At 71.1% G+C, this 57,671-nt stretch carries 50 protein-coding genes and 1 pseudogene (2 of these 51 only partly in view); 24 read left to right on the plus strand and 27 right to left on the minus strand.

Annotation, left to right across the window (positions count from 1 at the left end; all coding sequences use genetic code 11):
• Positions 1-735, minus strand: partial view of a cytochrome c oxidase assembly protein gene (locus AB0L95_RS15965; protein ID WP_365162176.1) — the 5' portion only. 297 nt of this gene lie to the left of the window's left edge; 735 of the gene's 1,032 nt are visible here — the first part of the coding sequence; its start codon is at positions 733-735; its stop codon lies off the left edge, out of view.
• Positions 736-1,419: 684 nt separating this feature from the next.
• On the opposite strand from AB0L95_RS15965, the gene AB0L95_RS15970 reads away from it, so the two are divergent.
• Positions 1,420-1,956, plus strand: a complete 537-nt coding sequence (locus tag AB0L95_RS15970) for a hypothetical protein (RefSeq protein ID WP_365162177.1) — start codon at positions 1,420-1,422, stop codon at positions 1,954-1,956.
• 135 nt (positions 1,957-2,091) lie between these two features.
• Here AB0L95_RS15970 and AB0L95_RS15975 read toward each other — a convergent pair whose 3' ends face one another.
• Complete coding sequence (locus AB0L95_RS15975; RefSeq protein ID WP_365162179.1) at positions 2,092-2,496, minus strand: hypothetical protein; 405 nt, start codon at positions 2,494-2,496, stop codon at positions 2,092-2,094.
• A 495-nt stretch (positions 2,497-2,991) separates the two neighbouring features.
• On the opposite strand from AB0L95_RS15975, the gene AB0L95_RS15980 reads away from it, so the two are divergent.
• A complete protein-coding gene (locus AB0L95_RS15980) occupies positions 2,992-4,944 on the plus strand; it encodes an amino acid transporter (protein WP_365162180.1) in 1,953 nt (650 codons plus the stop codon).
• Positions 4,945-5,020: 76 nt separating this feature from the next.
• Here AB0L95_RS15980 and AB0L95_RS15985 read toward each other — a convergent pair whose 3' ends face one another.
• From AB0L95_RS15985 to AB0L95_RS16005, 5 genes are all read right to left on the minus strand, one after another.
• Positions 5,021-6,469: a HAMP domain-containing sensor histidine kinase gene (locus tag AB0L95_RS15985; RefSeq protein ID WP_365162266.1), complete on the minus strand. Its 1,449-nt coding sequence runs from the start codon at positions 6,467-6,469 to the stop codon at positions 5,021-5,023.
• Positions 6,470-6,585: 116 nt separating this feature from the next.
• Complete coding sequence (locus AB0L95_RS15990) at positions 6,586-7,284, minus strand: response regulator transcription factor (protein ID WP_365162267.1); 699 nt, start codon at positions 7,282-7,284, stop codon at positions 6,586-6,588.
• Positions 7,285-7,787: 503 nt separating this feature from the next.
• Positions 7,788-8,540: an FMN reductase gene (locus AB0L95_RS15995; protein WP_365162182.1), complete on the minus strand. Its 753-nt coding sequence runs from the start codon at positions 8,538-8,540 to the stop codon at positions 7,788-7,790.
• Complete coding sequence (locus tag AB0L95_RS16000) at positions 8,537-9,652, minus strand: LLM class flavin-dependent oxidoreductase (RefSeq protein WP_365162183.1); 1,116 nt, start codon at positions 9,650-9,652, stop codon at positions 8,537-8,539. Before AB0L95_RS16000 ends, AB0L95_RS15995 begins: the two co-directional genes overlap by 4 nt.
• A gap of 498 nt (positions 9,653-10,150) precedes the next feature.
• Positions 10,151-10,606: a hypothetical protein gene (locus tag AB0L95_RS16005; protein WP_365162185.1), complete on the minus strand. Its 456-nt coding sequence runs from the start codon at positions 10,604-10,606 to the stop codon at positions 10,151-10,153.
• A gap of 127 nt (positions 10,607-10,733) precedes the next feature.
• Here AB0L95_RS16005 and AB0L95_RS16010 point away from each other — a divergent pair, with 127 nt between their 5' ends.
• The 3 genes from AB0L95_RS16010 to AB0L95_RS16020 all read left to right on the plus strand — a co-directional run bounded on the left by AB0L95_RS16010 (position 10,734) and on the right by AB0L95_RS16020 (position 12,155).
• Positions 10,734-11,069, plus strand: a complete 336-nt coding sequence (locus AB0L95_RS16010) for a YnfA family protein (protein WP_365162187.1) — start codon at positions 10,734-10,736, stop codon at positions 11,067-11,069.
• Positions 11,070-11,211: 142 nt separating this feature from the next.
• Positions 11,212-11,991 carry an SDR family NAD(P)-dependent oxidoreductase gene (locus tag AB0L95_RS16015; protein WP_365162188.1) on the plus strand — a complete coding sequence of 260 codons (780 nt, stop codon included), beginning with the start codon at positions 11,212-11,214 and terminating at the stop codon, positions 11,989-11,991.
• Complete coding sequence (locus tag AB0L95_RS16020; protein ID WP_365162190.1) at positions 11,988-12,155, plus strand: hypothetical protein; 168 nt, start codon at positions 11,988-11,990, stop codon at positions 12,153-12,155. Before AB0L95_RS16015 ends, AB0L95_RS16020 begins: the two co-directional genes overlap by 4 nt.
• A gap of 27 nt (positions 12,156-12,182) precedes the next feature.
• Here the strand turns inward: AB0L95_RS16020 and AB0L95_RS16025 are convergent, their stop codons facing one another.
• Complete coding sequence (locus AB0L95_RS16025; RefSeq protein ID WP_365162192.1) at positions 12,183-13,376, minus strand: RtcB family protein; 1,194 nt, start codon at positions 13,374-13,376, stop codon at positions 12,183-12,185.
• Between the two features lie 193 nt (positions 13,377-13,569).
• Here AB0L95_RS16025 and AB0L95_RS16030 point away from each other — a divergent pair, with 193 nt between their 5' ends.
• From AB0L95_RS16030 to AB0L95_RS16040, 3 genes are all read left to right on the plus strand, one after another.
• Entirely contained in the window at positions 13,570-14,448 is an 879-nt protein-coding gene (locus tag AB0L95_RS16030; RefSeq protein WP_365162194.1) for a DUF3558 domain-containing protein, read from the plus strand.
• Between the two features lie 125 nt (positions 14,449-14,573).
• Positions 14,574-15,518 (plus strand): DUF3558 domain-containing protein, encoded by a 945-nt coding sequence (locus tag AB0L95_RS16035; RefSeq protein ID WP_365162196.1) that lies wholly within the window; start codon positions 14,574-14,576, stop codon positions 15,516-15,518.
• Between the two features lie 177 nt (positions 15,519-15,695).
• Complete coding sequence (locus AB0L95_RS16040; protein WP_365162269.1) at positions 15,696-17,015, plus strand: DUF2637 domain-containing protein; 1,320 nt, start codon at positions 15,696-15,698, stop codon at positions 17,013-17,015.
• A 72-nt stretch (positions 17,016-17,087) separates the two neighbouring features.
• Here AB0L95_RS16040 and lysS read toward each other — a convergent pair whose 3' ends face one another.
• Positions 17,088-18,833, minus strand: coding sequence for a lysine--tRNA ligase (gene lysS / locus AB0L95_RS16045; RefSeq protein ID WP_365162198.1), 1,746 nt, complete (start codon positions 18,831-18,833; stop codon positions 17,088-17,090).
• Between the two features lie 228 nt (positions 18,834-19,061).
• On the opposite strand from lysS, the gene argS reads away from it, so the two are divergent.
• The 4 genes from argS (at position 19,062) to AB0L95_RS16065 (ending at position 28,779) form a co-directional block, all read left to right on the plus strand.
• The gene (argS, locus tag AB0L95_RS16050) at positions 19,062-20,825 is read left to right on the plus strand and encodes an arginine--tRNA ligase (RefSeq protein WP_365162200.1); all 1,764 of its coding nucleotides are present in this window, start codon (positions 19,062-19,064) and stop codon (positions 20,823-20,825) included.
• A gap of 147 nt (positions 20,826-20,972) precedes the next feature.
• Positions 20,973-26,444, plus strand: a complete 5,472-nt coding sequence (fxsT, locus tag AB0L95_RS16055; RefSeq protein ID WP_365162202.1) for an FxSxx-COOH system tetratricopeptide repeat protein — start codon at positions 20,973-20,975, stop codon at positions 26,442-26,444.
• Between the two features lie 5 nt (positions 26,445-26,449).
• Positions 26,450-27,736, plus strand: a complete 1,287-nt coding sequence (locus tag AB0L95_RS16060) for a CHAT domain-containing protein (RefSeq protein ID WP_365162204.1) — start codon at positions 26,450-26,452, stop codon at positions 27,734-27,736.
• Positions 27,733-28,779: a hypothetical protein gene (locus AB0L95_RS16065; RefSeq protein WP_365162206.1), complete on the plus strand. Its 1,047-nt coding sequence runs from the start codon at positions 27,733-27,735 to the stop codon at positions 28,777-28,779. The genes AB0L95_RS16060 and AB0L95_RS16065 overlap by 4 nt, the downstream gene beginning before the upstream one ends.
• Before the next feature lie 117 nt (positions 28,780-28,896).
• Here AB0L95_RS16065 and AB0L95_RS16070 read toward each other — a convergent pair whose 3' ends face one another.
• Positions 28,897-30,213: a helix-turn-helix domain-containing protein gene (locus AB0L95_RS16070; protein WP_365162207.1), complete on the minus strand. Its 1,317-nt coding sequence runs from the start codon at positions 30,211-30,213 to the stop codon at positions 28,897-28,899.
• Positions 30,214-30,422: 209 nt separating this feature from the next.
• Between AB0L95_RS16070 and AB0L95_RS16075 the strand changes: the two genes are divergently transcribed.
• A complete protein-coding gene (locus AB0L95_RS16075) occupies positions 30,423-31,163 on the plus strand; it encodes a DUF4232 domain-containing protein (RefSeq protein ID WP_365162209.1) in 741 nt (246 codons plus the stop codon).
• Here the strand turns inward: AB0L95_RS16075 and AB0L95_RS16080 are convergent.
• Entirely contained in the window at positions 31,153-31,575 is a 423-nt protein-coding gene (locus AB0L95_RS16080) for an ATP-binding protein (protein WP_365162211.1), read from the minus strand. The genes AB0L95_RS16075 and AB0L95_RS16080 overlap by 11 nt on opposite strands.
• 19 nt (positions 31,576-31,594) lie before the next feature.
• On the opposite strand from AB0L95_RS16080, the pseudogene AB0L95_RS16085 reads away from it, so the two are divergent.
• The 3 genes and pseudogenes from AB0L95_RS16085 to AB0L95_RS16095 all read left to right on the plus strand — a co-directional run.
• Positions 31,595-32,198, plus strand: a pseudogene (locus AB0L95_RS16085) (DUF5753 domain-containing protein); the annotation flags it as partial.
• Between the two features lie 36 nt (positions 32,199-32,234).
• Complete coding sequence (locus AB0L95_RS16090; protein WP_365162271.1) at positions 32,235-32,474, plus strand: DUF397 domain-containing protein; 240 nt, start codon at positions 32,235-32,237, stop codon at positions 32,472-32,474.
• A 35-nt stretch (positions 32,475-32,509) separates the two neighbouring features.
• On the plus strand, positions 32,510-33,343 hold the full coding sequence (locus tag AB0L95_RS16095; RefSeq protein WP_365162213.1) for a DUF4253 domain-containing protein: 834 nt from the start codon (positions 32,510-32,512) through the stop codon (positions 33,341-33,343).
• Between the two features lie 31 nt (positions 33,344-33,374).
• Here the strand turns inward: AB0L95_RS16095 and thrS are convergent, their stop codons facing one another.
• Entirely contained in the window at positions 33,375-34,625 is a 1,251-nt protein-coding gene (gene thrS / locus AB0L95_RS16100; protein WP_365162215.1) for a threonine--tRNA ligase, read from the minus strand.
• Positions 34,626-35,263: 638 nt separating this feature from the next.
• Between thrS and AB0L95_RS16105 the strand changes: the two genes are divergently transcribed.
• Entirely contained in the window at positions 35,264-36,196 is a 933-nt protein-coding gene (locus AB0L95_RS16105; RefSeq protein ID WP_365162217.1) for an aminoglycoside phosphotransferase family protein, read from the plus strand.
• A gap of 102 nt (positions 36,197-36,298) precedes the next feature.
• Here AB0L95_RS16105 and AB0L95_RS16110 read toward each other — a convergent pair whose 3' ends face one another.
• A complete protein-coding gene (locus AB0L95_RS16110) occupies positions 36,299-37,204 on the minus strand; it encodes an SAM-dependent methyltransferase (protein WP_365162219.1) in 906 nt (301 codons plus the stop codon).
• Between the two features lie 325 nt (positions 37,205-37,529).
• On the opposite strand from AB0L95_RS16110, the gene AB0L95_RS16115 reads away from it, so the two are divergent.
• Positions 37,530-38,096: a DUF4232 domain-containing protein gene (locus tag AB0L95_RS16115; protein ID WP_365162221.1), complete on the plus strand. Its 567-nt coding sequence runs from the start codon at positions 37,530-37,532 to the stop codon at positions 38,094-38,096.
• 157 nt (positions 38,097-38,253) lie between these two features.
• Complete coding sequence (locus AB0L95_RS16120; protein WP_365162223.1) at positions 38,254-39,339, plus strand: amidase family protein; 1,086 nt, start codon at positions 38,254-38,256, stop codon at positions 39,337-39,339.
• On the opposite strand, the gene hemB is transcribed toward AB0L95_RS16120, so the two are convergent.
• Positions 39,299-40,291 (minus strand): porphobilinogen synthase, encoded by a 993-nt coding sequence (gene hemB / locus AB0L95_RS16125; RefSeq protein ID WP_365162224.1) that lies wholly within the window; start codon positions 40,289-40,291, stop codon positions 39,299-39,301. The genes AB0L95_RS16120 and hemB overlap by 41 nt on opposite strands.
• 107 nt (positions 40,292-40,398) lie before the next feature.
• Complete coding sequence (locus AB0L95_RS16130) at positions 40,399-40,974, minus strand: TetR family transcriptional regulator (RefSeq protein ID WP_365162226.1); 576 nt, start codon at positions 40,972-40,974, stop codon at positions 40,399-40,401.
• Between the two features lie 102 nt (positions 40,975-41,076).
• Here AB0L95_RS16130 and AB0L95_RS16135 point away from each other — a divergent pair, with 102 nt between their 5' ends.
• Both AB0L95_RS16135 and AB0L95_RS16140 read left to right on the plus strand, forming a co-directional pair.
• Complete coding sequence (locus tag AB0L95_RS16135; protein ID WP_365162228.1) at positions 41,077-41,508, plus strand: nuclear transport factor 2 family protein; 432 nt, start codon at positions 41,077-41,079, stop codon at positions 41,506-41,508.
• Positions 41,505-42,374 (plus strand): NAD(P)H-binding protein, encoded by an 870-nt coding sequence (locus AB0L95_RS16140; RefSeq protein WP_365162230.1) that lies wholly within the window; start codon positions 41,505-41,507, stop codon positions 42,372-42,374. The genes AB0L95_RS16135 and AB0L95_RS16140 overlap by 4 nt, the downstream gene beginning before the upstream one ends.
• A gap of 56 nt (positions 42,375-42,430) precedes the next feature.
• Here AB0L95_RS16140 and AB0L95_RS16145 read toward each other — a convergent pair whose 3' ends face one another.
• The 5 genes from AB0L95_RS16145 to AB0L95_RS16165 form a co-directional block, all read right to left on the minus strand.
• Entirely contained in the window at positions 42,431-44,137 is a 1,707-nt protein-coding gene (locus AB0L95_RS16145; protein ID WP_365162232.1) for a uroporphyrinogen-III synthase, read from the minus strand.
• Complete coding sequence (hemC, locus tag AB0L95_RS16150) at positions 44,134-45,141, minus strand: hydroxymethylbilane synthase (RefSeq protein ID WP_365162234.1); 1,008 nt, start codon at positions 45,139-45,141, stop codon at positions 44,134-44,136. The genes AB0L95_RS16145 and hemC overlap by 4 nt, the downstream gene beginning before the upstream one ends.
• On the minus strand, positions 45,138-46,940 hold the full coding sequence (locus AB0L95_RS16155) for a glutamyl-tRNA reductase (RefSeq protein ID WP_365162236.1): 1,803 nt from the start codon (positions 46,938-46,940) through the stop codon (positions 45,138-45,140). The genes hemC and AB0L95_RS16155 overlap by 4 nt, the downstream gene beginning before the upstream one ends.
• A complete protein-coding gene (locus AB0L95_RS16160) occupies positions 46,937-47,707 on the minus strand; it encodes a redox-sensing transcriptional repressor Rex (protein ID WP_365162237.1) in 771 nt (256 codons plus the stop codon). Before AB0L95_RS16160 ends, AB0L95_RS16155 begins: the two co-directional genes overlap by 4 nt.
• A 307-nt stretch (positions 47,708-48,014) precedes the next feature.
• Positions 48,015-48,314, minus strand: a complete 300-nt coding sequence (locus AB0L95_RS16165; RefSeq protein ID WP_365162239.1) for a glutaredoxin family protein — start codon at positions 48,312-48,314, stop codon at positions 48,015-48,017.
• 172 nt (positions 48,315-48,486) lie between these two features.
• On the opposite strand from AB0L95_RS16165, the gene AB0L95_RS16170 reads away from it, so the two are divergent.
• The 3 genes from AB0L95_RS16170 to AB0L95_RS16180 all read left to right on the plus strand — a co-directional run bounded on the left by AB0L95_RS16170 (position 48,487) and on the right by AB0L95_RS16180 (position 52,412).
• Positions 48,487-49,410 (plus strand): HAD-IB family hydrolase, encoded by a 924-nt coding sequence (locus AB0L95_RS16170; protein WP_365162241.1) that lies wholly within the window; start codon positions 48,487-48,489, stop codon positions 49,408-49,410.
• Positions 49,411-50,008: 598 nt separating this feature from the next.
• Entirely contained in the window at positions 50,009-50,779 is a 771-nt protein-coding gene (locus tag AB0L95_RS16175; protein ID WP_365162243.1) for an ECF subfamily RNA polymerase sigma factor, BldN family, read from the plus strand.
• Between the two features lie 415 nt (positions 50,780-51,194).
• Positions 51,195-52,412: a DUF5667 domain-containing protein gene (locus tag AB0L95_RS16180; RefSeq protein WP_365162245.1), complete on the plus strand. Its 1,218-nt coding sequence runs from the start codon at positions 51,195-51,197 to the stop codon at positions 52,410-52,412.
• Between the two features lie 88 nt (positions 52,413-52,500).
• On the opposite strand, the gene AB0L95_RS16185 is transcribed toward AB0L95_RS16180, so the two are convergent.
• From AB0L95_RS16185 to AB0L95_RS16215, 7 genes are all read right to left on the minus strand, one after another.
• On the minus strand, positions 52,501-53,574 hold the full coding sequence (locus AB0L95_RS16185; protein ID WP_365162247.1) for a lysophospholipid acyltransferase family protein: 1,074 nt from the start codon (positions 53,572-53,574) through the stop codon (positions 52,501-52,503).
• Positions 53,575-53,588: 14 nt separating this feature from the next.
• Complete coding sequence (locus tag AB0L95_RS16190) at positions 53,589-54,650, minus strand: NAD-dependent epimerase/dehydratase family protein (RefSeq protein ID WP_365162273.1); 1,062 nt, start codon at positions 54,648-54,650, stop codon at positions 53,589-53,591.
• Between the two features lie 293 nt (positions 54,651-54,943).
• Positions 54,944-55,042, minus strand: a complete 99-nt coding sequence (locus AB0L95_RS16195) for an AURKAIP1/COX24 domain-containing protein (RefSeq protein ID WP_003948845.1) — start codon at positions 55,040-55,042, stop codon at positions 54,944-54,946.
• Positions 55,043-55,185: 143 nt separating this feature from the next.
• The gene (locus AB0L95_RS16200) at positions 55,186-55,398 is read right to left on the minus strand and encodes a helix-turn-helix domain-containing protein (protein ID WP_004984898.1); all 213 of its coding nucleotides are present in this window, start codon (positions 55,396-55,398) and stop codon (positions 55,186-55,188) included.
• A gap of 129 nt (positions 55,399-55,527) precedes the next feature.
• On the minus strand, positions 55,528-56,343 hold the full coding sequence (locus AB0L95_RS16205) for a phosphatase (protein WP_365162249.1): 816 nt from the start codon (positions 56,341-56,343) through the stop codon (positions 55,528-55,530).
• A gap of 115 nt (positions 56,344-56,458) precedes the next feature.
• Positions 56,459-57,631 carry an acetoin utilization protein AcuC gene (locus AB0L95_RS16210; protein ID WP_365162251.1) on the minus strand — a complete coding sequence of 391 codons (1,173 nt, stop codon included), beginning with the start codon at positions 57,629-57,631 and terminating at the stop codon, positions 56,459-56,461.
• Positions 57,582-57,671: the 3' portion of an MFS transporter gene (locus AB0L95_RS16215; RefSeq protein WP_365162253.1), read on the minus strand. 1,128 nt of this gene lie beyond the right edge of the window; 90 of the gene's 1,218 nt are visible here — the last part of the coding sequence; the start codon falls outside the window, past its right edge; its stop codon occupies positions 57,582-57,584. Before AB0L95_RS16215 ends, AB0L95_RS16210 begins: the two co-directional genes overlap by 50 nt.

The following is a 57,671-nucleotide window of genomic DNA, read 5'->3' on the forward strand; positions in this document are numbered from 1 at the left end:
CGGGGCGTGGTGCAGATACCAGGCTCCCGCGATCAGCGTGCCGTGCGTCATGACGACGACCCCCGGCACCGCGTCCACGATGCCGTCCAGGAACACCAGCGCGGCCCGGACCGGATGGGTGCACCAGGCGGGCAGGGTCTGTTCGTGGGTGAGCACCGGCACGACGAACAGGCATCCGGCTGCGAGCAGATGGAGATACATCAGCTCGTGCAGCCAGCCGAGGCGCAGGGCCGTGGCGAAGTACGGCGTGAAGTAGACGGTCAGCTCGGTGACGAGCACCAGGGCCGTGCTGACCAGGGGGAAGGTCAGCACCCGCACCACCCGGCCGGTCATCGCGCGGCGGACCCGGCCGGCGGCCGTCTCGGGCAGCGCCTCGACGGCGAGCCGCAGGGGATCGCCGAGGGCCAGTCCGAGGGGTGCCACCAGGTCGAGCAGGATGTTCTGCACGGCCGCCGGCCAGAACAGCACATGGTCGTACACGGCCAGCCCGGACATCGTGGCCACCACCAGCGCGCCCAGTCCGAGCAGCACGAAGGCGGCGAGACGGGCGACGGGCCAGGGCTCGCCCCGGCGCCGCAGCCGGGCGACACCCCAGCCGTAGAGCCCGCCCAGGAGGAGGACCAGCAGCAGCGCGGGGAGGTCCACCTGCCACGAGGACAGCAGGCGTCCCGTGGTCAGTTCCGCGAGCGAACCTGCGGACAGAGCGGACATATCGTCCACCATGTGATCAACCATGCGGATCGCCCTCCTTCGGCCCGTACCATAGCGAGCCGACGCGGCTCCCAGGGCGAAGGTAGCCTCTGTCGGCCGGTCGCCGGACGGCGGGGTGTCCGGCGGCGCGGGGAGGCGGGACGCCGCGCCCCGGCGACCGGAGCGCGGTGAACGGCCGTCGCGTGCGGGCAACGACACCGTAGACGCCTCACGGTCCGGTTCCGTCGCCGATCAGCCGCCGGTGGGCAGTAGTTGACGGTCCGTCGGCTAGTCCGGAGAGCTCCTCCGTACGGCATCCACGGCGGCGTCATCTCCGCGCGGACGGCCCACGCCAGGGCCCCGCGCCGTCACGTCCGGCGACAGAACGGCCCGTGGGGCCTCCGGTGGACATGCCCGGCAGGGCGTCGCAGCATGGAGGCGATGGCACACCGGTTCGAGGGTGACCGCGTGGACGCGCTGCGGCGGCAGACGCGTGTCGCCCCGTACGACCGCACGTCCGGTGCCCCGAGTCCGGGCACAGGGCGCGCCGGACGCAGTCCAGGGCGGCTCGGACCCATGGGTCGGTGGCCGGCCGCGCGGTGACGCCCGAGTCCGGGCAGAGTCACCGCGTTTCTCGCGACCTTTTGCGCACCTTCGCCGCGCTGTGCCTTCCACAAGAAGGGCCGCCGCCTCGTCGACCGGCCCCTTCCCGTTCACGGGAGGTAGAACATGAACCGCACGAGCCGTCTCGCGATGATCGCCCCGCTGGTGATCTCCTCACTGGCCCTCGGACCGGCGGTCGCCGCCCACGCAGCGACAGGACAGGCACCGGACACCGCGCCCACCAAGGCGAGGTGTCTGCTCACCGAGGACACCAAGTCGACAGCCGACAACCCCTCGTTCACCCTCGTCGGGTCGGGATTCGAGCCCGGCTTCGTGTCATGGTCCGGCAGCAAGGCAGGGGGAGGGGTCAAGACCACCACGGGGTCCTTCTCCGTCGGCAGCCTGCCCGCGGGGCACTACACCGCCTCCAGCAGCGCGGACGGGAAGGTGAACTGCGGCAGCACACCGAAGTCCAAGGGATCCAAGGAGTCCAAGGACGCCAAGGCGCAGTACAAGAAGGGATTCAAGGACGGCTTCGCGACGATCAAGAAGAACTGCGGCGGCAAGATGCCACAGGGAGTCGTCGGAGTCGACCCCAACTACGAGAAGGGCTTCAAGGACGGAGCCACCCTGGCCGCCAAGCAGTTCTGCAGCGAGGACTAGCAAGCGGGGCCGGCGCAGGCTCGCTCGACACGGGAAAGGGGCGCCCCGGGCCCGGGGCGCCCCTTCAGCCTCTTGGCGTCACTTCGAGGTGATGCCTCGCGGCGTCACTCGCGCGTGATACCCAGTGGCGTCAGGTCACTTCACGGTGAGGGTCACCGTCGGCGACATGGTGTTGCCGTGGATGACACGGAACTTCTCCGTGCCCCTGGCAGGCAGCTTGGTGGCCGAGATCGCGTAGGTGTCACCCTGCGCGACCTTGACGGTCTTCACGATGACCCACTTGCCGCCGCTGAACCGCTCGAGGTTCAGTACGTCGCCTGCCTTCAGGCCCTGGGTGCGACCCGTGAAGGTCACCGACTCGCCCAGTGTCAGTTGGGTCTTGGAGGGCTGCACGGTTATCGAGGCAGCGATCACGTTCACGCTCTTCGCCTCCGTGTGCGTGGCGGCGAAGGCACCAGGCGCCCCGGCCGCCAGCAGAGCAGCGGCGAGCACACCGGCGGGAAGGACACGGGCGGAGCGGGTACGAAGCGAGGATTTCACGTTTCTCTCCTGTGCTGAGACAGATCCCCCCTGACGGATTCCCCCAACTGCGCGCACCTTCGAGGCTTCCATGGAGCCGACCGGGCGGCGACCTGGCCGTCACTGGAATGCAGTAACGAAAGAGCCCCCAGGGTCGTCACCGTGCGTGATACCCCCAGGTCATTTCCGTAATTAAGAGGGTCCCAGTTCTTACCTTCGCCTCATGTGGCCCGGCCCCGGCGCGCCCCTGGCGACGGCGCGGGAGGAACTTCGCCGGCCCGGCACCGTGACATCCCGGCCGCCAGAGCCGGGCGCGCGTCCAACTCGGCTGTGGTGGCGGGCGGTTGCTCCGACGGCCGCCGCGCCCCCGGGCCGATGCGCCGGTGACGTCGCGGCCCCCGCGCATCGGCCGGTCCCGGTGCGGAGGCCCCCGGCACGCACTCTGCCTAGGCTGGTAAGGCGGTCTTCTCGATGGCCGGAACCGTTCGCAGAGCCGTACGCCAGGAGAGCACGCCGATGGCCGCTACGGAGCACGCCCGCCCGAGCCGGTTGCGATCGTGGATGCTGGAGGGGCTGTCCGACATGGGCAAGGGCACCTCGCAGGGCCCGTATGCCGAGCCGGAACCCGCACACAAGGGGCAGCGCTGGTGGCGGGTGATGTGTCTGACCGGTGTCGACTACTTCTCCACCCTCGGCTACCAGCCGGGCATCGCCGCGCTCGCCGCCGGTCTGCTCTCCCCCATCGCCACCATCGTGCTGGTGATCGTCACCCTGGCCGGCGCCCTGCCCGTCTACCGCCGCGTCGCCAAGGAGAGTCCGCACGGCCAGGGCTCCATCGCCATGCTGGAGCGGTTGCTCTCCTTCTGGCAGGGCAAGCTCTTCGTGCTGACGCTGCTCGGCTTCGCCGCCACCGACTTCCTGATCACGATCACCCTCTCCGCCGCCGACGCCTCCACCCACCTCGTGGAGAATCCCCATCTCACCGGCGCCCTGCACGGCCACCAGTTGCTGATCACCCTGCTGCTGATCGCCCTGCTGGGTGCGGTGTTCCTCAAGGGGTTCCTGGAGGCGATCGGTGTCGCGGTCGCCCTCGTCGGCGTCTATCTCGTCCTCAACGCCGTGGTGGTCGCCGAGGGCCTGTGGCACATCGTCACGGCCGAACACGTGATCACCGACTGGGGCGCAGCCCTGACCACCCAGCACGGCAACATCTTTGTCATGATCGGTCTCGCCCTGATCGTGTTCCCGAAGCTGGCGCTCGGCCTGTCCGGCTTCGAGACCGGGGTCGCCGTCATGCCCCATGTGGAGGGCGACCCGGACGACACCGAGGAGAAGCCCACCGGCCGGATCCGGGACACCAGAAAGCTGCTGACCACCGCCGCCGTGATCATGAGCGTCTTCCTGATCACGACCAGCTTCATCACGACGCTGCTGATCCCCGCGAACGACTTCAGGGCCGGCGGCCCGGCCAACGGCCGTGCCCTCGCCTATCTCGCGCACCAGTATCTGGGCGGCGGGTTCGGCACGGTCTACGACGTCTCGACGATCGCGATCCTGTGGTTCGCGGGCGCCTCCGCCATGGCCGGCCTGCTGAACCTGATGCCGCGGTATCTCCCCCGCTACGGCATGGCCCCGCACTGGGCCCGCGCCGTGCGGCCCATGGTCATGGTCTTCACCCTGATCGCGTTCCTCGTCACCTGGATCTTCGACGCCAACGTCGACGCCCAGGGCGGCGCCTACGCCACAGGTGTGCTGGTGCTGATCAGCTCCGCGGCCGTCGCGGTCACCATCGCCGCCCGCAAGGCCCGCCAGCGGCGCTGGACCCTCGCCTTCGCCGTCATCGCCACCGTTTTCCTCTACACCACCGTCGTCAACGTCATCGAGCGGCCGGACGGTGTGAAGATCGGTGCCTGCTTCATCACCGGGATCATCCTCGTCTCGCTGCTGTCCCGCCTCGCCCGGGCCTTCGAGCTGCGGGTGACCAGCGTGACCCTGGACGACATGGCGGAACGGTTCGTCCGGGACATCGCCAGCCGCCGTATCCGCTTCATCGCCAACGAGCCCGACGAGCGGGACGCGGCCGAGTACCGCCAGAAGATCGAGCAGATCCGCGCCGACAACGAGCTGCCCCCGCAGGAGGACTTCGTCTTCGTGGAGGTGACCGTCACCGACCCCTCGGAGTTCGAGGCGTGCCTGACCGTACGCGGCGAGGTCCTGCACGGCCGCTACCGCGTGCTCACCCTGGAGTCGTCCTCCATCCCCAACGGCCTCGCCGCCCTGGTCCTGCACGTCCGCGACCGGACCAACTGCACCCCGCACATCTACTTCGAGTGGACCGAGGGCAATCCGTTCGCCAACTTCCTGCGGTTCTTCCTCTTCGGCCAGGGCGAGGTCGCCCCGGTGACCCGGGAGGTACTGCGCGAGGCGGAACCCGACCGCAAGCGCAGGCCGCGCGTCCACGTCGGCTGACCACGCCCCGCACGGCCCACCACGGCCCGTACGGCCCACCGCACACCCCGCACGCCCCCCCACGCCCCGCACGGGCTCACTCAGCCTTGGGCGCGACTCCTCCGCCGACCGTGAACCCGATCACCGATCCCCCGCCCTCGCGCCGGGCGGCGAACGGCGCGCCCCCGTGCGACGTCGCCACGTCCCGCACGATCGACAGGCCGAGACCCGAGCCGGGCAGGCTCCTGGCGTCCGCGGCCCGGTAGAAACGGTCGAAGACGCGCAGGAGGTCGCCCTCCTGTATGCCGGGCCCGCGGTCGAGGACCTCGACGCGCACACTGCCCAGCGGCGGCCCGGTGTCCGGCGCGTCGGAGTCCTCCAGCTGGGGCGGGTGCACCGGACCCGTGACGGCGATCTCGATCGGCGCCTCGCCGTCCCGGTCGAACTTGGCCGCGTTCTCCACCAGGTTGGACAGCGCCCGCTGCAGCGCCATGGCCCGCCCGTCGACCGTGGTGTCACCCGTGACCCGCACCACGATCTCCCGGCCCGTGCGGCGTCGGACGATCGTCGCGGTGTCCTCGGCGATGTCGGCGAGGATCAGCCGCTGCACCGGTTCCGTGTCCGACTCTCCGGCCGCCAGGTCCACCAGCTCGTTGACCAGGTCGGTCAGCTCGCGGGACTCCTCGGCGAGATCGGCGACCAGTTCCTCGCGGGCGGCGGGCGGCAGCTCGTCGATACGGCGCAGCAGCGAGATGTTGGTCCGCAGGGACGTCAGCGGCGTCCGCAGCTCATGGCCCGCGTCCTGCACCAGACGCCGTTGGTCCTCCTCCGACTGGGCGAGCCGCCCGAGCATACGGTCGAAGGAGCGGCCGAGCCGGGCCACCTCGTCGTTCCCGGTGACCGGGACCTGGATCCCGAGCCGCCGGGTGCGCGCCACGTCCTCGGCGGCACCGGCGAGCCGCACCAGCCGCCGGGTGATCCGCCGTGCCAGCCACCAGCCGAACAGGCCGGCCGCTATCACGACCCCGCCCATCAGCACGGCGGTGCGCTGCTGAAGGCTGCGCAGCAGGTCCTCGGTGCTGCTCAGCTCCTGCGCGACCTGCACCGCGCCCTGACGGCGGCCGAGCGCCACGGTCGCGACGCGATAGACATCGCCGTCGACGACGACGTTCGTGTGCTCGACCAGCTTGGCCGCCTTGGCGGTCTCGGCGATCCGCCGGTCGCTGTCGTCGACGGGCAGCGCCGGATTGGAGTGGTCGACGACCGTGCCGCCGGGCCCGAGCACCTGCACCACCGTGCGGCTGGGCCGGATGATGTCGTCGCGGGGGGTGTCGTGGTCCTTGTCGGAGATCGCGAAGTCGTCCGGCATCAGCTGCTTCTGGCTGACCTGGTCCCGTAGATCCGCCACGACCTGCGCGAACACGGTCTGCTGGTCCACCCGCACCAGCCGGGCGGCGGCGTCGTAGCTGAGGAAGCCGACCAGGACGGTGACCCCTGCGGCCACGGCGGCGAAGGAGAGGGTGAAGGTGGTCCGCAGCGACGACATCTGGCGCAGCCGGGACCGCAGCCGCAGCCGCCGGCGCAGTCCGATCGGCAGCCGCCGCCACAGAAGCAGCCCGAGTCCGGCGTCGTCCTCGGCGCCGGGGTGCGGTGGTGGAGGCACTAGTCCTCCCTCAGGACGTACCCCACGCCGCGCACCGTGTGGATCAGGGCCGGGGCCCCCGGCTCGTCGAGCTTGCGCCGCAGATAGCCCACGTAGACGGCGAGGTTCTTGGAACCGGGGCCGAAGTCGTAGCCCCAGATGCGGTCGTAGATGGTGGCGTGGTCGAGGACGATGCCGGCGTTGCGGGCGAGCAGTTCCAGCAGGTCGAACTCGGTCCGCGTGAGTTCCAGCTCCCGCTCGCCGCGCCAGGCGCGCCGTGCCTGCACATCCATGCGCAGCCCGGCGACGGAGACCTGGCCGGTGGGGATCTTCTCCTCTTCCCTCGGCGCCTCGAAGGAGGTGCCGTTGGTCCGGCGCAGCAGGGCGCGCAGCCGCGCGAAGACCTCCTCGATGTCGAACGGTTTGAGGACGTAGTCGTCGGCGCCCGCGTCCAGTCCCGCGATCCGGTCGGCGGTCTCCACCAGGGCGGTGAGCATCAGGATCGGGGTGCGGTCGCCCTCGGCACGCAGCACCCGGCACACCTGGAGGCCGTCGATTCCGGGCATCATCACATCGAGGACGAGTACGTCGGGCTGGGTGCGGTGGGCCTGGGCGAGGGCCTCCACGCCGTCGGCCACGGCGGTCACCGCGTACCCCTCCAGCGTCAGTGCGCGCTCCAGGGCATGACGGATGGCACGGTCGTCCTCGGCAAGCAGCACTGTCTGGGTCACCCCACCAGTCTGCCAAGGCCAGCGCGGTGCACCAGCGGATGGACCGAGCCACGGGCGGGCTTCTTACCCGGCTCTCACCGCTGCGGGCGTGGCGGTTTACCTGGCAGGGCCACTGTGTCGGCTATGTCACGTCGCCCTGTCCCGTTCGGGACGGGACAGGGCACGGCAGTCATGAAAGCCATGGAGGCGGGATCGGGCACGGCCGCGGTCGCAAACGCCGGGCCGGACGGGTTGGGGCCCGTCGCCGGACGGGTTGAGGCCCGTCGCCGGGCGCGCCGACCGCGCCCCCGGTCCCGCCGCATACTCACCGGGTGACGTACGGCACTACGGCTGTCCTCCGCCCAGGCCGCCCGGGCGCGCCGGATGAGGGCGCGGCCCGGGTGCCGCCGGCCGGTCCCGCCCGGGCCCGCCGGCGCGGAAGGGGTGGGCCGGTTCGCACGACGGCGGCGGCCCACCCCTCACTCACACCCAGAACCTTCGCGGAGGGATTGCTAGCTCCGCAGCGCGGCCAGCTGCTCCTCGAAGGGGATCACCCGGAACCCGGCCGCGTCGGCCGCGGGGGATGCCCCTACTCCGTCCGCGCGCCTCGGCCCGGCGGCCCGCGGTACGGAACCGGCCGCCGGCACCGGCCGGGCCGCGACGGCCGCGGACCGAGCGGGCTCGGGCACGGTCCCGGCGAGGTCCGCCCCGGAACCGGCGGACTCCGCCACCTGGCCGCCCCGCTCCCGCAGGGCCCCCGCGGTCATCAGCAGGGCCAGCTCGCCCGCGGCCCGTTCGATCCGCTCGGGCAGGCCCTCCGCGCCCCAGTCCTCCGAGGCCGCGTAGACGCCGGTCGGGGCGACCATGGCCCGCAGGTAGGAGAAGAGCGGACGCAGCGCGTGATCGAGGACCAGCGAGTGCCGGGCGGTGCCGCCGGTCGCCGCGATCAGGACCGGCGTGCCCGCCAGCGCGTCCTTGTCGAGCACGTCGAAGAACGACTTGAACAGCCCGCTGTACGACGCCGAGAACACCGGGGTCACCACGATCAGCCCGTCCGCCTCGGTCACCGCCTCCAGGGCCCCGGCGAGCGCGCGCCCCGGGAAGCCGTTGGTGAAGTTGTGCGCGATCTCCACGGCGAGGTCGCGCAGCTCGATCATCCTGACCTCGACGGGAGCCTGCCGCTCCACGGCGGCGGCCAGCCGCTCGGCCAGCAGCCGCGTGGAGGACGGGACGCTCAGCCCCGCCGAGACGACGACGAGCTTCATGCGGCACTCACCCCTTCTGTCTGCTCCTCGGTCTTCGGCGCCTGCGCGGCGGCCAGCAGCGACTGGTGGGTCGGCGCCTCCGGCACACCGGCCGGACGGCCCTTGGCGAACTCTTCGCGCAGCACCGGCACGACCTCCTCGCCGAGCATGTCGAGCTGCTCCAGGACGGTCTTCAGCGGCAGACCGGCGTGGTCCATCAGGAACAGCTGGCGCTGGTAGTCACCGGCGTACTCGCGGAAGCTCAGCGTCTTCTCGATCACCTGCTGCGGCGAGCCGACCGTCAGCGGGGTCTGGTCGGTGAACTCCTCCAGGGACGGCCCGTGTCCGTAGACCGGCGCGTTGTCGAAGTACGGCCGGAACTCGCGCACCGCGTCCTGGGAGTTCTTCCGCATGAACACCTGTCCGCCCAGGCCGACGATCGCCTGCTCCGGGGTGCCATGCCCGTAGTGGGCGAACCGGGTCCGGTAGAACTCGACCATCCGCTTGGTGTGGTCGGACGGCCAGAAGATGTTGTTGTGGAAGAAGCCGTCGCCGTAGTACGCGGCCTGCTCGGCGATCTCGGGCGACCGGATCGAGCCGTGCCAGACGAACGGCGGGACCCCGTCCATCGGACGCGGGGTGGAGGTGAAGCCCTGGAGCGGGGTACGGAACTTGCCCTCCCAGTTCACCACGTCCTCGCGCCACAGCCGGTGCAGCAGCGCGTAGTTCTCGACGGCGAGGTTGATGCCCTGGCGGATGTCCTGCCCGAACCAGGGGTAGACCGGGCCGGTGTTGCCGCGCCCCATCATCAGGTCCATCCGGCCGTCGGCCAGGTGCTGGAGCATCGCGTAGTCCTCGGCGATCTTCACCGGGTCGTTGGTGGTGATGAGGGTGGTCGAGGTGGAGAGGACCAGCTTCTCCGTCCTGGCCGCCACATAGCCGAGCATCGTGGTCGGCGAGGACGGCACGAACGGCGGGTTGTGGTGCTCGCCCATCGCGAAGACGTCCAGGCCGACCTCCTCGGCCTTCAGCGCGATCGCGACCATGGCCTTGATCCGCTCGCGCTCGGTCGGGGTACGACCCGTGGTCGGGTCCGGAGTGACATCGCCGACGCTGAAGATCCCGAACTGCATGTTCGCTCACACCCTCCAAGTGGTTTACGATTCAACTATACCCCTGAACGACACCACTCGGTTCGGTATTCCGCCTCCGCATCAGATCCCGCCGCCCCCGGAACCCGCCCTCACCCACCCGGCCGGCCCATGGGGCCCGGACCGCGGCCCTGCGGATCCGATTGCGCCTGACGAATGCCCCCGCGTACGCCCCCTGTCCCCGCGCCCCCGCCGCTCCTCCTTCACGCACGCCGAGCCCCGGCCCATCCCCCTTCACGCGCCGACCCCTGCCCCCTCCCCCTTCACGCACGCCGAACCCTGGCCGCCGGCCCCCTGGCCGCCGGCCCCCTGGCCGGCACGCTCAGGGACACCCCCTGACGCGCGGCGAGCCGGAGCGCGCGGCCGGGCATACCGGCGCGCACCCCGCATCCACCGAGTTCAGCGCCGCCGCGTGCACCCCTCCGCCCGACGCGACGCCCCCTGACAGCGCCGGCCCGCCGCCCCCGGACCGGCCGCGCCTCAGAAGCTGTAGCGGTCCCCGGTGCCCAGAGCCAGCACCCGCTGACTGCCCGGGTTGCGGTCCGCCGCACCGCCGCCCCACAGGGAGTCGATCTCCATGCGCACCTCGTCCGTCGACGTGTCGGCGAGGTGCACCCGCAGATGGATCTCCTTGCCCTCGGCCATCGGAAGAATCGCCCCCGTGCGGCACAGCACCGTGCTCGCGTCGTACCGCGCACAGCCTCCCGGCAACAGCTGCTCGTCCGCGAGCGCCTTGGACCAGCGCAGCCGCACGGTGGCGTCCTCCACGCGGGACGTCCCCTTGTTCCACGGCCTGAGCCGTACGTTGACCTCACCGCGGCCCATGGTCACGTACCCGTGATAGGTGAGGCCGGTCTCGGCACCCAGCGCCGCGGCGGGCAGGGCCGCGCCCACCACCACGGCCGCGCCCAGTGCGCCGGCAATCCACTTCCTCATTGTCACTTTCCTCCATATCAGGCCTGACATCACCGCATGTATCCCACGTGCCGGACGTGACAGGCACCGCCGGGCAGGTGACCTGAGGGCCGTCCGGCGTGCCGAAGCCCCGTGCGAAAGTGACCGCATGCTGATCCTCCGCTCCGCCGCCCTGTTCGTCGTCGCCGCCCTGTTCGAGATCGGCGGCGCCTGGCTCGTCTGGCAGGGCGTGCGCGAACACCGCGGCTGGCTGTGGGTCGGCGCGGGCGTCATGGCGCTCGGGGTCTACGGCTTCGTCGCGACCTTCCAGCCGGACGCGCACTTCGGTCGCATCCTCGCCGCGTACGGCGGCGTCTTCGTGGGCGGTTCCCTCGCCTGGGGCATGCTCGCGGACGGCTACCGCCCGGACCGCTGGGACGTCACCGGCGCGCTGATCTGCCTCGCCGGCATGGCCGTCATCATGTGGGCGCCCCGAGGACACTGAACGGGGGCACCCCGGGGACACCGGCCGTCCGCCGGACACTTCGGCGGGTCGTCCGCCCCCGGACCTATCCTGGGCGCACGACGTCCGCACCACCGTGCGCGGCGCCGCACACGTACGAGCCCGCCGTCCGAGGAGCCTCGCCATGACCGCCGCAGCACCCTCCGCCGCCTCCCGCATCGCCGTCGTCACGGGCGCGAGCAGCGGCATCGGCGCCGCGACGGCCCGGCAGCTCGCGGCCGCCGGCTACCGCGTCGTCCTCACCGCCCGCCGCAAGGACCGGATCGAGGCGCTCGCGGAGGAACTGACCGCGGCGGGCCACTCGGCGACGGCCTACCCGCTGGACGTCACGGACCGGGCGGCGGTCGACGAGTTCGCGACGGCCTTCCGGACGATCGGCGTCCTGGTGAACAACGCGGGCGGCGCGCTCGGCGCCGACCCGGTCGCGACCGGGGACCCCGAGGACTGGCGCCGGATGTACGAGACGAACGTACTGGGCACCCTCAACATCACCCAGGCCCTGCTCCCCGCGCTGACCGCGAGCGGCGACGGCACCGTGGTGGTCCTCTCCTCCACCGCCGGCCACGGCATCTACGAGGGCGGCGCGGGCTATGTCGCCGCCAAGCACGCCGAGCACGTCCTCGCCGAGACCCTCCGTCTGGAGATCGTCGGCACGCCGGTGCGGGTGATCGAGATCGCCCCCGGCATGGTGAAGACGGACGAGTTCGCGCTGACCCGCTTCGGCGGCGACACGGCGAAGGCGGCGAAGGTCTACGAGGGCGTCGCCGAGCCGCTGACGGCCGACGACGTGGCGGACACGATCACCTGGGCGATCACCCGCCCCAGCCATGTCAACATCGACCTCCTGGTGGTCCGCCCCCGGGCCCAGGCCTCCAACACCAAGGTCCACCGAGAGCTGTCATGACCACCCCGGACCCGGCCCCCGACCAGGACCGCACGGCGGAACGCGAACGCCTCGCTTTGGAGAAGAAGCGCGAGCGCTACGTCTGGTACTACCTGGGGTACTTCCTCTTCGGCATCCACATCGTGGCGTTCGTCATGATCTACGCGGTACGCCACGCCAAGTGAGCCCGGCCTTCGGCCGGGCCCACCGTGTCAGCCCTTCACACAGACGATCTGCTTCAGCCTCGCCACGACCTGCACGAGGTCGCTCTGCTGCTCGATGACCTGCTCGATGGGCTTGTACGCGCCCGGGATCTCGTCCACAACGCCGGAGTCCTTGCGGCACTCCACACCACGTGTCTGTTCCTCCAGGTCCTTTGCCGTGAAGCGACGCTTCGCGGCGCTACGGCTCATACGGCGGCCCGCACCGTGCGACGCCGAGTTGAAGGACTGCTCGTTGCCGAGGCCCTTCACGATGTACGAACCGGTGCCCATGGAACCCGGGATGATGCCGTACTCCCCCGCCCTGGCACTGATCGCGCCCTTGCGCGTGACGAGCAGGTCCATGTCCTCGTACCGCTCCTCGCTCACGTAGTTGTGGTGACACGAGATCTCGGGCTCGAAGGTCGGCCTGGCCTTCTTGAACTCCCTGCTGACGACGTCCTTCAGGAGCGCCATCATCAGCGTCCGGTTGTACTTCGCGTACTCCTGCGCCCAGTACAGGTCATTGCGGTAGGCGCCCATCTGCGGAGTGTCCGCGACGAAGACCGCCAGGTCGCGGTCGATCAGGCCCTGGTTGTGCGGGAGTTTCTGGGCCACGCCGATGTGGTGTTCGGCCAGCTCCTTGCCGATGTTCCGGGAGCCGGAGTGGAGCATCAGCCAGATCGAGCCCTCGTCGTCCGTGCACACTTCGATGAAGTGGTTTCCCGATCCGAGCGTTCCCATCTGCTTGGTGGCACGCTCCTCGCGGAACCTGACCGCCTCCGCCACCCCGTCGAACCGGCCCCAGAAGCCGCCCCACCCCGCGGTGGCCAGGCCGTGGAACCGGCCCGGGTCGACGGGGTCGTCGTGCATCCCGCGTCCCACCGGGATCGCCTGCTCGACCTTCGAGCGCAGCCGGGAGAGGTCCCCGGGGAGGTCGTTCGCCGTCAGGGACGTCTTCACCGCCGACATGCCGCAGCCGATGTCCACGCCCACCGCCGCCGGACAGACCGCGTCCCGCATCGCGATCACCGAGCCGACCGTCGCGCCCTTGCCGAAGTGGACGTCCGGCATCACCGCGAGGCCCTCGATCCACGGCAGCGTCGCCACGTTCTGCAGCTGCCGCATCGCGGCGTCCTCGACCGTCGCCGGATCCGTCCACATACGGATCGGGACCTTGGCACCCGGCACTTCTACATACGACATATCAGCCTCTTTCCCCCGAACAGGAACATAAGTCTCTGATCGCAAAACCGGTGCCAAGGTCGACGTATAGGACAACGGACCGGCGTCCACGGCAGTGCGTGCGATACACATTGTCTCCAGGGGGCCGCCTGGGGCGGCAACCGATTAACCAGCGGGCCCGCGCGCCCGCCGAACCGTCGAGAGGAGCCTCACCGTGCAGCGGAAGGCGTACGTACCGGGCGCCGCCGTGCTCCTCGCGGCCCTGCTGGCCGCCTGCACCTCGGGCACCGGCAGCGGTGGCGCGGCGGAGGACTCCAAGGCGGGCGGCTCCACCGCGAGCGCCACCGCCGCGCAGCCCGGCAAGTACCGCTCCCTCTCGGACGCCTGCGGCGCGGTGGGCCACAGCACCCTCGACTCGCTGCTGCCGGGCATCCGGCAGATAACGGACCAGGAGCAGCGCGACAACGCCTACCAGGGCGAGGCCGCGCTGACGTACAACAACGACCGCCGCTCCGGCTGCCGCTGGAAGGCGGAGTCGACGGCTGCCACGGACCATCTGTTCGTCGACTTCGAGCGGGTGGTGTCGTACGACAACACGGTCAGCGACGACGACCGCGCCCACGAGGTCTACGGCTCCAAGCAGCAGGCCGCAGACCTCCCGGAGGCCAGCTCCGGTTCCGGTTCCGCCTCCGGTTCGGCCTCGGGCTCCGGTTCCGGCTCGGCCTCGGCCTCGGGCTCCGCTTCCGGTTCCGGCTCCGCCTCGCCGAGCGGCGGCAGCAGCCCGCACGCCGGCGGGCCCCCCTCCGCGTCCGCCTCCGGCTCCCCGTCCCCCTCCGGGAGCCCGTCCGCCGACGACGCGGAGCCCGACCTCCAGCCCCGCACACTCGACGATCTGGGCGACGAGGCGTTCCTCGACGACCAGCTGAGCACCTCCCAGCAGCGCACGGTGACTGTGGTGTTCCGCACGTCCAACGTGATCGTGACCATCCAGTACGACGAGCAGCCGGCCGCCGCCGGAAGCGCCCCGAGCAGCGAGGACATGCAGGACAAGGCCAGGAAACTGGCCCGGCAGCTGGCCGGTTCCCTCGGCTGAGGCACCCCCGTCGGCCGCCCCGACAGGGGAACCGAACCTCGTACCGCATGCGTCCCCACCGCGTACCGTGGCCCCTCGGACCCGATCCGACCGCACGATCCACGAGCGTCATGAGTGAAGGAACCATGCACCGACCTGCACAGCGAGACCAGCACGATCAGGGTGTTCAGCGCGTTCAGGGCGGCCTCCGGCCGGGCCGGCCGGGCGCACGCCTGCGCCGCCTCCTCGTCTGCGCGGCAGCCGTTCCGGCGGTGCTCGTCGCGGCCGGCTGCTCCTCGGACTCCGGTTCCGGCTCCGGCGGCGACACCAAGCCGCAGGCACAGGAGCAGCACACCGCGGACGCCCAGCCCTCGCAGAGCGCGTCCACGAACGCGGTGCAGCCGGCGGCGTACACCACCCTGCCGAAGGCGTGCCTCGCACTGTCCGGCAAGACCCTGGGCGATCTCGTACCCAAGGGGGCCAAGTCCGGCAAGCAGGGCACATCGGATGACGCGGGGACGCGTTCGAGCTGCTCGTGGAGCAGCCTGCAGAACAATGGCGTCAAGGGCTCCCAGTTCCGCTGGCTGAACGTCTCCCTGCTGCGCTTCGCGTCGGACGCCGCACGCGGCTCGGGCAACAAGCTCGCCGAGGACTACTACGGCCGTCAGGTGCAGGACGCGCAGTCCGTGGACGGCGCGAAGAACATCAAGTCGGCGCCGGTCGCCGGGGCGGGCGACCAGGCGACGGCCGTGCGCTACGACCTGAAGAAGAAGGAAGGCGACTTCAAGCAGGAGACGATCGTGGTGCGGGTGGAGAACGTCGTCGTCACCCTCGACTACAACGGCGCCGGACTCGCCGGTGACAAGACGCCGGACGCCGACGACCTGGCGAAGGCGGCGGAGAAGGCCGTCAAGGAGACCGTGTCCTCGGTGGCGGCGGCGAACCACGACGGCGCGAGGGCGGGCTCGGCCGCGGGGCAGGGCGGCTCGAAGACCGCCTCGCCGTCGAAGAGCGCCTCCCCGTCGAAGGGCGCGTCCGCGAGCCCGTCGAAGAGCGCCGCCCCGTCCGCGTCGGCCTCGAAGAAGAGCTGACCCGGCCGGCGCCACAACTGCCCGCGCCAGCAGGGACGTTGCCGGAGCCCGGTCCCGTGCGGACCGGGCTCCTGCCATACCGGCCACCCGTACGCCGTACGCGTGTGCCACCCTGTTGCGCGCAACAACACGCAACGGGAGGGGAATACAGTGGCCGGGCCACTGCAGCTGACACGGATGCACCGGGTTCTGATCGGCGTGGTCGTCAGCGGTGCCGTCATCATCGCCGGGATCGGCTTCGCGGGCTCGTACGCGGCCGTCCGTGCGCTGGCCCTCAAGAAGGGCTTCGGGAACTTCAGTTATGTCTTCCCGGTCGGTATCGACGCGGGTATCTGTGTCCTGCTGGCCCTGGACCTGTTGCTGACCTGGATCCGCATCCCCTTCCCGCTGCTGCGCCAGACGGCGTGGCTGCTGACGGCGGCGACGATCGCGTTCAACGGCGCGGCGGCCTGGCCGGACCCGCTGGGCGTGGGCATGCACGCGGTGATCCCGGTCCTCTTCGTGGTCGCCGTCGAGGCGGCGCGCCACGCGATCGGCCGGATCGCGGACATCACGGCGGACAAGCACATGGAGGGCGTCCGGCTGACCCGCTGGCTGCTCTCGCCCTTGCCCACGTTCCTGCTGTGGCGCCGGATGAAGCTGTGGGAGCTGCGCTCCTACGACCAGGTCATCAAGCTGGAGCAGGAACGTCTCGTCTATCAGGCCCGCCTGCGCTCCCGCTTCGGCCGCGCCTGGCGCCGCAAGGCCCCGGTGGAGTCGCTGATGCCGCTGCGGCTCGCCCGCTACGGCGTACCGCTGGCCGAGACGGCCGGGGCGGGCCTCGCGGCGGCCGGCATAGAACCGGCGCTGATACCCCCGGCGGCGCCGCTGGAGGTGACGGCGGGCGCGGCCCCGGGCGCGCGTGCCGCGGGTGCGGCCCAGGTGGGCGGCCCCGGTGTCGCCCAGCCCGCCGCCCAGGCCCCCGGGCAGGCGCCCGCCGGCGGGCAGCGCCCCCAGTTGGACCCCGCGCAGCCGGACCCCGAGCAGAGCCCTTGGTTCACCAGCCCGGCGCAGGGGGAGTACCACGGCGGCTACGACCCCGCGTTCGAGCCGGAGCCTTCCTACGAGCCCGAGGAAGAGCACTGGCGGTGGTACGAGGAGCAGCAGCCGCAGCATTACCAGAACCCGAACCCGGACCAGCCGCAGCAGTACCAGGCGCCGGTCCCGGAGCAGTTCCAGGGCCCCTCTCCCGAGGACACCGGCAGCTTCCCCATCCCCGTCACCGGCAACCGCACGCGTGAGCTGGGCGAGGGCGGCGGCAGCCCGGAGCCGGACGAGGAGTCGTACTACCAGGTCTTCAAGCAGGCGATCAACGGCAGCTACCCGACCCCGCGCGAGTTCAGCGACAACGTCGAGGCCGAGTTCCGCATCACCCTCCCCGCGGAGGAGGCCAAGCGCATGGTCAACCGCTTCACCAACCGCCACACGGCGCAGCTGGAGGAGGACCACATCGCGTAGGCGGCCCGGCCGCATACGGAAGGGGGGCGCCCGGTGATCACCGGGCGCCCCCCTTCGCGTGGGGTTCGCTCGCTACTCGCCGAGCAGCCTCCGCACCCGGTCCTGCCCCACCGCGAGCAGCAGCGTGGGCAGACGCGGGCCGGTGTCACGGCCGACGAGCAGGTGGTAGAGGAGCGCGAAGAACGACCGCTGGGCGGTCTTGATCTCCGCGGGCAGCTCCTTGGGGGTCGCGTCCGGGGAGAACCCGGCCTGGACCTTGGGCACGCCGTAGACCAGGTGGGTGAGTCCGTCCAGCGACCAGTGCTCCTCCAGGCCGTCGAGCAGCAGCCGCAGCGACTGCTGCGCCTGCTCGTCGAGGGACTTCAACAGCTCGGCGTCCGGCTCGTCGCGCACGATGGTGCGCTGGTCCGCCGGGACCTGGGTGTTGATCCAGGCCTCGGCCCGGTCGTACCGCGGCCGGACCTCGTCGAGCGAGGCCAGCGGGTTGGCCGGGTCGAGGTCGGACAGGATCCGCACCGCCTGGTCCTGGTGGCCGGCGGTGATGTCGGCGACGGACGCGAGGGTGCGGTAGGGCAGCGGACGCGGGGTGCGCGGCAGCTCGGCGGCGGCGGTGCCGACGGCCCGGGTGTACGCGGCCACGTCGCCCGGCAGGGCGGACCCGTCGGCCACCTTGCCCGCCAGCTTGTCCCACTCGTCGTAGAGCCGCTGGATCTCCTGGTCGAAGGCGATCTTGAAGGACTGGTTGGGCCTGCGGCGGGCGTAGAGCCAGCGCAGCAGCTGCGGCTCCATGATCTGGAGCGCGTCGGCCGGGGTCGGGACCCCGCCCTTGCTGCTGGACATCTTGGCCATGCCGCTGATGCCCACGAAGGCGTACATCGGGCCGATGGGCTGCTTGCCGCCGAAGATCCCGACGATCTGCCCGCCGACCTGGAAGCTGGAGCCCGGGGAGGAGTGGTCGACGCCGGAGGGCTCGAAGACCACGCCCTCGTAGGCCCAGCGCATCGGCCAGTCGACCTTCCAGACCAGCTTGCCGCGGTTGAACTCGCTCAGCCGCACCGTCTCGGAGAACGCGCAGGCCGAGCACGAGTACGTCAGCTCGGTGGTGTCGTCGTCGTACGCGGTGACGAGGGTGAAGTCCTTGCCGCACTGACCGCAGTAGGGCTTGTACGGGTAGTACCCCGCGGAGCCGGAGCTGCCGTCGTCCTCGGCGGCGGCGCCGGAGCCCTCCTCGGCCTCCAGCTCGGCCTCGTCGACGGGCTTCTGCTGCTGCTTCTTCCCGGCGACCTTCGGCTTGGTCCGGTACTGGGCGAGGATCGCGTCGATCTCCCCGCGGTGCTTCATCGCGAACAGGACCTGCTCGCGGTAGACGCCGGAGGTGTACTGCTCCGTCTGGCTGATGCCGTCGTACTCGACGCCCAGCTCCGCCAGCGACTCGGTCATCACGGCCTTGAAGTGCTCCGCCCAGTTCGGGTACGCGGAGCCCTTCGGGGCGGGCACGGAGGTCAGCGGCTTGCCGATGTGCTCGGCCCAGGAATCGTCGACGCCCGGCACGCCGAAGGGGACCTTGCGGTACCGGTCGTAGTCGTCCCAGGACAGCACGTGGCGCACCGTGTACCCGCGCCGCCGGATCTCGTCAGCGACGAGGTGGGGCGTCATGACCTCGCGCAGATTGCCCAGGTGGATGGGGCCGGAGGGGGAGAGCCCGGACGCGACGACAACCGGTTTGCCCGGGGCCCGGCGCTCCGACTCCTCGATGACCTCATCCGCAAAACGGGAGACCCAGTCGGTGGTCTCGGTGCTCTGAGCCACGATCGGCACGTCCTCTTTTTCTGGGGGTTCCTCAGGACCAGCCGTACGGTCACACGGCTGTCCGGTCCATTGTCCCTGCCGAAACCGCATCCACGAAAACCGCTTTTCAAGCTCTTACCCGCGCGTCACCGCACACGCCACGCCGCGCACGCGCGGCCGTACCCGGAAAAACCGCTTTACCCCCATGGGATACTGGCCACATCCATCCGCCCGCACGAGGAGAACGGCACCCACCTCATGGCCTCGGTCACGTCCCTCACCGCTTCCGTCCACCAGCACCTCGCGAACGCCCTCTCGGCCACCCTGCCGGAGGCCGCCGCCGCGGACCCGCTGCTGCGACGAAGCGACCGGGCGGACTACCAGGCCAACGGGATCCTGGCACTCGCGAAGAAGGCGAAGGCGAACCCGCGGGAGCTGGCGACCCAGGTCGTCTCCCACGTCGTCACCGGTGACCTGATCAAGGACGTCGAGGTCTCCGGACCCGGCTTCCTCAACATCACGGTCACCGACAAGGCGATCACCGAGAACCTCGCCGCCCGCGCCGCCGACCCCGACGGCCGCCTCGGCGTGCCGTACGCGGAGAAGCCGGGCACCACGGTCATCGACTACGCCCAGCCGAACGTGGCGAAGGAGATGCACGTCGGCCATCTGCGCTCCGCGGTGATCGGCGACTCCGTGGTCAAGCTGCTGGAGTTCACCGGCGAGACGGTGGTCCGCCGCCACCACATCGGCGACTGGGGCACCCAGTTCGGCATGCTCATCCAGTACCTGGACGAGCACCCGCACGAGCTGGACCACGGGGCCGCCGAGGTCACGGGCGAGGAGGCGATGTCGAACCTCGACCGCCTCTACAAGGCCGCGCGCAAACTCTTCGACTCCGACGAGGAGTTCAAGACGCGCGCCCGGCGCCGGGTGGTCGACCTCCAGGCCGGCGACCCACGCACCCTCGCCATGTGGCAGAAGTTCGTGGACGAGTCGAAGATCTACTTCTTCTCCGTCTTCGAGAAGCTGGACATGGAGATCCAGGACCCCGACATCGTCGGCGAGTCGGGCTACAACGACATGCTCCAGGAGACCTGCCGGCTGCTGGAGGAGTCCGGCGTCGCGGTCCGCTCCGAGGGTGCCCTGTGCGTCTTCTTCGACGACATCAAGGGCCCGGACGGCAATCCGGTCCCGCTGATCGTGCAGAAGTCGGACGGCGGCTTCGGCTACGCGGCCACGGACCTCTCCGCGATCCGCGACCGTGTCTTCAACCTCAAGGCGAACTCGATCATCTACGTCGTGGACGCCCGCCAGTCGCTGCACTTCAAGATGGTCTTCGAGACCGCGCGGCGGGCCGGCTGGCTGAACGAAGACGTGAAGGCGTACCAGCTCGCCTTCGGCACGGTCCTCGGCAAGGACGGCAAGCCGTTCAAGACCCGTGAGGGCGAGACGGTCCGGCTGGTCGACCTCCTCGACGAGGCGATCGACCGCGCCTCCGCCGTCGTACGGGAGAAGGCGCAGGACCTGTCCGAGGAGGAGATCGCCGAGCGCGGCGCCCAGGTGGGCATCGGCGCGGTGAAGTACGCGGACCTGTCGACGTCGGCGAACCGTGACTACAAGTTCGACCTGGACCAGATGGTGTCGCTGAACGGCGACACGTCCGTGTACCTCCAGTACGCGTACGCCCGTATCCAGTCGATCCTGCGCAAGGCCGGCGAGGTACGCCCGGCCGCGCACCCGGAGCTGGAACTGACCGACGCCGAGCGCGCCCTGGGCCTGCACGCGGACCAGTTCGCGGAGTCGGTCGCGGAGGCGGCGGCGGAGTACGCCCCGCACAAGCTGGCCGCGTACCTGTACCAGTTGGCGGCGCTCTACACGTCGTTCTACGACAAGTGCCCGGTCCTGAAGGCCGAGACGCCCGAGCAGGTCGAGAACCGCCTCTTCCTGTGCGACGTCACGGCCCGCACCCTCCACGAGGGCATGGCCCTGCTGGGCATCAGGACGCCCGAGCGGCTCTGACCGGGATTCGCTGCTCGCGCGGTCTCACCGATGACAACTCCCGTTGAAATCAGTACGGTTGTCTCTCCGCCCGTGCGCACATCGCGGACGGAGAGACACTGAGGCTGCATCGGGGGGCGCGATGAGGGTGATCAGCGCGATGAGTTCATGATCACCATCACAGAAGTCCGCGACCTCACCCAGTCCTTCGGCCCTCAGGACCACGATGCGGTCGCCGGACGCCAGGCAGACATCTCTCGTACCGACGGCAACCCGCATCTCGAAGAACACGCGACGGTTCTCCCGCCCGTCGCGGAGACGGCCCTGGCCCGCGTCACCCCGCCCTCGGGACTGCACAACCTTCCCCTCCGTTCGAAGGGGAATTTCGTCGGCCGGGCGGCCGCCATGGACGCACTCAGGACTTCGCTGGAGGCCGGCGGCGGGGGTGTCATCACCCAGGCCACCACGGTGCACGGCCTGGGCGGCATCGGGAAGACCTCCCTCGCCCTGCACTACGCCCACACGCATCTGACCGACTACACCCTCGTCTGGTGGGTCAGCGCCGAGAGCGAGGAGCAGATCGCTTCGGGCCTCGCCGATCTCGCCGTCCGCCTCTGCCCGGACTGGGCCCTGGACGCTCCCGCCAGGGAGCGGACCGAGTGGGCCCTGGCGTGGCTGCACCGGTACCCCGGCTGGCTGCTCGTCTACGACAACGTCGAGGACCCTCAGCACCTCAACCCCTATCTGGGGCGGCTGCTCGACCGCGGCCATCAGATGGTGACCAGCCGGCGCAGCACCGGTTGGCACGCCAGTGCGCGGCTGGTCAGCCTCGACGTGCTCGACTCCCGGTCGGCAGTCGAGCTGCTGTGCGACATGGCGTTGTCCGGGCGACGCCCCAGCTCGGCGGAACGGCGTCAGGCCGCAGCACTCGCAGCAGATCTGGGGCGTCTGCCGCTGGCTCTGGTCCAGGCGGGGGCCTACTTACGAGAGACCCGGACAGGGTTCTCCGTGTACAGGGCCAGGCTTGCCGAAGCTCCCGATGCTCTCCTGAGCGAGGCAGGCGATGCTTCCGACTCCGCCCGCAGCATCGCCCGGATCCTGCGGACGAGCGTCGAGGCCATCCGGAGCCGCAGTCCGTTCGCCGTCGAACTGATTCATCAGCTCGCCTGGTACGCCCCGGAAGCGTTGCCTCAGGACGTCGTCCTGCCCCAGGGCGGCGGCAGCCGTGACGTCCGGGACGCCCTGGACGTGCTGGCGGACTATCACTTGATCACTCTCGATGCGGACGGCATCACCCTCCACCGGCTTCTCCAGCAAGCACTGCGGTCCGCCCGGTCCCGCATCGCGGCGGAAGACCGGGCCCGCGCCGAGCGGGCACTCGCCAAGGCGCTGTCGAGTGACGCGCTCGCCGGCGCGGGGGAGAGCCGGCATCGGCTGGGCAGGTTGCTCGTCCACATCCAGGCACTCGCCGAGACCGGACCACCCGACGCGCCGGATGCCGACGTCCCGGAGATGTACCGCAGAGGTGCGGACGAACTCATCGCGCGCGACCAGCGCGTCCTCGCGATCCCGTTGATGGAGATGGCGGTCGACGGACACAGCCGTCTGCTGGGTGTGGACCACTCCGAGACGCTTGCCGACCGGGACCGTCTCGCCGAGCTGCACGCGCGGGCCGGTGATCCGTCGAAAGCCGTCCGCCTGTGCCAGGACATCTTCCTCGACCGGCAGCAGATCTCGGGCGCCGACGCCGAGGCCACCCTGGCCAGCCGTCATCGACTGGCGTACGCGTATCGCAAGGCGGGCGACGTCATATCTGCCGTGCGGGAATTCGAGGCAGTAGTCGCCGACCGGGAACGCGTCCTCGGACCCGACCACCGCTCCACGCTCACCAGCCGCGACGGCCTGGCCTACGCACGGCAGACGGCAGGTCAGCACCAGGCCGCCGTACGGGAGTTCGAGGCCGTTGTCGCCGACCGGGAACGCGTCCTCGGGGCCGACGACCCCGACACGCTCGCCAGCCGGACCAGCCTCGCGTACGCCTATCGCTGGGCCGGAGACCACAGGACAGCCGTCCGGCTCTACGCGCAAGCGGTCGCGGACCGTGAGCGGTTCCGGGGCAGTGACCACCCCGACACCCTGACGAGCCGCGAGTGGCTGGCATCCGCCCATCGAGCCGCGGGCCGAATCCGCGAAGCACTCGTGCTGTACCGGGCTGTGCGTGCGGATCGGGCACGTGTGCAGGGCGAGGACCATCCGGACACGCTGCGCTGCCGCAAGAGCCTGGCCTACACGCTTGCCGAGGCGGAAGGGCCCGACGCCGCGCTGGCCGAATTCGAGTCGCTGGCGGCGGACAGCGCCCGGGTCCAGGGACCGGACCACCCCGACACCCTCGACTACCGCGATGACATCGCGGAAATGCACCGGGACCGGCAGGACTACCGTCGGGCGATCGCCGCGTACACGGACGTGATCAGCGACTACGCCAGGGTCCGAGGGCCGGATCATGTGGATACCCTGCGCGCCCGCGGTGCGCTCGCCTACACCCGCCAGATGGCGCGGGACCACGATCGAGCGATCGCCGAGCGGGAAGCACTTCTCACCGACCGGCGCCGTGTCCAGGGTGAAAGCCATCCCGCGACCCTCACCGCCCGGGGCGAGCTTGCCTTCGCCTGCCGGGCCGCGGCCCAGTACACGCGTGCGGTCTCACTGTACGAGGACCTGCTCCGCGACCAGACAGGGCTGCTCGGCCAGGAACACCCCCGCGTGCTCAGCACGCGCGACGCCCTCGCCTACACCCGTTCCTGGGCCGGCGATCACGCCGGTGCGGTGTCGGGGATGGAGAGCCTTCTCTCGGACGTGGAGCGATCGCTGGGGCCGGACCATCCAAGGGCCCTCGGCGCCCGGCTCGGACTGGCCATCGTTCTGGAGGCCGCGCAGGACTCTTCCCGGGCGATCAGCCTGTACACCCGGCTCGTCGAGGAGTACGCACGGGTTCACGGGGCAGAGCACTCCGACACCCTGGACGTCCGGGAGCGGCTCGCCCTGACCTGTCGTGCGGCGGGCGAGTCCGGGCGTGCCGGCGATGCACTCGACGCCCTGATCGCCGACCGCGTCAGGATCCAAGGGGCCGACAACCCCGCGACGTTGGACACCCGCAGTCTGCAGGCATGGGTCCTCCGGTCGGCGGGGACGTACGACCAGGCGATCAGGGTCTACGAGCAGTTGATCGCGGACCGGATCCGAGTACAGGGTCCGGATGCTCCGGCCGCGCTGGCCGCCCGTAACGGCCTGGCGCTGGCCCGGCTCGAAGCGGCGGACCATCGGACGGCCATCGCCGAGTTCACCGCCGTGCTCTCGGACCGTCGGCGGCTGTCGGGTGCGAGCCACCCGGACACACTCGTCGTCCTGGGGAACCTCGCCGAAGCGTTCTCTGCGGCGGAAGACCACCCCAAGGCCGTCTCCCTGCGCGAGGAGGCGGTTGCCGAGTGGTCGGCGGCATACGGCACCGGCCATCCACGCACGCTCACGGCCCGGCGCGACCTCGCCCTGGCCCACAAGTCCGCAGGCCGTCACCGGGTGGCGATCGAACTGCTGGACGCAGTGCTCGTGGACGCCACACGGCTGCACGGGACCGATCACCCCGATGTCCTCAACCTGCAGACGTACATGATCTCGGCGTGCTGCTGCGCACACGATCACGGTCGCGCCATCATTCTTGCCGAGCAGCTCGTCGCCGACTGCGCTCGAGTGCGGGGACCCGATCACGCCGACACTTTTCGCGCACGGGAGTGGCTGGCGTATGCAAACGGCCTGGCCGGCCGGGGCCGGCGAGAGATCGCGGAATGCAAAGCTCTCCTTGCCGACCGTGAGCGCGTCCAAGGGCCTGGCCATGTCGCCGTACTCGACTCCAAGAGCAATCTGGTCAACGCGTACGACAGGGGTCTGGAACGGGATCGGGCCGTTGCCCTCGGCATCGAGGTCGTGGCGGACCGCATCCGGATCCAAGGCGCGGATCATCCCGAGGTCCTGAACAGCCGCAAGGTTCTGGCCCGCCTGCGTGGCAAAGCGGACGACCGACGGGGCGCGTTGCGCGAACTGGGAGCCGTGGCCGAGGACCACATCCGCATCCTGGGCCCCGACCACCCCGACACCCTCGACGTCCTCGACGACATCGCCTTCGCGTCTCTGAGTCAGCCGACCGCCTCACAGGCCATTGAGGTCGCCGGGAAACTCATCGCCGACTGCACCCGCGTCTTCGGCCCGGACCACCGCCTGACGCTCAACGCCCGGGACAGGCTCATCGCGGCTCACGAGCAGGCCGGGCACATCGCCGTGTCAGTCACGCTTCATGAGGAGCTGGTGCCGGACCGCGTCCATGTGCAGGGCCCGGAGCATCAGGACGTGCTCGACGCACGTCACTACCGCATCAGCGCTCTCCGCCGAGCGGGCGAGTACGCGCGCAGCGTACGCGAGCTCGCATCACTGGTTGCGGACAGTTCCCTGTCGCTCGGGCCGGAGCACCCCCGCACGGTGGACTACCGCATCAGTCTGGCGTTCGCCACCTGGGAGTGGGGCGACCCCTGGCAGGCGATCGGCATCCTCAGGGAGCTGCTGGAACAGTGCAGGCAGGTGCTCGGCGACCAACACCACACCACCTTCGCCGTCCACGGCCACCTCGCGTGGCTGACAAGCGAAGTCGCTCCCGGACACGAAGGCGTGGGAGCGTTCCGGCAGTTGGTCGCCGACGCGGTGCAGACCTTCGGCCCCGCACATCGCCTCACCCTGCGGCTGCTGCCGGTCCTGGCCCATGTGCTGATGCAGGCGGGCGAGGCCCAGCAGGCCCGTGCCGTGCTCGACGACATCCTGCGCGGATACGCACAACTGCTGCCTCATGTCCGCTTCCCGAACACGGTGGACGGCGTGGCGCAGGCGCACCGCCGGGCGGCCGCGGTCGAGGACGAAGACGAGGCCGTAGACCTCGGCGTCGTCCTCGAAGTCTGCGCCGCACGCGGCAAGGACGCATTCCCGACCCTTGCCTGCATTCTCTCGCGCATCCTCTCCGACACCGATGACCCGGTCGCCGCGGTCGAGCTGCTGCAGGCAGTCCACGCGGGCCGCGAGCGGCTCTTCGGGGCGGATCATCCCGACACTCTGGAGAGCCTCGCCGATCTGGCGTTCGCCCGTGCGGAGGCGGGGCAGCTCCAGTCCGGCCGGGAACACGCGGAGTTGCTCGCCCGGTGGGAGCGAGTGCTGGGGCCGGACCACCCCAAGGTTGTAGCGCTCCGTCTCCGGCTCAACAAGGTGCAACCGGCGTGGACGCCCCGCCTGACCCTGCTCACCGAACCGGTCGTCGGTCAGCCCGCGGTGATCGAGATGCGGCTTGAGCGGCTCGACAACGAGGTGGCACCCCAACCGTCCCGGCTGCTTGTGGTCGCCGGCTCCGAAACGGTGACCTTCGACCCTGCCGCGACGGAGTACGTGCCGGGTGCCGATCCCGCCCGATTCGTCTTCACCGCTACTGAACCCACTGCCCACCGACTCCGGTTCACGGCGTACGACCATGCATCCGGGCTGGCGATGCAAGAATTGGAAGCCGTCGTTCCCGTTCTCCCTGTTCCGGACGCTCCGGGGAGAGGCTGAGCCGTATGCCGCAAGACCTCGCCTTCGAGATACTCCACGACCATTCGTCCGGCTACGCGGTGCTGCCGCCCCAGCGCAACGGGGCCGACGCCGGGAGACCGACGGATGGTCCCAGGGACCTCAAGGTGCTGCTGCTGCGCAACGGAGTCGACAGGGTGGAGATCGTGGCGTGGTCTCCCGGTGCTCCGTCACCAAGTACGCGGCAGCACCGGGCCAGGCTGTCCGTGCCGTACCAGACGCTGGTACGGCACGGGGCCAGACTCCGGAGCGTCTGGAGGGACACTCTGGTGAACCACCAGAACACCTCCACGGACAACGGGTACAAGGTGGGCAGCTACCCCCTCTCGGAGTTCGCCGACCTCTCCGATCTCTCTTCCCTCACAGATGAGTTGACGGCAGAGCTGGCGGACGAAGGCTTCGATCTGCTCAATGTGCTCCTTGAGGGAACCGACCGCAATATTCGGTCCTTCCGCGCCTACTTCCTGGAAACGCTGACGGGCGGGGAGTCGCTCCGCATCAGCTTCGACTCCCCTGACCTCTACCTGCCCTGGCCCATGCTGGCGGTGAACCCGGAGGACTGCGCAAGCCCCTGGGAGGCCTTCCTGGGGTATCGGCACCAGGTCGAGCAGACGGGCGCCTCGTATGCCTGGCCCCAAGGGCTCCTCGGCCCGCGTGCCCAGGCGGCCACCAGTCTCAACACGGACACCCTCCTCGATCAGGTGGGCAGGGCGCCCGAGGTCAGGAAACTCCTCGAAGAGCGATCCCGGCTGACGGTGCGCACGGAGGCTCGCGACCTGTTGCACGCACTGTCCGGGCCGATCCTGAGCGAGGACCTGATGTACTTCTGGTGCCACGGGCATTTCGTCGACAACGGCTCGCCCCACCCTCATCTGGCCATCAAACTCTCCGACAGCAGGCACATCGACGCTCCGAGTGTGCGGCGCAAGCGGAGGGCGTTCGAGGACTCGACGGGTTCCCGCTTCAAACCCTTCGTCCTGCTCAATGCCTGTCACAGCGGTCAGGCCGCGGCCTCCGGTGAGCTGGAGCATCTGGGGAACGCGCTGATCGAGCTAGGTGCCGACGGCGTGCTCGGCCCCCAGATCGAGATCCCTGAGGTCTTCGCCGCCGAGTACGCGTACGCCTTCTTGGATCTGTATCTGAGCGGACAGCACACCGCAGGTGAGATAGGCCAGATACTCGTACGCCGGTTCGCCGCGGACTTCCACAACCCGCTCGCGCTCACCTACTCACTGCACTGCGGGATGAACAGCAGACTGGATCTCGCCTCGTGACCGCAACAAGCCTGCCCGTGGCCCTCCCCCCGCCGGCCGAGATCGACCTGGACGAGCAGGGACGGCTGACCGTGACCGGCACCCGCACACCCGTGCCCGTCGACCGCGTCGCCGAACACCTGGCACGACACCTCCGCGTCCCCGAGTGGGCGAGCGACATCTACGTATACGTTCACGGCTGGCAGACAGCCCCGCGGACGGCCACCAGGACAGCCGCCACCCTCCTCGGGCAGGCTCTCCGCCTGCGCGACACGCGCCCGCACCTCTACCCGGGGCTACGGGACGGATTCCGCCCCTGGTGCGTGATCGTGCGCTGGCCCTCCTCCAGCCTTCCCTCGCTATCCGGCTACCGCCGGATCCGTGACAGAGCCCACGCGATGAGCGCCCCGGGCACCGGTCAGGCCTCCTACGTTCTCGCGCATCTGCTGGGCTATCTGGACTCCAACCGAGCCAGCCCCGCCGCTCCGGCCGTGCTCGCCAACCGGTCCGGACAGTATCTGCACCTCGTGGGGCACTCCTTCGGCGGACGGTTTCTGTGCGAAGCGATGCAACGGGCGTCCGAACGTCCGCCCGGCCCTCCGGTACTGGGCTGGAGTACGCCACGCGACCCCCGGCAGCCGTTCACCGTGGACAGCGCGCTGATCTTCCAGATGGCCGCGCCCCGTGACGCCTTCGACCGCCTCTTCCCCACGCTGTTTCCGACCCCGGACCGGCTCGGCGCCCCGCTTCGCGGCCCGCTCGTCCTGACGCACTCGCGATGGGACCGGGCGACGGGTTTCTGGCATCTGCGAGCCGAGGGAACCCCCGGCATCGGGCACACCGGGGCCGGTACCGCCGCCGTGCCCCCGTTCCCGACCCGGTTGCTGGACACGCAAGCCGTCTATCCGCAGCGGGAACTGGACCACCGCGTCGTCAATGTCGATGCAAGCCGGCTGTACCGCGGCGGGCGCCGGACCCGCCTCTCCCCGGCCGGGGCCCACTCGGACTTCCTGCGGCCGGAGTCCTCTCATCTCCTGCTGACGCTCGCGGAGCGCTCCAGGTGACTGGGCTGTCGTCCGGGCCTGCTGGGCATCAGGACGCCTGAGCGGCTCTGACGCGGCGCCGCCTCGGCGAAGAGCCCCGCACCCCGGGCCGGTTCCCGGGTGCGGGGCTCTGGCACGTCAGGCGGGCGGCCGGGGGATCCACTCCGCGCCGCCGTTCGGGAAGTCATAGCCCGGCCGTCCGGTGCTCCCGCTCGTCCGGAACGGCCTGCCGTGGTCGTCGATCCGGACGGTGCCGTGCCGCGCGCCGCTGGACCACTCCAGCTCCAGGTACCAGCGCACATCGTGCGCGGCGGTGCGGGCCCGGATCTGGAAGACCTCCGGATCGGACTCGCTCACCTTGAACGGGAAGTCGCGCTGTCGCTGAGCGGGCGCCGCCGACGGGCGGCCCGCGTCGAGGTCGACGTCGAACCCGTTGGTCTCCACACCACCGCCGCAGCCCACGCCCATGGAGTAGTCGTTCCAGGCCAGGGGCGTGTCCAACGAGACGACCCGGACCCTCAGGTCCTCCAGGACCACGGTCGACGCGCCGGTGCCCTGCACCGTGAGCACGACGTACTGCCCACCGGAGGACACCGCGCCGAGCGCCGACACCCAGCCCGGCGCGTCCTGTTCGGCGGGCGGCGGCGGTACCTGCTGCGGCGCCCGGTCGATCAGATAGTGCTGGCTGCACGGGTCCTCAAAGGCGTACGGGCGGGTGTTGACCGTCAGCGGTACGGCGGGGACCGGGGCGGCGGGGCTCGCGGAGGAGGAGGCCGCACCGGTGCTCGGGGCCCCGGTTCCGGCGCCCGGTCCCGGGTTCCGCTTCCCGTCGGCCTTCTTGCCCGCGTCGTGGCCGGACCGCGACGGCGAGGGCCGCGCGGGGCCTGCCGTGCCGCCCCCGTCCACGGTGCGCCGCACGGCGGGCGGCGCTCCGGCGGGGTTCTGGTCCCCTCCGAGACCGAAGGAGGGGGTCCACGCAAGCACGGCGGCGCCCAGCACCGCCAGTGCGCCGGCGGGGACGAGCACCGCGGAGCGGATGCGCCGACGGCTGCCGCCGGGTGCGGGAGTGCTCGCCCCCGAAGGAGCGGTCTCCGGCACGGGCTCCGGCTCCCGGGTGCCACCGGACTCCGGTTCCGTCGTGCCACCGGGCTCCGGTTCCGCCGTGTCGCCGGGCCGTACCGCGGGCGCCTTGCCCTTCCTCTCCCGCACCGCGTCGGCCAGCACCCATCGGCGATGCAGATCGACCAGTTCCTCGGGTGACGCCTTGCAGAGCCGGGCCAGCCGCTCCACGGGCGCGTAGTCCGTCGGTACGACGTCCCCGGTGCAGTACCGGTGCAGCGTCGACGTACTCAAGTGGAGCCGCTTGGCCAGCGTCCCGTAGCTCAGCCCGGACCGCTCCTTCAGTTCCCTCAGCAGTTGCCCGAACGCGTCTGCCCCATCCGCCCCCGACACCATTCCTCCACTCCCCGTGTCCCTGCCCGTGTCCCAGGAACAGCACGTTTCCCCAGCTCAGAGCAGCGCGGGCGTCCCAGCGTCCCTGATGGTGCGCCGGTCGTGGCGGCTGGGACGGATCATCCCGCAGGCTCCTGGCCATCCAAGCACGCCGCCCCCGCCGACCGGCCAGGCGGCTCGCACCGACCGGATCCGCGAAGAGGTTTCCCTTCATGCGCACCTTCCGCACCGCCCGCTCCCGTACCGGGCTGCTCACCACCACCGTCGCCCTCGCGGCCCTGGCCCTCACGGCCTGCCAGAGCGGCACGGGCACGCAGGACGAGGGCCGGGCGTCGACGCCCACCGCACCGAGCGCCCAGGCCTCGCACAGCGCCTCCGGCTCCGGCGCCGAATCCGGCTCGGGCTCGTCGGCCGCGCAGGGCACGAACACGGGGTCCCACGCCGGCACGACGTCCGGCAAGGGCACCGGCACGTCCACGGGCCGCGCCTCCGGTTCCGGTTCGGGCCATGGGACGACGTCCACGCCCCCCGTCCTCTGCAACGGCGCCAACACCCGGGTCACCGCCCAGCAGGTGTCCCGCCCCGTCGACCACATGCTGCTCACCGTCAAGAACACCGGCTCCCGGCCGTGCGACCTGACGTACTTCCCCTATCTGCGGTTCGACGAGATGCAGTGGGCGCCGGGTGCCTTCGAGGAGAGCCGGCCGCAGGCCGTGGTCACGCTCGCCCCCGGCCAGTCCGGCTACGCGGGCGTACGCCTCTCCGCCGCCGACGGCAGCGGAGAGAACGGAACCACGGGCCACCGGCTGAGCATCATCTTCCAGGGACGCACCCCGCGCAGCGACGGCGGCCCCACGGCCAGCGTGACGCTGCCCGCCAAGGGCGTGTACTACGACAGCAAGCTGACCGCGACGTACTGGCAGTCCAGCGCGACCGACGCCCTCAACTGGTGACGCCTCCGGGTGGTGCGGTGGCGAACTCGCACCACGCGACCTTGCCGGAGTCCCGCTCGTCGACACCCCACTTGTCGGCGAGCGCGGCCACCAGCAGCAGCCCGCGCCCGTCCTCGTCCGCCTGCTCCGGGATGCGCGGCTCCCCGCCGCCGCTGTCGTGCACCTCCAGGCCCAGCATGGCGCCGTCGTACCGCAGGAACACCCGGAACCGGCGGCCCGGCGGCACCCCGTGCACCAGCGCGTTGGTCGCCAGCTCGCTCACGCACAGCAGCGCGTCGTCGCTGCGCTGGGCTCCCGCCAGGGCCCAGACGGCCAGCGCCTCCCGGGCGAACCGCCGGGCGGCGGGGACGGCTCGGCGTTCGCGCCGGAAGAACCTCTCGCGCAGCGGCGGGAGTTGAATCGTTTCGTTCACGAGACGAGCGTTGCGGAGAGTGACTGGCGTGGATCACCGGGTGAGACCGTACAGATTTTTTGTACGGGTTCGTTCGGGCCTGACTCAACGGGCCCTCGGCGAAAGCCTGATGCTCGACGAGGAGACGGTGGCGTCGATCGAGCAGGGCAGGCGTCCGCTGAAGCCGGATCTGGCCGCGTTACTGGATGAACTCCTGGGGACGAAGGGGCTGTTGTCGGCCGGGGTGGAGAACCTGCCGGAGATCGACCAGTCTCCGATGTGGGCGGAGCTTTATGGAACACGAGCGGGAGGCCATCGCTCTCTCGCTGTACGCCAACCAGGCCCTGCCTGGCCTTCTGCAGACCGAGGCCTACGCGCGCGCGGTCCTGCGTGAACGCGTTCCGGCGTACGACGAGGACGAGATCGAGACCAGGACCGCAGCTCGCGTGGGCCGTCGGGACGTGTTGCACCGCAAGGTTCCGCCGACGGTGAGCTTCGTCGTGTGGGAGCCGGCGTTGCGCCTTGAGATCGGCGGCCCAGAAGTGCATCGCAAGCAACTGCGTCACCTGCGTGAGTACGCCGAACTTCCTTGCCTTGCGCTACAGTTCCAGCCGCTGGCCAGCCCATCCCACGCCGGGCTAGACGTCGAAGCGCCTGCTGGACCGTCTGCCAGGAGAGCAATGAGCACCGCACTTCAGTGGTTCAAGTCGACCTACGGCGGCAGTGAAGGCGGCGAATGCCTCGAAGGCGCCTACGCCTGGCCCACATCCAGCTACAGCAGCAGCGAGGGCGGCCAGTGCCTCGAAGTCGCCACCTGCCCCCACACCATCCACGTCCGCGACTCCAAGAACCCCGCCGGCCCCACCTTCACCGTCTCGCCGGAGGCCTGGGCCGCGTTCGCCGACTACGCGGCCCGGTAAGGGCGTTGTCAGTGGCTGGCCCTACAGTCACTGACATGGCGACACTTCCCAATCCGCTGCCCCGGCTGGCGGCAGACCCGAGCGGGCGCGCGCTCGGGCTTGAGCTCCCCCCGGGGAGCCTGATCGACGCGACGGACGAGGGGCCGTGGCACGAGCCGCTGTTGTGGCATGCCGGGCGCCCCGCGTCCTCCGGCAACTGGGCACGGCTGGGCGCGCCCGGCGCGCGGGTGGGGCTCCTTCCGGTGCTCCTCGACGTCGGCGGGGAGGGGGGCAGCCCGCAGGAGTGGCTTCTGACGCCCGGCAGCATGTCGTATCCCGGCGATCACGACGCCGAAGAGGTGCTGGCCGAGCTCTGGGACGAGTACATGGCCGACGCACCCGACGAGGACGACGACCTCGCCGATACGCTCGCGCCCCACGGCCCGGACTGGCCCGGTCTCGCCGAGGCGCTCCGGCTGGAGGCCGACCCCGACAGCCGCGCCGCCGAGGTCGCCGACCGCCTCCTGGACGACGGCTCCTGGTTCAAGGAGCCGCGCCTCGCCCTGATCCCGGCCCGCCGTTCCGCCGACCTCCCCGCCGCCATCGGCTGGACCGGCCCGGTCAACTACGAGAACGACACGGCCGTCCTCTGCTCCGTGCTCCGCTCCTGGGAGGACCGCTTCGGCATAAGGGTCGTCGCGCTCACCTACGACCGGCTGGTCCTGTCGGTCGCGGCGCCGCCCACCACCCAGGCCGAGGCCGAGGCGGTGGCCGCCGAGCACTTCGCGTTCTGCCCGGACAACATCACGCAGGGGCACCGCGAGACCCTGCGGGAGTACGCCGAGCACGAGGTCCTGGGACAGCGGGTGTGGTCCTTCTGGTGGGACTGACCCGCCGTCTCTCCTCCAGGCAGCTGCGCATCTACGCATCGGAGTCGGCCCACAGCTCGGTGCTGTGGGCCGAGACAAGGGCGTTGATGCGGGTGAGGACGTCATCGGCCGGCTGCGGATCGAGCCGCCGTCCGTCCCGTAGACGCAGTGCGACGTGGTCGTCGGCGGCTTCCTTGGCGCCGATGACCGCCTGGTAGGGGACCAGGCGAGCGTCCCGGATGCGGGCGCCGAGACTGCCGCGTTCCGGGCCGGCGATCTCGGCACGCAGACCCCGTTCGGTGCAGCGCCGGGCGAGCGCCGCGGAGTTCGGCAGCTCGGCGTCGGAGATCGGGAGGATCGCCACCTGGGCGGGGGCGAGCCAGGCGGGGAAGGCGCCGCCGTGCTGTTCGATGAGATGGGCGACGACCCGCTCCACGCTGCCGATGATGCTGCGGTGGACCATGACCGGGCGGTGCTTGGCGCCGTCCGGGCCGGTGTAGTGCAGGTCGAACTGCTCGGGCTGGTGGAAGTCGACCTGGACGGTGGACAGGGTGGACTCCCGGCCGGCGGCGTCGGTGACCTGGACATCGATCTTGGGGCCGTAGAAGGCGGCCTCTCCCTCGGCGGCCTCGTAGGGCAGGCCGGAGCTGTCCAGGACCTCGGTCAGCAGGGCGGTGGACCGCTGCCACTTCTCGGGGGCGGCGATGTACTTGCCACCGGGGCCGGGGAGGGAGAGACGGAAGCGGGCCTGGGTGATACCGAGCGCTTCGTAGGCCCGGCGGATCATGTCCAGGGCGGCCTGCGCCTCCTCGGCGACCTGGTCCAGGGCGCAGAAGATGTGCGCGTCGTTCAGTTGGATGGCGCGCACCCTGGTCAGTCCGCCGAGGACGCCCGAGAGCTCCGAGCGGTACATGCCTCCGAGTTCCGCCATGCGCAGCGGCAGCTCGCGGTAGCTGTGTGAGCGGGAGCGGTAGATCAGCGCGTGGTGCGGACACAGGCTCGGCCGCAGTACGACCTGTTCGCCGCCGAGGTCCATCGGAGGGAACATGTCGTCGCTGTAGTGCGCCCAGTGCCCGGAGATCTCGTACAACTCCCGTTTGCCGAGCACCGGCGAGTACACGTGCCGGTACCCCGCACGTCGCTCGGCGGCGCGGATGTACTCCTCCAGGGTGTGCCGTACGGTCGCGCCGTCGGGCAGCCAGTACGGCAGGCCCGCGCCGATCAGCGGGTCGGTGTCGAACAGGCCCAGCTCACGGCCGAGTCTGCGGTGGTCGTGGTGTCGGTCGCTGCGATGGTCGTGCATGGCATCTCCTCGCGGGTATCGGGCGAGTGACCGCACGGCGAAGCCCCGGGGCACTCGCCCCGGGGCTTCGGACCAAGACATAGGTCAGCGCGCCGGGACGCTCTCCGGCGTCGTCGTCATGGCAGCGCGCTTCATGCCGAAGACGCTAGCAGGCCGTGGCGATGTCCACCCGGTCTTTTCCGGCGGGAGCGGGCTCGGCGGGCCGCCTCGGTCTCAGGCGGCCGGACGGTTCGAGAATTCCTCGACAAGGTCAAGTGACGGGTGGTACCTCTTCTCCAGTTCGGGATCCGGGGCTGAGACCACACACCGACACTGTCTTACGCCCGGGGCTTCCCATCTGACAGACCAGCATGCACCGGACACCATCCGACTACACCGAAGCCCTGCCGTCCGGACGCGGGCGCATCAGGGCGTCGCCGAAGTCGGCGAAGGGCAGCGGCGGGAGGCCGAGGACGGGACCGATCGCCGTCGGCTCACATGCCCCCGGTTGCTGTTGCCGCCTCGGCGGGTGACATGCGAACGCCGAGAACCCGCCACTCGAAAACACCTCATTCGCGCACCTTAGGGACATCACTGCCCCCTACATCAATCCCGTTTCGCCCTGCGGACGACCCCCGGCGGGGCCTAGCATGCGGCGCATGCTGCCCACCGTGGACACGTACGAGGAGCTGGAAGCGATCGTCTCGGACGAGACGGTGCTGCGTCCGGCGGCCCTGGACCTGTGCGATCAAATGGGCCTGGTAGGGCTCGCGCTGCGGCGCTTCGACGACGGGACCCTGCCGGTGTACGCACTCGGCGGCGACATGGTGCTGAAGCTGTATCCGCGCCTCAGGACGGCCGAGGCGATACGCGAGGCACGGGTGCTGAGCCATCTGTGGGGTCAACTGCCCCTGCCGACACCCCGTTTGATCGCCACGGACGAGTATGTGAGCGGCTGGCGGTTCGTGCTGATGTCCCGGCTGCCCGGGCGGAGCGTCGCCGAGGCCTGGCCGATGCTCACGGCGGCCGACCAGGACCGGATCGTGACCGAGTCGGCCGAAGTGCTGGCCGCGCTGCACGCGATGGCCTGGAAGCCGCTGACGGACATCGTGGGCCCCTCGGAGTGGTCCTCGTTCCTGCGCCGTCAGCGCGCGAGCGTGCTCGAAAGGCACCGCGGCACCGGTGTGACCGAGCCCTGGCTCAGCCGTATCCCCGGCTTCCTGGACTCGGTTCCGCTGCCCGCCTCCAGCGAACTCGCGCTGCTCCACACCGAGTTCATGCTGGAGCATCTGACCATCGACATGCGGGGCGGCCGCCGTCTGACCGGCCTGTTCGACTTCGAACCGGCGATGATCGGCGATCCGGCCTACGACTTCGCGAGCGTCGGCCTGTTCGTCAGCCGGGGCGACCCGCGCCGGCTGCGCCGCTTCTACGAGGCCTATGGGCGCGCCCCGCACGACCCGGACCAACTGCTCGCGTACACGCTGCTGCACGTGTACAGCGATCTGCCCTTCTACCTGCGTGAGCTGCCCGTACCGCCGGAGCCCCGGCTCGACGCGCTGGCCGAGCTGTGGTTCGGCACGAAGGGCTGACGGCCCGGAGGCCGGGCACGGCCTCCGGAACCGGGCGAACGGTGGGCGTCGGCCAGGGGTGTCTGACAATCCCCGCCGGGCGCGCGAATTGTCAGACACCCCCTAGGCCTTGCGGCCGGTGGCCGCGTACACGTTGATGTCGGCGTCGGTGACGTCGTTGATGTCGTGGTAGCGGACCTTCTCGATGTCGTCGAGGCCGGCGAGACGGGCCGGGTCCATCTGTTCGGGGGCGGGTGCCGCGCCGTCCTGGTGCCAGTGGTGGACCGGGACGACGCCCGGCTCGTCGAGCGTCAGGCCCGGGGTCTCGGCGAAGAACCGGGCGACCTCGTCCTGGGAGCGCAGCACGAAGGTGAAGCCGCGCTCGGTGTAGGTGCGCTGGACGGCGCGGATGTTCTCGGGGTTGAGGTCCTCGGTGAGGTGGGAGAGCACGACCCGGCTGCCGGAGGGCAGCGCCTCCACCAGCTCGCGCACGATCGGGTACGCCTCCTCGTCCTCGACGAAGTGCAGGACCGCCACCAGCACGAGGGCGACCGGCTCGGTGAGGTCGAGGGTCTTGGCGGCCTGTTCGAGGATCTGCGCGGGACTCTTCAGGTCGGCGTCGATGTAGTCCGTACGTCCCTCGGGGCCGCTGGTGAGCAGGGCCCGGGCGTGGGCGAGGACCACGGGGTCGTTGTCGACGTAGACGACCCGTGCGTCGGGGATGATCCGCTGGGCGATCTGGTGGACGTTCTCCGCGGTCGGCAGGCCGGTGCCGATGTCGAGGAACTGCCGGATGCCGTCCCCGCGGGCCAGCCGGTGCACCGCGCGGCGCAGGAAGTCGCGGTTGTGCCGCACGTCGAGATACCCGCGCGGGTTGGCGGCGAGCGCGGCGGCGGCGGCCTCCCGGTCGACCGGGTAGTTGTCCTTGCCGCCGAGGAAGACGTCGTAGACACGCGCCGGATGGGCCTTGGTGGTGTCGATCCGCTTTCTCAGCTCGGCCGGGTCGCGGCTGAGGGCATCGCCGGGCATGGAGCTCTCCCTGAAGGTCGGCGTGAGGAGTCGGTCATGCAACGAGCAACCGGTGGTCAACAACGTAACTCCTGAGGCGAGTTGGAAGTGCCACTTCGGCCTGCGGAGACGCGCGAACCGTCGTGCGCGTCCCGGAGACCGTTCCCGAGGAACGGCGTTCACCCAGTTCAGCCGCCATCCCCCGATCCCGGCGTCCCGAAAACGGCGGCGGATGTGGCGCCCGGGGCGGTCTTCCGCTCAAGCTGTGACCATCGAGGCGTCCGCTCCCGCCGACCGGTCGAGCGGCGGCCCGCCCCCAGCTCCCCACGCCGAAGGACCCGCCCCCATGACCGCTTCTCCCGTCGTCCGTACCCGTCTGCTCGCCGCCACCACGGTCGCGCTCGCCGCGCTCGCGCTCACGGCCTGCAAGAACGGCGAGGGCGTACGGGACGAGGGCCCCTCGACAGCAGCGTCCTCCGTCTCCCCCCGGCACACCGCGGGGCCCGGGGCGGCCCCCTGCTCGGGCGGCCGTACGAGAACGACGGCGACGGAGGCGAGCCGCCCCGCGCACCATCTGCTTCTGCGGCTGACCAACACGGGCACCGCGAACTGCGCCCTCACCGGCTACCCGAGGGCCCGCTTCGGCGAGGGGCCCTTTGCCGTGCGGCCCGCCGAGGAGACCAGGCCGCGCACCGCCCTCACCCTCTCCCCCGGGGAGTCCGCCTACGCGGGGGTGCTCCTGGCGTCGGCGGACGGCAGCGCGGCGCACGCCCGCACGGCACGCGCCCTCACCCTCACCCTGTCCGCGGGCCCCGCCGCCCATCCGCCGCTCCCGGCGCGAGGCGTCCATGTCGACGACGCCGTGACGGTGACGTACTGGCTCTCCAGCGGTGAGGCGGCCCTGATGTACTGAGGCACACACGCGTGGGAGGGGGAGGACGACGGCGGAACCCGAGGAGTACGCCCGGCTGTCCGCCCGGCAGATCGCCGCACGGGTCCTGGCCGGGGAGCTGTCCGCACGCGAGGCGGCGCGCACGGCCCTGGAGCACATCGCCCGTCTCGACGGCGCGGTGCGGGCGTTCACCGAGCTGTGGCCCGAGCAGGCCGCGGCCCACGCCGCCGACGTCGACCGTCGTGTCCGGGCGGGCGAACGGCTTCCGCTGGCCGGCGTCCCGCTCGCCGTCAAGGCCACCGAGGGGCTCGGCGCCCGCCAGACAGCCCGTCTGCTGGCCGCCGGCTGTGTCCCCGTCGGCGCCACCGCCACACCGGGCCGGGGTACCGCCTGGCAGACCTGGGGCGCCACCGACCGCGGCCCCACGCTCAACCCGTACGATCCGCGCTGGAGCCCCGGCGGCTCCTCGGCCGGCTCGGCCGCCGCGGTGGCCTGCGGGATGGTGCCGCTGGCCACCGGAAGCGACGGCGCCGGTTCGGTGCGCATCCCGGCGGCCTGGTGCGGGGTCATCGGTCTGAAGCCCACGAACGGCCTCGTCCCCGCCCGCGATCGCGCCGGTCTGAACGTGTCCGGCCCGCTCGCACGCACTGCCGAGGACGCCGCCGCCCACCTCGACGCCCTCGCCGGTACGGCGACCCTGCCCGGTCTCGCGCCTCCCCGGCGGCCGCTGCGGACGGCCTGGTCGGCCACGCTGGGCTTCGCCGACACGGCCCGGCGGATCGCCGCCACCGCTCGTGCCCGCCTGGACGACCTCGCGGACGCGAACGCCGTCGCCCCGAGGGACGTCCCGCTGCGCCTGCCCGACCCGGCACCCTGCTGGACCGCGCTGCGCGGCGGCGAGGCCGGCGGCAAGGACAGGGGCAGGGAGGCAGCGCGCGCGGCAGAGACCCGAACCGCCCTGCTGCACGCGCTGGACGGCCTCTTCGCCGCGTACGGCCTTCTCGCCACGCCGACGACGCCCCATCCCCCGCACGGACACCAGGGGCCCGGCACGGCGATGAGCGTCGCGCTGACGTGGGCCTTCAACATCACGGGGCACCCCGCGATCAGCATTCCCGCGGGGCGTACCGAGGCGGGCGAGCCGGTCGGACTCCAGCTGATCGCTCTGCCGGGCCGGGAGTCCGACCTCTTGGCGGTCGCCCTGCGAGCCGAGGCGGTGCCGCTCAGCCCAGCTTGCGTGCGGCCTCGACGGCCCAGTACGTGAGGATGTTGCGGGCACCCGCCCGCTTGATGCCGGTCAGCGTCTCCAGGATGGCCTTGTCCCGGTCGACCCAGCCCTTCTCGGCGGCGGCCTCGATCATCGCGTACTCGCCGGAGATCTGGTACGCGGCCACGGGCACGTCGACCGCGTCCGCGACCCTCGCCAGGATGTCGAGGTAGGGCCCGGCCGGCTTGACCATCACCATGTCGGCGCCCTCCGCCAGGTCGAGGGCCAGCTCCCGCAGGGACTCGCGCCAGTTGGCGGGGTCCTGCTGGTAGGTCTTCCGGTCGCCCTGCAGCGAGGATCCGACGGCCTCGCGGAACGGGCCGTAGAAGGCGGAGGAGTACTTGACGGTGTAGGCGAGGACGGCGACGTCCTCCCGGCCGATCTGGTCGAGGGCGTCCCGGATGACCCCGATCTGACCGTCCATCATGCCGCTGGGCCCGACCACATGGGCGCCCGCGTCGGCCTGGACCTGGGCCATCTCGGCGTAGCGCTCCAGGGTGGCGTCGTTGTCGACCCGGCCCTTCGCGTCGAGCACACCGCAGTGCCCGTGGTCGGTGAACTCGTCCAGGCACAGGTCGGACATGACGAGCAGCTCGTCCCCGACCTCGGCCCGCACATCCCGGAGGGCGACCTGCAGAATGCCGTCCGGATCGGTCCCGGCGGTGCCGAGCGCGTCCTTCTTCGACTCCTCCGGCACGCCGAAGAGCATGATCCCGGAGATCCCGGCCTCCGCGGCCTCCACCGCCGCCTTCTTCAGGCTGTCCCGGGTGTGCTGGACGACACCGGGCATGGTCCCGATCGGCACGGGCTCGCTGACGCCCTCCCGCACGAACGCGGGGAGGATGAAGTCGGCGGGGTGCAGGCGGGTCTCGGCGACCATGCGCCGCATGACAGGCGTCGTCCGCAGCCGACGGGGACGCGTACCGGGGAAGGAACCGTACTTCGTCATGCCTTCTACGCTACGCCCGGCCCGTGCCCCCTTTTGCCGACGCCCTGTCGACCGCGCCCGCAGACGCCCGTCCTCCCCTCACGCCGCCCGGAACCGCCCCACCGTCCTCAGCCCAGTACCCGGGCGGTGAAGTCCGCGAGGCGGGAGCGCAGTTCCTCCCGGCCCATGCCCCGCGCAGCCACCAGATGCTCGACCAGGTCGGCCCGGACGGCGGCCAGCAACGCGTGCGCGGTGAAGCCGCCGTCGTCCAGGCGGGGGATCCGCTCCAGTGCCGAGCGCAGCAGGCCGTGCCACCGGTCATAGTGCTCCGTCCGATACGGGCTGTCGCTGCCGGTGGCCTCCAGGGCCAGGGCGAGATGGCGGTTGTCGAGCTTGAAGCAGAGCAGGGCGTCGAGCACGGCGGGTACCCGCTCGGCCGGCGGCGCCGCGGGCCCGAGCGGCGCAGGACCCTCGGCCACCGCCCGCTCGACCGGTTCCAGCCGGGCCGCGTACAGCGCACGGATCAGTCCGGTGCGGTCCCCGAAGGCGCGGAACAGAGTCCCCTTGCCCACTCCGGCCGCCGCCGCCACGTCGGCCATGGTGACGTCCTCGGGGCGCGCGCTGCGGGAGAACAGCTCCTCGGCGGCCGCGAGCAGGGAGGCGCGGTTGCGGGCGGCGTCACTGCGCGGCTTGCGCTCGGTCATACGGCTCCTCGCCTACGTCTTCTCGCTTGCAATCCGGACCAGCGGTCCGTATTTTTCATTGAAACGGACCGTCGGTCCGTATCGTACGGGACGGAGACACCCATGCCCGCGGCCACCCCCACCGCACCGGCGGAGCTCTACCGCCACGGCCTGCGCCTGCTGCTGGACAAGAACATCGGCGACTGGATCGGCCTGCGGGCCGAGGACGGCGTGATGGAGTTCCCCTTCGCCCCCGCAGGGTGGCCCCGACGCCTGGCGGGACGGGAGGCCGTCGCCGCCTATATGCGGCACTACCCCGACCACATCGACCCGCACGACTTCCCCGACCTGCGCATCCACGAGACCACCGACCCCGGGACCATCGTGGTGGAGATGCGCGGCGTGGGCCGTCTGGTGCAGACCGGCGCCCCCTTCGACATGTCCTACATCGCCGTGGTGACCGTCCGGGACGGCCGGATCGCCGCCTACCGCGACTACTGGAACCCCCTCGCCGTACAGGACCCGGCGACCGACTTCAACGGGAGCACCCGATGACGGCCACCGGCACCACGCTCGTCATCGGAGCCACCGGTACCACCGGAAGCCGTACCACCGCCCGCCTGGCCGCCGCCGGACACCGGGTGCTGGCCGCCTCTCGGAGCGCGATCCCGGTGCCGGGCGCGACGGCGGTCCGCTTCGACTGGTACGACCCCGCCACCCACGGGCACGCCGTCGCCGGGACCGACCGCGTCTACCTGGTCCCGCCGGTGGGCGACCCGGACCCGGCGGCGGTCATGCTGCCGTTCCTGGAACGGGCCCGGGCCGCCGGGGTACGCCGCGCGGTACTGCTCAGCTCCTCGGCCGTGCCCGCCGGAGGCCCGGCGGCGGGAGCGGTGCACGAAGCGCTGCCCGGTCTCTTCGACGAGTGGGCGGTCCTGCGCCCCTCCTGGTTCATGCAGAACTTCACCGGCACACACGCCCATGCGTCGAGCATCCGCGAGGACGGCGTCCTGCTGACCGCGACCGGAAGCGGCCGCGTCGGCTTCGTCGACGCCGAGGACATCGCAGCCGTGGCCGTCCACGCCCTCACCGACGACCGGGCCCCCGACACCGACCTCGTGCTCACCGGCCCCGAAGCCCTCGCCTACGACGACATCGCACGCATCTGCGCCGAGGCCATCGGCCGCCCCGTGACGCATCGCCGGCTGACGCACGGACAGCTCCGCGACCATCTGACCAGGGCGGCCGGGATCCCGGCCGAGTTCGCCGAGATGCTGGCCACGATGGACCGGACCATCGCCGAAGGAGCGGAGGACCGGGTCACGGACACCGTGGAACGGCTCACCGGCCGCCCGCCGGGCGCCTTCCACGAGGTCGTCGCTCGGGAGACGGCGCACACGGCGCGTACCGCCCGCCCCTGAAACAGCACGGCGGGGCGCCCCTTTCGCCAGGGGCGCCCCGCCGTGTGCTCATGTGCTCATGTGGTGGTGCGGCGGCGCCGGGCGCCCGGGCGGCGTTCGCTCGGGCGGGTGACCGGGTCGCCGGCCTCCAGGGAGGCGGCGCGGCGCTTCAGACCGAAGTCCGCCAGGGCCTCAGCCAGCTTGTGGACCGACGGCTCCGGGGCCATCACATCCACCCGCAGGCCGTGCTCCTCCGCGGTCTTCGCCGTGGCGGGGCCGATGCAGGCGATCACCGTCACGTTGTGCGGCTTGCCCGCGATGCCCACCAGGTTCCGGACCGTCGAGGACGACGTGAACAGGACCGCGTCGAAGCCGCCGCCCTTGATCGCCTCACGGGTCTCGGCCGGCGGGGGCGAGGCGCGGACCGTCCGGTACGCCGTGACGTCGTCGACCTCCCAGCCGAGCTCGATCAGACCGGCCACCAGGGTCTCCGTGGCGATGTCCGCACGCGGCAGGAACACCCGGTCGATCGGGTCGAACACCGGGTCGTAGGGGGGCCAGTCCTCCAGCAGCCCGGCCGCGGACTGCTCCCCGCTCGGCACCAGGTCCGGCTTCACACCGAAGGCGACCAGCGCCTTCGCCGTCTGCTCGCCGACCGCGGCCACCTTGATGCCCGCGAAGGCCCGCGCGTCGAGGCCGTACTCCTCGAATTTCTCCCGGACCGCCTTCACCGCGTTGACCGACGTGAACGCGATCCACTCGTAGCGGCCCGTCACCAGGCCCTTGACCGCCCGCTCCATCTGCTGGGGCGTGCGCGGCGGCTCGACGGCGATCGTCGGCACCTCGTGCGGCACGGCCCCGTACGACCGCAGCTGGTCGGAGAGCGACACCGCCTGCTCCTTCGTCCGCGGGACGAGAACCCTCCAGCCGAACAGCGGCTTGTTCTCGAACCACGACAGCTGGTCGCGCTGGGCGGCGGCGGAACGCTCACCGACCACGGCTATCACCGGCCGCCCGCCGTCGGGGGACGGCAGGACCTTCGCCTGCTTGAGCGTCTGCGCGATCGAGCCGAGCGTCGCGGTCCACGTGCGCTGCCGGGTCGTCGTACCGCCGACGGTCACCGTCAACGGCGTGTCCGGCTTGCGGCCCGCAGCCACCAGCTCCCCGGCCGCGGCAGCCACCGAGTCCAGCGTCGTGGACACCACGACCGTGCCGTCGGAGGCGCCGACCTCGGTCCAGCAGCGGTCCGAGGCGGTCCGCGCGTCCACGAACCGCACGTCCGCACCCTGCGCGTCCCGCAGCGGCACACCCGCGTACGCGGGAACGCCCACAGCGGTCGCGACACCGGGCACGACCTCGAACGGAACGCCCGCGGCGGCGCACGCCAGCATCTCCTCGGCGGCGTACGCGTCGAGACCGGGGTCGCCGGTCACCGCACGGACGACCCGCCTGCCGCCCCGCGCAGCCTCCATGACAAGATGTGCAGCATCCCTCAACGCAGGGACACCTGCGGCTGTTGACTCCCCGTCAACGACCGCGAGCTGCGGCGTGCCCGTGCCCGGCTGCGCGCCGGCGAAGGGGTCCGGACCCGTGTTCAGGACCGCGACGCCCGCCCTGGCATGTGCGCGCACCACGTCGAGCACCTCGTGCTCGCCGACGAGGACGTCCGCGTTCGCCAGCGCCTCCACGGCGCGCAGTGTGAGAAGTCCCGGATCCCCGGGTCCGGCACCGAGGAAGGTGACGTGCCCGTGGTCGAGGCCGGCGGGAAGGGTGGTGGGGCTCAATGTGCTCGCTCCCCCATCAGACCGGCCGCGCCCTTGGCAAGCATCTCGGCGGCGAGTTCGCGACCGAGCGCCATTGCCTGGTCGTGCGTCTCGGGCACGGGACCGGTGGTGGACAGCTGCACCAGCGTCTGGCCGTCGGCCGTACCGACGACACCGCGCAGGCGCATTTCGTTGACAATCTGCCCGTCGGCCAACAGGTCGGCCAGTGCGCCCACAGGAGCACTGCAACCGGCCTCCAGGGCGGCGAGCAGGGACCGCTCGGCGGTCACGGCGGCCCGGGTGAACGGGTCGTCGAGCTGCGCGAGCGCGGCGATCAGGGCAGTGTCTTCGGCGGTGTTCCCCGCCCTGCACTCGATCGCCAGAGCCCCCTGGCCGGGGGCGGGCAAAACCGTGTCGACCGACAGGAAGTCGGTCACTTCGTCGATCCGGCCTATCCGGTGCAGTCCGGCCGCCGCGAGGACCACGGCGTCCAGCTCTCCGCTGCGGACGTATCCGATCCGGGTGTCGACGTTGCCCCGGATCGGGACCGTCTCTATGTCCAGGCCGTGACTGCGCGCGTACGCGTTCAGCTGCGCCATGCGGCGCGGCGCGCCGGTGCCGATACGGGCGCCGCGGGGCAGGTCGGCGAATTTCAGGGCGTCCCGCGCCACGATCACGTCCCGCGGGTCCTCGCGCTCGGGCACGGCGGCCAGCACCAGGCCCTCGGGCTGCGCGGTCGGCAGGTCCTTCAGGGAGTGCACCGCGAAGTCGACCTCGCCGCTCAGCAGCGCGTCGCGCAGCGCGGTCACGAACACACCCGTGCCGCCGATCTGGGCGAGGTGCTCGCGCGAGACATCACCGTAGGTCGTGATCTCCACGAGCTCCACGGGCCGTCCGGTCACCCGCCTCACCGCGTCGGCGACCAGCCCGGACTGGGCCATGGCCAGCTTGCTGCGCCTGGTACCGAGCCTCAGTGCCCCTTCTTCTCGGGGGGCGCGCCCCTTCGGCTCACGTGGCTCACTCATGCTCGCCCTCGGTTCTCGGCGGTGTTCACAGGGTTCTCGGGGGTCTCGGTGTGCTGGGTGTTCTCGTCGGCCCGGGAGACGGAGGCGACCGTCTCGGGATCCAGGTCGAACAGGGTGCGCAGCGCGTCCGCGTACCCGGCACCGCCGGGCTCGGCGGCCAGTTGCTTGACCCGTACGGTCGGCGCGTGCAGGAGCTTGTCGACGACGCGCCGCACGGTCTGTGTGATCTCCGCGCGGTGCTTGTCGTCCAGCCCCGGCAGCCGTCCCTCCAGGCGCGCGATCTCGTTCGCGACCACGTCGGCGGCCATGGAGCGCAGCGCGACCACGGTCGGGGTGATGTGCGCGGCACGCAGGGCCGCGCCGAACGCGGCGACCTCGTCGGAGACGATCCCCCGCACCTGGTCGACGTCGGAGGCCATGGGAGCGTCCGCGGAAGCCTCGGCGAGGGACTCGATGTCGACGAGCCGCGCGCCGGGCAGCCGGTGCACGGCGGCGTCCACGTCCCGCGGCATCGCCAGGTCCAGCAGCGACAGCACAGGCTCGGGCCGGGGAGCCGGCACGACCGCCTCGGGGCGCCGGCGCTCGGGGATCCGGCCGACGGTGGCCACGGTCGCGGCGAGCGCCGTGATGACCTCGGTCTCGGCCCCGGGGTCCAGTACCGCACCGCCGGCGGGCCGGGCGGCGCGCTCCACGGCGCCCTTGTCCACCCACGCCGCGTGCTGCTCCAGCTCGGCGGCGCCCATCCCGGCCACGGCCGCCTCGCCCAGCACCGAGAACCCGGCCGTGGCCTGCACGGCCGACAGGTCCAGCGGGCAGTCGTCGTCGCTGTCGGGGCCGAGGGGTGCGAGGCCGTCGCGTACGACGGCCGGAGCACTCGTACGCGGGGCATCGGCGTCGGCCCTGCGGCGGGGCCCGGCACCCGCGGGGCTCGGGAGCGAGGGGGCCAGGGGCCCCTCCACGCGTCCCTCCAGGGCCTTGGCGACCGCCTCGGCGGTCAGTACCAGGCCGGTCGCGCCGGTGCACGAGACCGCGACATCGGCACGTGTCAGCTCGTCCGGGACCGACTCCATCGGTACCGCACGGGCCGCCACGTCCGTGTCGTCCGCCTCGGTCAGGATCCGCGCGAGCCGCTCGGCGCGCTCCAGGGTGCGGTTGGCGATCACGATCTCGGCGACCCCGGCGCGCGCGAGGGTCGCGGCGGCCAGCGAGGACATGGAACCGGCGCCGATCACCAGGGCCCGCTTGCCCGCGGCCCAGGCACCGACCGGCACACCGGCCGCCAGCTGCTCCAGGCCGAAGGTCACCAGCGACTGCCCGGCACGGTCGATGCCCGTCTCGGAGTGGGCGCGCTTGCCGACCCGCAGCGACTGCTGGAACAGGTCGTTCAGCAGCCGTCCGGCCGTGTGCAGCTCCTGCGAGGTGGCCAGGGAGTCCTTGATCTGGCCGAGGATCTGACCCTCGCCCACGACCATCGAGTCCAGCCCGCAGGCCACCGAGAACAGATGGTGGACGGCCCGGTCCTCGTAGTGCACGTAGAGGTGGGGGGTCAGCTCGTCCAGGCCGACCCCGCTGTGCTGGGCGAGGAGGGTGGACAGCTCGGCGACGCCCGCGTGGAACTTGTCCACGTCGGCGTACAGCTCGATGCGGTTGCAGGTGGCGAGCACCGCGGCTTCGGCGGCCGGCTCGGCGGCGACCGTGTCCTGGAGCAGCTTGCTCTGGGTGTCCGCGGTCAGCGCGGCCCGCTCCAGGATGCTCACCGGAGCGCTGCGGTGGCTCAGTCCGACGACGAGAAGACTCATGCCGGCATCACGGCGGGGACGTCCCCGTCAGGCCCCTGGTCGGCGGAACCCTTGGTCGCGGCGGCGGCGGCCGGCAGGCCGTCGGTCATGGCCTCCATGGCTTCCTCGCCGGCCTTGCGCTGCTCGTGGAAGGCGAGGATCTGGAGCTCGATGGACAGGTCGACCTTGCGCACGTCCACGCCGTCCGGGACGGTCAGCACGGTCGGCGCGAAGTTCAGGATGGAGGTCACGCCCGCGGCCACGAGCCGGTCGCAGACCTGCTGGGCGGCGCCCGCGGGGGTGGCGATGACGCCGATGGAGACCCCGTTGTCCTGGATGATCTTCTCCAGGTCGTCGGTGTGCTGGACCGGGATGCCCGCGACGGGCTTTCCGGCCATCGCCGGGTCGGCGTCGATGAGCGCGGCGACCCGGAAGCCACGGGACGCGAACCCGCCGTAGTTGGCCAGCGCCGCACCGAGGTTACCGATACCGACGATCACAACCGGCCAGTCCTGGGTCAGGCCCAGCTCACGGGAGATCTGGTACACGAGATACTCGACGTCGTAGCCCACGCCCCGGGTGCCGTAGGAGCCGAGGTAGGAGAAGTCCTTGCGCAGCTTCGCGGAGTTGACGCCCGCGGCGGCGGCCAGCTCCTCGGAGGAGACCGTGGGCACCGAGCGCTCCGACAGCGCGGTCAGAGCTCGGAGGTACAGCGGAAGCCGGGCGACGGTGGCCTCGGGAATCCCTCGGCTGCGGGTCGCCGGTCGGTGAGTTCGGCCAGTTGCCACGGTGCTCCTGCGGGTAGCGCGGGGCTGCAGGCGGTCACACGTCCCCAGACCGCCCCGTCGAATGCAGGCTATGTCTTTGTGAACGCGTGCACAAAGATGGTGTCCGATTTGCCCGCCCAACGTGACCGGGGTCACGCGCCCCGGGCGCGCCGCTGGGGAACCGGCGCTCGGACCCAGCCGTTCCTTTTCTCCTGGGGGCAAAGCCGCCCACTCTCCTCGACAATCCACGCCCCCGAGACCAATCGCCGACGATCCTAAGCGACGCTCCGGCCCACTTGGACTGATCAGTCAGTTTCTGTCGCGTCGCTCAGCCGGTCGCGGTGAGCGCCTTGCGCAGGCGCTCCTCGTTCACGCGCCAGAACGTGTGCTGGGCGCCGTCCACCAGCACGACCGGGATCTGCTCCCAGTACCGGCGGTGCAGCTCCTCGTCCTCGGTGATGTCCTTCTGCTCCCAGGGGACCCCCAGTTCGCCGCAGACCTTCTCGACGACCACCTGCGCGTCGTCGCACAGATGACAGCCGGGCTTGCGGACGAGGGTGACGAGGCGGTCCTGAGGATCGCGGCGCTTGGTGCTGTTGCTCCGAAAGATGGGACTCATGTCGGCCATTTTCACTCCGGAAGACCCGGGCGCGAGCCCACGCCCCTAACGCCCGACCGCCGGTCACGGCCACGCCGCCACGCCGATCGGATCACTTCTTTAACGACACGGTCGCGGAGAGTTCACAGCCTTCCAACCTCACGACTCCGGAACCACCGAACAAACTGGCTATGCTCGCGTCATGGCCGCTCTCGGATGGCTCACTCCCCGTAGGCGCTCCGCCACGGCGCGGAGCGTGTTGGCAGGCGAGGCCTCGGCGGAGGCAGCGCGCAAGACCTCGCAGGACGCCGTCGTCCAGGACGTCTGCGAGGAACCGGAGTTCCCGGTCCTCGGCGACGAGAAGGCCGCGGCGTTCTTCGATCTGGACAACACCGTGATGCAGGGCGCCGCGCTGTTCCACTTCGGACGGGGCCTGTACAAGCGGAAGTTCTTCGAGACGCGCGACCTGGCGAAGTTCGCGTGGCAGCAGGCGTGGTTCCGGCTGGCCGGGGTGGAGGACCCCGAGCACATGCAGGACGCCCGCGACTCGGCGCTGTCGATCGTGAAGGGCCACCGCGTCTCCGAGCTGATGTCGATCGGCGAGGAGATCTACGACGAGTACATGGCCGAGCGAATCTGGCCCGGCACGCGCGCGCTGGCGCAGGCGCACCTGGACGCGGGCCAGAAGGTGTGGCTGGTCACAGCGGCACCGGTGGAGATCGCCACGGTGATCGCCCGCAGGCTGGGCCTGACCGGAGCCCTCGGCACGGTGGCGGAGTCCGTCGACGGCGTGTACACCGGCCGCCTGGTGGGCGAGCCCCTGCACGGCCCGGCGAAGGCGGAGGCGGTGCGCGCGCTGGCGACGGCGGAGGGCCTGGACCTGTCCCGCTGCGCCGCGTACAGCGACTCCCACAACGACATCCCGATGCTGTCGCTGGTGGGTCACCCCTACGCGATCAACCCGGACACCAAGCTCCGCAAGCACGCACGCGCCCAGGACTGGCGCCTGCGCGACTACCGCACGGCCCGCAAGGCCGCCAAGGTCGGCCTCCCGGCAGCGGCCGGCGTGGGCGCGGTGGCGGGCGGCACGGCAGCGGCCATCGCCCTGCACCGCCGCCGCCGCTGAAGCACCGGACAGGCCGCCGCCACCGGACCTCTTCACCGCCGGGACGCCGAACCGAGCGCCGGGCGGAGCGTCCGCGCACCCATCACGCTCCGTGACCAACAGCCGTCCGCCCTCGGCCGGACCATGACCGGACCATGGGCGGGCCACGGACGAACCACGGGCCGACCATGGGGACATCACCGGCGGACCACGAGCGGGCCACGAAAGAACCCCAGGGAACCCCAGGGAACGGCGGACGGACCGCGCGCGAACCGCGCCCAAGGCGCGCTCAGACCGATCGGACCACGGAAGACACCCGCATTCGCCGTGTTCTACCCCGCACCCCTCCCCACCACTCCCCTCGTGCGCACCCGGCCACAACACGCCCCGCAGCCAGACGGAAGACGAACCGATTCGATCAACAATCGATCATTGTGCGGTACTTGAATGGGCGTCAATCGGTTACAGAAGCGACGTAATCGATGATTTGAGCAACTGGGTGTAGCGCCGCCTGTACTAAGCGTTATTCTCCTCAGACGCAAACCGGTACCCCTCCGTCGCTACGACGGGTGAACGGTCCCGTACTGCACGTGATGGAAGCTCTGCCTCTGGGAGTCCCGTGTACCCACACGTCGGGGTTGACGCCTCGGGCCTGGCTACGCTGCGCGCGACGGTCCACGACCTGTTGCGCGGCTTCGTCCCCACCGCGTACGCCGTCCCCGCCTTCGCCGCCGCGCCCGTCGGCCCGTGCTACGCACTGGCCGACGGCAGCGCCGCGGTCGGCGGCAGACGGGGCCGTTCCGGTTCCGCGCCCACCGCACGCCGCCCCGCTGCGGACAGTGACAGCGCCCGCATGATGGATCTCGTGGAGCGCGCCCAGGCCGGCGAGGCCGAGGCCTTCGGGCGGCTGTACGACCAGTACAGCGACACCGTGTACCGCTACATCTACTACCGGGTGGGGGGCAAGGCGACCGCCGAGGACCTCACCAGTGAGACCTTTCTGCGCGCCCTGCGACGGATCGGCACCTTCACCTGGCAGGGACGCGACTTCGGCGCCTGGCTCGTCACCATCGCCCGCAACCTCGTCGCCGACCACTTCAAGTCCAGCCGCTTCCGGCTCGAGGTCACCACCGGCGAGATGCTCGACGCCAACGAGGTCGAGCGCTCGCCCGAGGACTCCGTCCTCGAATCCCTCTCCAACGCCGCCCTCCTCGATGCCGTACGACGGCTCAACCCCCAGCAGCAGGAGTGCGTGACACTCCGCTTCCTCCAGGGTCTCTCCGTCGCCGAGACCGCCCGGGTGATGGGCAAGAACGAGGGCGCGATCAAGACCCTCCAGTACCGGGCCGTGCGCACCCTCGCCCGGCTCCTGCCCGAAGACGCCCGCTGAGCCCCTGCGGACCACATCCCCTCCGAACCGGTCCGGCCGCCCCCGCCCCTCCCCCACCGTCCGACACCCTCCCCCCACCGTCCGGCACGTCCCCCACCGAGCCGTCCCCCACCTCGCCGCCGCTCCGTCGAGCCGCCGCCCGCACACCGGGCCGCCTCGCGACCGCGCCGCCCACCGCACCCGCCGTGCACGCAGCGCCACATACAACTCACCTTCCGTGTACGCGCGTTGAGTTCGTGGTCCGATCATCCGTCGTCCGTAACCCAAGTGCCGAGCCGCTCGTTGTGCGGGATACAGGCTCCCTGTGGTCACCCCTGGCCGCCTCCGATCACACGATCGTGTGTATGCGGCCAGGGCGTGCAACCCTCAGGACCCCCTGGGGAGTCGACCGTGATGACGAGAGGAGGTGCCGCCAGTGATCGCGAACGTATCGGCGCACCGGCGGGCGAACGCCTTCGCCCAGGCCCTGGAGGAGCAGTCCGACGACCGGGGCACGGCGGCCGGACAGCCCGACGGATCGGCCCCGGCTGCCGCGGAACGGACCGAGTGCGCCCGCCTGTTGGCCCTCGCGACCGACCTGGGCGAGCTGCCCAGGCCCGTGCTGGATCCCGAGGTCAAGGTCGTCCAGCGCGCGCGGCTGGTGGCCGCGATGGAGGCCATGCTGCAGGAGGGTGCGGAAGGCGAGGCCACGGATCCTTCCGTACCCGGGCAGCGCGGCCACCGGGCCCGGGGTGCTCACCGGGCCCGTCCCCTGGGGAAGTTGCGCCCGCGTACCCGGCTCACCAAGGGCCTTGCCGCGGGCGGGCTCAGCGTCGGTGTGGCGGCGGCCTCCTTCGGAGGAGTGGCCGCCGCGAGTTCCGACGCACTGCCCGGTGACTCCCTCTACGGCCTCAAACGTGGCATCGAGGACGTCAGACTCGGCATGGCCGACGGGGACGACGAACGCGGGCAGCTCTACCTGGACCAAGCCTCCGCCCGGCTGAACGAGGCCCGCCGGCTGATGGAACGCGACCGCGTCGGCCATCTCGACCACGAGTCCATCGGCGAGATCCGGCGCACCCTGTCCGGCGTCCAGCGCGACGCGTCCGAAGGACACCGCCTGCTGCACGAGGCCTACGAGCGGGACGGCTCCCTCGCCCCCATCCAGGCCCTCTCCGCCTTCTCCCAGTCCCACCGCACGGCCTGGGGCAGCCTGCGCGACCGGCTGCCGGTCCAGCTCGGTGACGTCAGCCGACAGGTCTCGTCGGTCTTCGACGCCATAGACCAGGAGGTCGCCCCGCTGCGGTCACTGTTGCCACAGGCCCCGTCCAAGGGCAGCACCGGCACGCACCGGGGCTCCGGTCCGACCCCCACCGGCCCCGCCGGCACGAGCGGCGCGGCCCCCAGCGCCCCTGGCCGCTCCGCCGACGGCACCCACACCGGCAGCGGCACACCCGAGCCGTCCGCGTCCCAGAGCGGCGATGACGGTCTGCTCGGCGGCAGCACGGGCGGCCTGCTGGACCCGCCGAAGAACTCGGCCAGCAGCTCACCGTCGTCGAGCAAGAGCCCGTCCACGGAACCGAACGTGACCCTGCCCCCGCTGCTCCCGGGCCTGTTGCCGGGCCTCGGCATCGAGAGCGAGGAGAACAAATAGGGCACACCGGGCCCGTACTACGACGACGGGGGCGCCCCCTGCGAGAGGAGCGCCCCCGTCGTCGTAGCGGACACCGGGGCGGGACGCGTCAGAAGAAGACCGACCTGCGCTGCACCAGCAGCTTGTACAGCGTGTGCTGGATCTGCTCCCTGACCTGGTCCGTCAGGTTGAACATCAGCATCGGATCCTCGGCGGCCTCCGGCGGATAGCCGTCGGTCCGGATCGGCTCGCCGAACTGGATCGTCCATTTCGTCGGCAGCGGGACCGCGCCCAGCGGCCCCAGCCACGGGAACGTCGGGGTGATCGGGAAGTACGGGAAGCCCAGCAGCCGGGCGAGGGTCTTCGCGTTGCCGATCATCGGGTAGATCTCCTCGGCCCCGACGATCGAGCACGGAATGATCGGCGCCCCCTGACGCAGCGCGGTGGACACGAACCCGCCCCGGCCGAAGCGCTGCAACTTGTAGCGGTCGCTGAAGGGCTTGCCGATGCCCTTGAACCCCTCCGGCATCACCCCGACCAGCTCGCCCTGCTCCAGCAGCCGTTCGGCGTCCTCGGCGCAGGCCAGGGTGTGACCGAGCTTGCGGGCCAGTTCGTTGACGACCGGGAGCACAAAGACCAAGTCGGCCGCGAGGAGCCGCAGATGCCGGCTCGCCGGGTGCTTGTCGTGCACGGCGACCTGCATCATCAGGCCGTCCAGCGGCAGTGTGCCGGAGTGGTTGGCGACGATCAGCGCCCCGCCCTTCGACGGGATGTTCTCGATGCCCTTGACCTCGACCCGGAAGTACTTCTCGTACACCGGCCGCAGCAGCGACATCAGGACCTGGTCCGTGAGCTGCTCGTCATAGCCGAAGTCGTCGACCTCGTACTCGCCTGTCAGCCGGCGCCGCAGAAAGGCCAGGCCCCCGGCGACACGCCGCTCCACGCCCCCGTCCCGGGGCCGGACCGGGGGCTCTTCCTCACGTGTCACAGGGGACTCGTCCTGGGGGCCCTGGGAATCCTGAGGATCCTGAGGCGTCTCGCTGCCGGGCAGCGGCTGCACCTCCCGGACCGCCGCAGGCTCGCCCTTGCGCCGGCTCCCCGCGCTCCGGCGCCGCTGCGGCCGCTGCGCGGCAGCCCCGCGGGACCGGTCGTCGTCGAACGGAATGACCTTGGCGTCCGCCATCGTTGATGCGCTCCTCAGTTGGCGCTCTGCGTCGGGGGGTGGCCACCGCCCAGGGCGGGCAGTGCGGCGATCCGGTCCACGGCCCCCGCGAGGGCCTCCGGCGGCAGCAGTCCGGGCCCGCGGCTGCGCGCGAAGTCCGCGAACGTCTCGGCGGTCGTGTACTTCGGCTCGTACCCGAGTGTCTCGCGCAACTGGTCCGTCGACACCACCCGGCCATGGGTCAGCAGCCGGATCTGCTCGGGCGAGAAGTCCGTCATGCCCAGGGTGCGCATCGCCGAGCCCACCCAGGTGACCGCGGGCAGCAGCAGGGGCACCGTGGGCCGGCCCAGCCGCCGCGCGCACTGCGACAGCAGCAGCACACCATCTCCGGCCACATTGAAGGTGCCGCTGTTGAGCGTGCCGCGCTGCGGCTCGTGCGAGCCGATCCGCAGCACCTCGACCACATCGTCCTCGTGCACGAACTGAAGCCGCGGGTCATAGCCGAGGACAGTGGGCAGCACCGGCAGCGAGAAGTACGAGGCGAGGGGCGTATCGGCGTTCGGGCCGAGGATGTTGGCGAAGCGCAGCACACAGACCGCCACATCCGGACGGCGCCGCGCGAAGCCCCGTACATACCCCTCGACCTCGACGGTGTCCTTGGCGAAGCCTCCGCTGGGCAGGGACTTGGGCGGGGTCGTCTCGGTGAAGACGGCCGGGTCGCGGGACGCCGAGCCGTAGACGTTGGTACTGGACTTCACCACGAGCCGTTTGACCGACGGAGACTTCTGGCAGGCACCGAGCAACTGCATGGTGCCGATGACATTCGTCTCCTTGACCGTGGCCCGGCTGCCGCTGCCCAGCGGGGTGCCGGTCACATCCATGTGGACGACCGTGTCGACGGCGTGCTCGGCGAGCACGCGGGCGATGGTGGGCTGGCGGATGTCGGCCCGGACGAAGTCGGCGCCGCCCAGATGGTGCTCGGGCGGGACCGCGTCCACCGCGACCACCCGTTCCACCTCCGGGTCACGCTGGATCCGCCGTACGAACCGGCCGCCGAGCCGGCGGGCCACCCCGGTCACGAGCACGACCTTGCCCAAGATCAGCGCCTTTCTTCCGTCCCGTCCAGTCATGGACGTAGCTCTGCCCTCAGCCTGCCGCGTTCCCCGTGTACGGCCAACTTAGCGGGTCGACGTTGCGCTGTGATGACCGCCTGATGCACGAAGTGACGACACCCCCGTACGTACGACCAGACCCAGCCATTCGGCCCCCGGGTCTTCGCACAGCGACTTCCCCGACAAGCGGCCCGAAAAAGGCAAAGGCCCCCCACCACGGGTGGGGGGCCACGCGCATGCACGCACAGCGGTAAGGGAGACCCTCGCGGGGCCGCGCCTTACTTCTTGTTGCGACGCTGAACGCGAGTGCGCTTGAGCAGCTTGCGGTGCTTCTTCTTCGCCATCCGCTTGCGCCGCTTCTTGATAACAGAGCCCACGACTACCCTCGCTCACTTCTCATCACTCGGTGCTGGGCGCCATGGGCCCACACGACCTACGAGGGGCTAGCCTACCCGCCCGAGCGCTGAGGTCGTAATCGAGGTGACCCGGCAGGCCCCAACCGGACCCCGCCGGGCCGCCGTCAGGCCGTCTCCACCCCCACATAGCTCTCGCGGAGGTACTCGTGAACCGCTTGCTCCGGCACCCGGAAGGACCTCCCCACCCGGATCGCCGGCAGATGACCGCTGTGCACCAGCCGGTACACGGTCATCTTCGACACGCGCATCACCGAGGCGACTTCCGCCACGGTCAGGAACTGAACCTCGTTCAGAGGCCTCTCGCCAGCTGCAGCCATGACACACCTGAACCTTCCGCACTCGACGGCCACCGGCTTCCCCTTCCGGTGACTCTTCGTCGTTGCGTGCTCACTCCCCAGACTAGGTGCGGGTGATGCAAGTGGGGAAGAGGGGATGCCATCCGCGGCCTACTGTGACAGACACGCTCGATTGAGTACATAGCGAGTAAGCGGCCGGTAGTAATCAGACCGCACAGCGTCATCAAGTGGAACGACGACGGACACCCGCCCCTCCGCCTCCCCGACGAAGAGCGCCGGATCGTCCGTGTCGGCCAGCCCGATCGCCTCGAACCCCAGCTGACCTGCCCCGCAGACCCAGCCGTGATCGCCGATCACCAGGTCCGGCAGCGGTCCGCCGGCGTCCGCCGCGGCAGCCAGCGCGGTACGAACCGGCAGCGGCGAGTGCGTGTGTGCGCCGGGCTCACAACCCGCCCGTCCGCGATCCGGTCTCCGTACGAGAGCGACGCCCTGTACGTAATCAAGGTTGTACGTACGTAGACCGAACCGGGTCAATATGTCGACACAGCGACCCTGCGCCGGTGTGAGGACAGCACATCCCGCCGCCGACAGGGCATGGGCGAGAGCGGCGTAGAAGCCCACCAGTCGGTGCGGATGACCGGTGCCCAGCAGAACCGTCTCCCCGCGCCGCGCGGCGTCACCGACCCGCTCGGCGAAGGCCTCCAGAGCCTCCAGGGTGCGCTCCGGGTCAATCACATCATGGCCGGAGGTATGACGAGGATCGGCCGAAACCCCGCACTTGTCCGCCATCAATTCGATCAGGTCTCTGGCCCCCCATGTCCATTCGGGATCGAGTCCGATCAGTACACGGGGGTCACGAGCGGCGAAAAGCCGATAGCTGCGCAGGCTGTCCTCCCGCGCCGTGGCCACGGGTCCGGCCAGCCCGGCGGCCAGCAGATGCGCACGCAGCGCTCCGGTGCTCAACACTCCAGCGATGCTGGCCCAACCGCACGCCCCGCATGACCGGAATGCGGGAAACACCCCACAGTCGGCCTAATCGTGCAACCCTGCCCGCGGGAAGCCGCACGTTCGCCGCGGCCCGCTACGGCAGCAGGCCCCGCAGCGGATACACCGCCTTCCGCGTCGCGAGCACCGCCTGGTCCAGCCGGTCCGCCGGGTCGTACCCCGCGTCCCAGTCCGCGTACCCCACCGGCCACCGCCCATCCGTCATCCGCATCGGCGCCAACTGCCGGGTCCGGGCGAAGACTTCGTTGCGCCAGCTCTCCGGGATCACGGTCTCCGGCTCGATCGGCCGCCCCGCCGCGATGGCAACCAGATGCGTCCATGAACGCGGTACGACCTCCACGACCGCGTACCCGCCCCCGCCCAGCGCGACCCAGCGCCCCTCCGCGTACTCGTGCGCCAGGTCGTGGCACGCCAGCTGCACCGCTCGCTGGGCGTCCAGCGACACCGCCAGGTGCGCGAGCGGGTCCTCGAAATGGGTGTCCGCGCCGTGCTGGGTGACCAGCACCTGCGGCCGGAAGCCGGCGATCAGCTCCGGAACGACCGAATGGAAGGCTCGCACCCACCCCGTGTCCCCCGTCCCGGCCGGCAGCGCCACATTGACCGCGCTGCCCTCGGCGCCTTCGGCACCCGTCTCCTGGGGCCACCCCGTCTGCGGGAAGAGAGTCCGCGGATGCTCGTGCAGCGAGACGGTGAGAACCCGGGGGTCCTCCCAGAACGCGGCCTGCACCCCGTCCCCGTGGTGCACGTCCACATCCACGTACGCGACCCGCTCGGCACCCAGCTCCAGCAGACGGGCGACGGCGAGGGCGGCGTCGTTGTAGATACAGAACCCGGAGGCACCGCCCGGCATCGCATGGTGCAGCCCCCCGGCGAAGTTCACGGCGTGCAGGACGTCCCCGCGCCACACGGCCTCGGCCGCGCCGACCGACTGCCCGGCGATCAGGGCGGACACCTCGTGCATCCCGGCGAAGGCAGGGTCGTCCACGGTCCCGAGCCCGTACGACCCGTCGGCCGACCGCGGATCCGCGGACGCGGCCTTCACCGCCTCGATGTAGTCCTCCCGGTGCACCAGCCTGAGCGTCGAGTCACCCGCGGGCTTCGCGCCCACCACCTCGATGTCCTTCTCCAGCCCGAAGGCGTCGACCAGCTTCCTGGTCAGCGCCAGCCGGACCGGATCCATCGGATGGTCCGGGCCGAAGTCATAGCCCGTTACTGCCTCGTCCCACATCAGCTGTGCGCGGCCGCTCATGCCCGCCACCGTATCGGTCCCCAGCCGACGCGAACGAACG

Source organism: Streptomyces sp. NPDC052036 (genome assembly GCF_040680495.1).
Taxonomy (GTDB): domain Bacteria; phylum Actinomycetota; class Actinomycetes; order Streptomycetales; family Streptomycetaceae; genus Streptomyces.

Coding starts and splice junctions, on each gene's coding strand:
- AB0L95_RS15970 (WP_365162177.1), top strand. CDS start 1,420: ATGAACCGCACGAGCCGTCTCGCGATGATCGCCCCGCTGGTGATCTCC.
- AB0L95_RS15980 (WP_365162180.1), top strand. CDS start 2,992: ATGGCCGCTACGGAGCACGCCCGCCCGAGCCGGTTGCGATCGTGGATG.
- AB0L95_RS15985 (WP_365162266.1), bottom strand. CDS start 6,469: ATGTCGTCGCTGCGGACCACCTTCACCCTCTCCTTCGCCGCCGTGGCC.
- AB0L95_RS15995 (WP_365162182.1), bottom strand. CDS start 8,540: ATGAAGCTCGTCGTCGTCTCGGCGGGGCTGAGCGTCCCGTCCTCCACG.
- AB0L95_RS16000 (WP_365162183.1), bottom strand. CDS start 9,652: ATGCAGTTCGGGATCTTCAGCGTCGGCGATGTCACTCCGGACCCGACC.
- AB0L95_RS16005 (WP_365162185.1), bottom strand. CDS start 10,606: ATGAGGAAGTGGATTGCCGGCGCACTGGGCGCGGCCGTGGTGGTGGGC.
- AB0L95_RS16010 (WP_365162187.1), top strand. CDS start 10,734: ATGCTGATCCTCCGCTCCGCCGCCCTGTTCGTCGTCGCCGCCCTGTTC.
- AB0L95_RS16015 (WP_365162188.1), top strand. CDS start 11,212: ATGACCGCCGCAGCACCCTCCGCCGCCTCCCGCATCGCCGTCGTCACG.
- AB0L95_RS16020 (WP_365162190.1), top strand. CDS start 11,988: ATGACCACCCCGGACCCGGCCCCCGACCAGGACCGCACGGCGGAACGC.
- AB0L95_RS16025 (WP_365162192.1), bottom strand. CDS start 13,376: ATGTCGTATGTAGAAGTGCCGGGTGCCAAGGTCCCGATCCGTATGTGG.
- AB0L95_RS16035 (WP_365162196.1), top strand. CDS start 14,574: ATGCACCGACCTGCACAGCGAGACCAGCACGATCAGGGTGTTCAGCGC.
- AB0L95_RS16040 (WP_365162269.1), top strand. CDS start 15,696: ATGCACCGGGTTCTGATCGGCGTGGTCGTCAGCGGTGCCGTCATCATC.
- argS (WP_365162200.1), top strand. CDS start 19,062: ATGGCCTCGGTCACGTCCCTCACCGCTTCCGTCCACCAGCACCTCGCG.
- fxsT (WP_365162202.1), top strand. CDS start 20,973: ATGATCACCATCACAGAAGTCCGCGACCTCACCCAGTCCTTCGGCCCT.
- AB0L95_RS16060 (WP_365162204.1), top strand. CDS start 26,450: ATGCCGCAAGACCTCGCCTTCGAGATACTCCACGACCATTCGTCCGGC.
- AB0L95_RS16070 (WP_365162207.1), bottom strand. CDS start 30,213: ATGGTGTCGGGGGCGGATGGGGCAGACGCGTTCGGGCAACTGCTGAGG.
- AB0L95_RS16075 (WP_365162209.1), top strand. CDS start 30,423: ATGCGCACCTTCCGCACCGCCCGCTCCCGTACCGGGCTGCTCACCACC.
- AB0L95_RS16090 (WP_365162271.1), top strand. CDS start 32,235: ATGAGCACCGCACTTCAGTGGTTCAAGTCGACCTACGGCGGCAGTGAA.
- AB0L95_RS16095 (WP_365162213.1), top strand. CDS start 32,510: ATGGCGACACTTCCCAATCCGCTGCCCCGGCTGGCGGCAGACCCGAGC.
- thrS (WP_365162215.1), bottom strand. CDS start 34,625: ATGCACGACCATCGCAGCGACCGACACCACGACCACCGCAGACTCGGC.
- AB0L95_RS16105 (WP_365162217.1), top strand. CDS start 35,264: ATGCTGCCCACCGTGGACACGTACGAGGAGCTGGAAGCGATCGTCTCG.
- AB0L95_RS16110 (WP_365162219.1), bottom strand. CDS start 37,204: ATGCCCGGCGATGCCCTCAGCCGCGACCCGGCCGAGCTGAGAAAGCGG.
- AB0L95_RS16115 (WP_365162221.1), top strand. CDS start 37,530: ATGACCGCTTCTCCCGTCGTCCGTACCCGTCTGCTCGCCGCCACCACG.
- hemB (WP_365162224.1), bottom strand. CDS start 40,291: ATGACGAAGTACGGTTCCTTCCCCGGTACGCGTCCCCGTCGGCTGCGG.
- AB0L95_RS16130 (WP_365162226.1), bottom strand. CDS start 40,974: ATGACCGAGCGCAAGCCGCGCAGTGACGCCGCCCGCAACCGCGCCTCC.
- AB0L95_RS16135 (WP_365162228.1), top strand. CDS start 41,077: ATGCCCGCGGCCACCCCCACCGCACCGGCGGAGCTCTACCGCCACGGC.
- AB0L95_RS16140 (WP_365162230.1), top strand. CDS start 41,505: ATGACGGCCACCGGCACCACGCTCGTCATCGGAGCCACCGGTACCACC.
- hemC (WP_365162234.1), bottom strand. CDS start 45,141: ATGAGTGAGCCACGTGAGCCGAAGGGGCGCGCCCCCCGAGAAGAAGGG.
- AB0L95_RS16155 (WP_365162236.1), bottom strand. CDS start 46,940: ATGAGTCTTCTCGTCGTCGGACTGAGCCACCGCAGCGCTCCGGTGAGC.
- AB0L95_RS16165 (WP_365162239.1), bottom strand. CDS start 48,314: ATGGCCGACATGAGTCCCATCTTTCGGAGCAACAGCACCAAGCGCCGC.
- AB0L95_RS16170 (WP_365162241.1), top strand. CDS start 48,487: ATGGCCGCTCTCGGATGGCTCACTCCCCGTAGGCGCTCCGCCACGGCG.
- AB0L95_RS16185 (WP_365162247.1), bottom strand. CDS start 53,574: ATGGCGGACGCCAAGGTCATTCCGTTCGACGACGACCGGTCCCGCGGG.
- AB0L95_RS16200 (WP_004984898.1), bottom strand. CDS start 55,398: ATGGCTGCAGCTGGCGAGAGGCCTCTGAACGAGGTTCAGTTCCTGACC.
- AB0L95_RS16210 (WP_365162251.1), bottom strand. CDS start 57,631: ATGAGCGGCCGCGCACAGCTGATGTGGGACGAGGCAGTAACGGGCTAT.